37 protein-coding genes and 3 pseudogenes (1 of these 40 cut by a window edge) are annotated in these 42,931 nt (G+C 54.4%); 23 read left to right on the plus strand and 17 right to left on the minus strand.

The genetic code is table 11. The annotated features are described in order from the left end of the window. The 4 genes in view from entA to entC are tightly spaced (at most 13 nt apart) and all read right to left on the minus strand, a layout consistent with a single transcriptional unit that may run on beyond the window. Positions 1-643, minus strand: partial view of a 2,3-dihydro-2,3-dihydroxybenzoate dehydrogenase EntA gene (entA, locus tag HV477_RS05895; protein ID WP_000752163.1) — the 5' portion only. The gene continues 113 nt to the left of window position 1, outside the view; the window shows 643 of its 756 coding nt (coding positions 1-643); it begins with the start codon at positions 641-643; the stop codon falls past the left edge of the window. After that, positions 643-1,500: an isochorismatase gene (locus HV477_RS05900; RefSeq protein ID WP_001577997.1), complete on the minus strand. Its 858-nt coding sequence runs from the start codon at positions 1,498-1,500 to the stop codon at positions 643-645. Before HV477_RS05900 ends, entA begins: the two co-directional genes overlap by 1 nt. Before the next feature lie 13 nt (positions 1,501-1,513). After that, positions 1,514-3,124: a (2,3-dihydroxybenzoyl)adenylate synthase EntE gene (entE, locus tag HV477_RS05905; RefSeq protein WP_079899196.1), complete on the minus strand. Its 1,611-nt coding sequence runs from the start codon at positions 3,122-3,124 to the stop codon at positions 1,514-1,516. Between the two features lie 9 nt (positions 3,125-3,133). Continuing rightward, positions 3,134-4,309 carry an isochorismate synthase EntC gene (entC, locus tag HV477_RS05910; protein ID WP_000367596.1) on the minus strand — a complete coding sequence of 392 codons (1,176 nt, stop codon included), beginning with the start codon at positions 4,307-4,309 and terminating at the stop codon, positions 3,134-3,136. Between the two features lie 308 nt (positions 4,310-4,617). Between entC and fepB the strand changes: the two genes are divergently transcribed. After that, positions 4,618-5,574 (plus strand): Fe2+-enterobactin ABC transporter substrate-binding protein, encoded by a 957-nt coding sequence (fepB, locus tag HV477_RS05915; RefSeq protein WP_001238992.1) that lies wholly within the window; start codon positions 4,618-4,620, stop codon positions 5,572-5,574. A gap of 62 nt (positions 5,575-5,636) precedes the next feature. Here fepB and entS read toward each other — a convergent pair whose 3' ends face one another. Next, positions 5,637-6,881 carry an enterobactin transporter EntS gene (entS, locus tag HV477_RS05920; RefSeq protein WP_001081661.1) on the minus strand — a complete coding sequence of 415 codons (1,245 nt, stop codon included), beginning with the start codon at positions 6,879-6,881 and terminating at the stop codon, positions 5,637-5,639. Between the two features lie 110 nt (positions 6,882-6,991). Here entS and fepD point away from each other — a divergent pair, with 110 nt between their 5' ends. The 3 genes from fepD to fepC are packed head-to-tail and all read left to right on the plus strand — an operon-like array spanning position 6,992 to position 9,779. Continuing rightward, on the plus strand, positions 6,992-7,999 hold the full coding sequence (gene fepD / locus HV477_RS05925; RefSeq protein WP_079899197.1) for a Fe(3+)-siderophore ABC transporter permease: 1,008 nt from the start codon (positions 6,992-6,994) through the stop codon (positions 7,997-7,999). After that, the gene (gene fepG, locus HV477_RS05930) at positions 7,999-8,988 is read left to right on the plus strand and encodes an iron-enterobactin ABC transporter permease (RefSeq protein ID WP_000480064.1); all 990 of its coding nucleotides are present in this window, start codon (positions 7,999-8,001) and stop codon (positions 8,986-8,988) included. Before fepD ends, fepG begins: the two co-directional genes overlap by 1 nt. Beyond that, a complete protein-coding gene (gene fepC / locus HV477_RS05935; protein ID WP_000140620.1) occupies positions 8,985-9,779 on the plus strand; it encodes an iron-enterobactin ABC transporter ATP-binding protein in 795 nt (264 codons plus the stop codon). Before fepG ends, fepC begins: the two co-directional genes overlap by 4 nt. A gap of 52 nt (positions 9,780-9,831) precedes the next feature. Here fepC and wzz(fepE) read toward each other — a convergent pair whose 3' ends face one another. The 4 genes from wzz(fepE) to fes form a co-directional block, all read right to left on the minus strand. Further along, entirely contained in the window at positions 9,832-10,968 is a 1,137-nt protein-coding gene (gene wzz(fepE), locus HV477_RS05940; RefSeq protein ID WP_001139584.1) for an LPS O-antigen length regulator Wzz(fepE), read from the minus strand. Positions 10,969-11,217: 249 nt separating this feature from the next. Continuing rightward, on the minus strand, positions 11,218-15,102 hold the full coding sequence (entF, locus tag HV477_RS05945; RefSeq protein WP_079899198.1) for an enterobactin non-ribosomal peptide synthetase EntF: 3,885 nt from the start codon (positions 15,100-15,102) through the stop codon (positions 11,218-11,220). Then, entirely contained in the window at positions 15,099-15,317 is a 219-nt protein-coding gene (locus HV477_RS05950; protein ID WP_000396005.1) for an MbtH family protein, read from the minus strand. The genes entF and HV477_RS05950 overlap by 4 nt, the downstream gene beginning before the upstream one ends. A 30-nt stretch (positions 15,318-15,347) precedes the next feature. Continuing rightward, a complete protein-coding gene (gene fes, locus HV477_RS05955; protein ID WP_079899199.1) occupies positions 15,348-16,562 on the minus strand; it encodes an enterochelin esterase in 1,215 nt (404 codons plus the stop codon). A gap of 188 nt (positions 16,563-16,750) precedes the next feature. Here fes and HV477_RS05960 point away from each other — a divergent pair, with 188 nt between their 5' ends. The 4 genes from HV477_RS05960 to HV477_RS05975 all read left to right on the plus strand — a co-directional run bounded on the left by HV477_RS05960 (position 16,751) and on the right by HV477_RS05975 (position 21,202). Then, positions 16,751-19,006, plus strand: a complete 2,256-nt coding sequence (locus HV477_RS05960; protein WP_079899200.1) for a TonB-dependent siderophore receptor — start codon at positions 16,751-16,753, stop codon at positions 19,004-19,006. Between the two features lie 46 nt (positions 19,007-19,052). Beyond that, positions 19,053-19,757 carry an enterobactin synthase subunit EntD gene (gene entD, locus HV477_RS05965; protein WP_079899201.1) on the plus strand — a complete coding sequence of 235 codons (705 nt, stop codon included), beginning with the start codon at positions 19,053-19,055 and terminating at the stop codon, positions 19,755-19,757. An 11-nt stretch (positions 19,758-19,768) separates the two neighbouring features. Then, positions 19,769-20,887, plus strand: coding sequence for a YbdK family carboxylate-amine ligase (locus HV477_RS05970; RefSeq protein WP_079899202.1), 1,119 nt, complete (start codon positions 19,769-19,771; stop codon positions 20,885-20,887). A 66-nt stretch (positions 20,888-20,953) separates the two neighbouring features. Then, a complete protein-coding gene (locus HV477_RS05975; RefSeq protein WP_000682497.1) occupies positions 20,954-21,202 on the plus strand; it encodes a DUF1158 family protein in 249 nt (82 codons plus the stop codon). A gap of 5 nt (positions 21,203-21,207) precedes the next feature. Here HV477_RS05975 and HV477_RS05980 read toward each other — a convergent pair whose 3' ends face one another. Beyond that, positions 21,208-21,549: a RamA family antibiotic efflux transcriptional regulator gene (locus HV477_RS05980; protein WP_000155631.1), complete on the minus strand. Its 342-nt coding sequence runs from the start codon at positions 21,547-21,549 to the stop codon at positions 21,208-21,210. Between the two features lie 288 nt (positions 21,550-21,837). Between HV477_RS05980 and HV477_RS05985 the strand changes: the two genes are divergently transcribed. From HV477_RS05985 to HV477_RS06025, 9 genes are all read left to right on the plus strand, one after another. Continuing rightward, a complete protein-coding gene (locus tag HV477_RS05985) occupies positions 21,838-22,419 on the plus strand; it encodes a TetR/AcrR family transcriptional regulator (protein ID WP_000113609.1) in 582 nt (193 codons plus the stop codon). Next, positions 22,419-22,787, plus strand: a complete 369-nt coding sequence (locus HV477_RS05990) for an MmcQ/YjbR family DNA-binding protein (RefSeq protein WP_000348999.1) — start codon at positions 22,419-22,421, stop codon at positions 22,785-22,787. Before HV477_RS05985 ends, HV477_RS05990 begins: the two co-directional genes overlap by 1 nt. A 96-nt stretch (positions 22,788-22,883) precedes the next feature. Continuing rightward, positions 22,884-23,537: an oxygen-insensitive NAD(P)H nitroreductase gene (gene nfsB, locus HV477_RS05995; RefSeq protein ID WP_000355879.1), complete on the plus strand. Its 654-nt coding sequence runs from the start codon at positions 22,884-22,886 to the stop codon at positions 23,535-23,537. Positions 23,538-23,736: 199 nt separating this feature from the next. Beyond that, positions 23,737-24,186, plus strand: coding sequence for a PTS sugar transporter subunit IIA (locus HV477_RS06000; protein WP_001216659.1), 450 nt, complete (start codon positions 23,737-23,739; stop codon positions 24,184-24,186). Beyond that, positions 24,164-24,634 (plus strand): PTS system mannose/fructose/N-acetylgalactosamine-transporter subunit IIB, encoded by a 471-nt coding sequence (locus HV477_RS06005; protein WP_000594177.1) that lies wholly within the window; start codon positions 24,164-24,166, stop codon positions 24,632-24,634. Before HV477_RS06000 ends, HV477_RS06005 begins: the two co-directional genes overlap by 23 nt. A 14-nt stretch (positions 24,635-24,648) precedes the next feature. Then, positions 24,649-25,392 (plus strand): PTS mannose/fructose/sorbose/N-acetylgalactosamine transporter subunit IIC, encoded by a 744-nt coding sequence (locus HV477_RS06010; RefSeq protein WP_000927523.1) that lies wholly within the window; start codon positions 24,649-24,651, stop codon positions 25,390-25,392. Positions 25,393-25,394: 2 nt separating this feature from the next. Beyond that, positions 25,395-26,249 (plus strand): PTS system mannose/fructose/sorbose family transporter subunit IID, encoded by an 855-nt coding sequence (locus HV477_RS06015; protein ID WP_000005802.1) that lies wholly within the window; start codon positions 25,395-25,397, stop codon positions 26,247-26,249. 32 nt (positions 26,250-26,281) lie between these two features. Continuing rightward, a complete protein-coding gene (locus tag HV477_RS06020) occupies positions 26,282-27,325 on the plus strand; it encodes an SIS domain-containing protein (protein ID WP_077248445.1) in 1,044 nt (347 codons plus the stop codon). A 66-nt stretch (positions 27,326-27,391) separates the two neighbouring features. Then, positions 27,392-28,378: an SIS domain-containing protein gene (locus HV477_RS06025; RefSeq protein ID WP_079899203.1), complete on the plus strand. Its 987-nt coding sequence runs from the start codon at positions 27,392-27,394 to the stop codon at positions 28,376-28,378. Between the two features lie 127 nt (positions 28,379-28,505). Here the strand turns inward: HV477_RS06025 and HV477_RS06030 are convergent, their stop codons facing one another. Next, positions 28,506-31,235 carry a sigma 54-interacting transcriptional regulator gene (locus HV477_RS06030; protein WP_001031465.1) on the minus strand — a complete coding sequence of 910 codons (2,730 nt, stop codon included), beginning with the start codon at positions 31,233-31,235 and terminating at the stop codon, positions 28,506-28,508. Positions 31,236-31,401: 166 nt separating this feature from the next. After that, on the minus strand, positions 31,402-33,372 hold the full coding sequence (locus HV477_RS06035) for an autotransporter outer membrane beta-barrel domain-containing protein (protein WP_079899204.1): 1,971 nt from the start codon (positions 33,370-33,372) through the stop codon (positions 31,402-31,404). A gap of 310 nt (positions 33,373-33,682) precedes the next feature. Between HV477_RS06035 and HV477_RS06040 the strand changes: the two genes are divergently transcribed. Then, positions 33,683-34,930, plus strand: coding sequence for a mechanosensitive ion channel family protein (locus HV477_RS06040; protein WP_001156964.1), 1,248 nt, complete (start codon positions 33,683-33,685; stop codon positions 34,928-34,930). 41 nt (positions 34,931-34,971) lie between these two features. On the opposite strand, the gene pheP is transcribed toward HV477_RS06040, so the two are convergent. Beyond that, positions 34,972-36,366 carry a phenylalanine transporter gene (gene pheP, locus HV477_RS06045; protein ID WP_079899205.1) on the minus strand — a complete coding sequence of 465 codons (1,395 nt, stop codon included), beginning with the start codon at positions 36,364-36,366 and terminating at the stop codon, positions 34,972-34,974. A 325-nt stretch (positions 36,367-36,691) separates the two neighbouring features. On the opposite strand from pheP, the gene HV477_RS06050 reads away from it, so the two are divergent. Beyond that, positions 36,692-37,867: a DnaJ family molecular chaperone gene (locus HV477_RS06050; protein ID WP_001033456.1), complete on the plus strand. Its 1,176-nt coding sequence runs from the start codon at positions 36,692-36,694 to the stop codon at positions 37,865-37,867. A gap of 78 nt (positions 37,868-37,945) precedes the next feature. On the opposite strand, the gene rclC is transcribed toward HV477_RS06050, so the two are convergent. From rclC to rclA, 3 genes are all read right to left on the minus strand, one after another. Beyond that, positions 37,946-38,506 carry a reactive chlorine resistance membrane protein RclC gene (rclC, locus tag HV477_RS06055; protein WP_000362177.1) on the minus strand — a complete coding sequence of 187 codons (561 nt, stop codon included), beginning with the start codon at positions 38,504-38,506 and terminating at the stop codon, positions 37,946-37,948. A 12-nt stretch (positions 38,507-38,518) separates the two neighbouring features. After that, positions 38,519-38,755 carry a reactive chlorine resistance periplasmic protein RclB gene (rclB, locus tag HV477_RS06060; RefSeq protein ID WP_000922168.1) on the minus strand — a complete coding sequence of 79 codons (237 nt, stop codon included), beginning with the start codon at positions 38,753-38,755 and terminating at the stop codon, positions 38,519-38,521. A 156-nt stretch (positions 38,756-38,911) separates the two neighbouring features. Beyond that, positions 38,912-40,237 carry a reactive chlorine resistance oxidoreductase RclA gene (gene rclA / locus HV477_RS06065; RefSeq protein WP_023206881.1) on the minus strand — a complete coding sequence of 442 codons (1,326 nt, stop codon included), beginning with the start codon at positions 40,235-40,237 and terminating at the stop codon, positions 38,912-38,914. Between the two features lie 215 nt (positions 40,238-40,452). Here rclA and rclR point away from each other — a divergent pair, with 215 nt between their 5' ends. Then, on the plus strand, positions 40,453-41,307 hold the full coding sequence (rclR, locus tag HV477_RS06070; protein WP_079899206.1) for a reactive chlorine-specific transcriptional regulator RclR: 855 nt from the start codon (positions 40,453-40,455) through the stop codon (positions 41,305-41,307). Positions 41,308-41,358: 51 nt separating this feature from the next. On the opposite strand, the pseudogene HV477_RS06075 reads toward rclR, so the two are convergent. Next, positions 41,359-41,625 (minus strand): annotated as a pseudogene (locus tag HV477_RS06075) (efflux RND transporter permease subunit); the annotation flags it as partial. Positions 41,626-41,628: 3 nt separating this feature from the next. Between HV477_RS06075 and HV477_RS06080 the strand changes: the two are divergent. From HV477_RS06080 to HV477_RS06090, 3 genes and pseudogenes are all read left to right on the plus strand, one after another. Further along, positions 41,629-42,002: pseudogene (locus HV477_RS06080) on the plus strand (ATP-binding protein); the annotation flags it as partial. A gap of 234 nt (positions 42,003-42,236) precedes the next feature. Beyond that, positions 42,237-42,446, plus strand: coding sequence for a copper-binding protein (locus tag HV477_RS06085; RefSeq protein WP_114063938.1), 210 nt, complete (start codon positions 42,237-42,239; stop codon positions 42,444-42,446). A 424-nt stretch (positions 42,447-42,870) separates the two neighbouring features. Continuing rightward, positions 42,871-42,931: pseudogene (locus HV477_RS06090) on the plus strand (GtrA family protein); the annotation flags it as partial.

A 42,931-nucleotide genomic window follows, 5' to 3' on the forward strand; every position in this document is an offset into this window, starting at 1 on the left:
TTTTACCGAGCGGTATGCCGAGCTTAAACTGTTCGCCGAAACCGCGAATACGCTGCTGTTCGGCATCTTCACTCACCCATAACGTGCGCTGCATATCGGTGTCAGTCGAACCAGGCGACACCACATTACAGCGCACCCCGCAGCCCGCCAGCTCCAGCCCTACGGTTAGCGCCAGGCTTTTCAGCGCCGCTTTAGAGGCGCCGTAGGCGCTCATACCGATGCGCGGCGTATGCGCCGCATCTGAGGCTACGGTGACAATCGCCCCTCCCTGCTGACGGCGAAACTGCGCCATCGTCTGCGAAAACAGGTTAAATGCCCCGCCCACATTGACCGCAAATGTCTGCTGCCAGTCGTCGACGCTAAGCGCATCGGTCGCTCCCATACGTAAAATACCGGCGGCGTTGACCAGCACATCCAGCCGCGGCGTTTTTTGCAACACACGCTGGCACACCTGCGCAACCTGTGCGGCATCCGCCACATCCATGACTTCGGTAGCAAAGGGATAATTCTCTTGCGTAAATTCGCGATCGAAGCCGATCACCCGCGCCCCGGCGTCAACAAACGCCAGCGCCGTCGCGTAACCGATCCCTTTCCCCGCCCCGGTCACCCATACCGTTTTGTCTGAAAAATCAATACAGGCCATTACCCTACCTCGCGAGAAAGCAGCGCCCACCAGGCGTCAATGGTCGGATTTTTCGCCAGCATCACGAAGTCGATATCGCCGTGTACTTTACGCCAGCGCGCCGCCAGCCCCATCATGCGTACTGAATCCAGGCCATAATCAATCAGGTTTTCATCATCCAGCGGCTCGTCAGTCTCATCCAGCAACGGCAGAATCAACGCCCGCAGCGCCGCTTTACTGGCAGGAACCGGCGTCGGCAGCAGCGACTCGGTCATGACGACGCGACCGGAACGCCCCGCCACATAGTTCAGCGCCATCAGATGCTCTTCCCGGCTGAAATCCGCCAGCGCATCCGCCACCATAAACGGCTTAATGTCGCGCATAAACGCATCGGTAGCGGTGGTCATACAGCCAATATGCGCATACACGCCGGTAATGATGAGCTGATTGCGTCCGGTATCTTTTAACATCTGTTCCAGCGGCGAGCGGTGAAACGCGCTATAGCGCCACTTCACCAGCACCGTATCCGCCTCATCCGGCGTTAAGGCTTCTACCACCTTCTGCTGTTCCGGAGAGCGCGTCAGTCCCGGCCCCCACATATCATTGAGTAACGCGCGATCTTCATCGCTTTGCTCTTTCGGCTGAGCGGTGTAATAAACCGGGATATGATGTTCCTTACAGTACTGGCGCAGGGCGGCGATATTGGCAATCACCTGGTCCATCATTGGGCAGTTGCGGCCCCAAAAGCTGACAAAGTAATCCTGCATATCGTGGATGAGCAGCGCAGCGCGCTCCGGCTCAAATGCCCAGTTCACTTTGTTGGTCGGGATATCCAGTGCGGTGGGCAGCGCGTAAGACTGTAGTTTCGGGATTGCCATCTCTCTTTCTCCTTCAGAGCGGTGAACGTGACGCCAACCGCTGGCGTAATTGTTTTTTATCGACTTTACCAACCGGCGTCAGCGGCAGTGACGCAACGCACTCCACGCGATCCGGTAATTTAAATTCCGCCACGCCCTGCTCTCGCAGGAAACGGCGTACCTGTACCGCTCGCAGCGGCTCTTTTACCACCAGATATGCGCAACTTTTTTCTCCCAGCAGTTCATCTTCCATGCTGACCAACGCCGCATGGATCACCGCCGGGTGGCGCAGTAACAGGTTTTCTATCTCTTCGGCGGCTATCTTCTCGCCGCCCCGATTGATCTGATCTTTTTCACGCCCGTGAACGGTGATGTAACCGTCTTGATCAATGGAGATCAGATCGCCGGAGCAGTAAAAACCGTTGGCGTCAAAGGCGCTGGCATTGTGTAGCGGACTGTTGAAATAGCCGCGAAAAGTATAGGGGCCGCGCGTCATCAGACGACCAATCTCGCCCGGCGGCAGTGGATTCCCGTCAGCATCCGCCACCCACACTTCGTCGTCCGGACACATGGGTCTTCCCTGGGTATTGATAATCCGTTCCGGACTATCGTCCAGCCGGGTATAGTTCACTAACCCTTCCGCCATGCCGAAGACCTGCTGCAACTGACAGCCAATTTCAGCCGGAATACGGGCGGCCAGCGTCGCAGAAAGCCGCGCGCCGCCAACCTGCAATAACCTTAATGACGCCAGCGGCGCATTACCGCCCCACTCCTGGATAGCCTGTAGCCATAGACTGACCGCGGGAGGCACCAGCGCCGTGGCATTAATCTGGTGTTTTTCGATCAGCGGGAAACAGAGCGTGGCGCTGGGATCGGTCGCCAGCACTACCGTTCCTTTGGCAAGAAAGACGCCCAGCGCGCCCGGCGAACTCATGGCGTAGTTATGCGCGGCGGGAATCGCGCACAGAAAACGCGTCTCCTCGTTGAAACCGCAAATCTCATTGCTGCGGCGCACGCTGTAGTAATAGTCGTTATGGGTACGGGGAATAAGCTTTGGCGTGCCGGTAGTACCGCCGGAAAGCTGAAAGTAGGCCACTTCGTCAGCAGGTGATGGCGTAGCGGTGAAATCTTCCGCCGCCTGCCGCATCGCCGCGTCCAGGCTGTGATCGCCGTCGTCGTTGCGCAATAACACCACCCGCACAGAGCGGTGTTCAGCCACAAACGTGTTGAGAAAGTCCTCCCCGGCGAACAGCGTATGTTGGCGATCGGCAATCACCAGCGTCGGCGCGATCTGCATCGCATAGGCGTTAAGTTCGGTACGTTGATGGCTAAACAGCGCCAGAACGGGCGCTACGCCAAGCTTCAACAGGGCGAAAAAGGTGATATACAGTTCCGGTACATTCCCCAGTTGTACCAGAGCGGTTTCGCCAGGTTTGATGCCCTGACGGCGTAAACTGCAGGCCAGATTATCCGCGGCCTGGTTGAGCTGGCGATAGCTGAATGCGCGCTCGCCTTCAATGACCGCCGTCTTGTCGCTGCCAGCGTGGCGGGTCAGAATATCGGTCAACGGCACGTCTTGCCAGTAGCCTTTTTCACGATAACGGCGGGCAAATTCATCCGGCCAACGGGTGAAAGGTATACGCATCATCGTTCCTTAATGCAGTCCAAAAACGTTCAACATCGTAGAGAGCTTGACGCCGGTTTCCCGCCACTCGCCGACTGGCGAAGAGGCAGGGACAATCCCGGCGCCAGCGAACAGGCGCACCTGATTACCGTGCAATTTCGCACAACGAATCGTCACTACCCACTCGCCGTTTCCTTCGGCATCGCACCAGCCGACAATGCCGCCAAACAGTTCACGATCGAACGGCTCCAGTTCAGCAATCAGCTTTTTCGCGACCTGATGGGGGAAACCGCTTAACGCAGGGGTCGGATGCAGCAGACAGGCCAGCGTCAGCGCGTTTTCTCCGGCGTTGGCCTTGCCCTCAAACGGCGTACCGAGATGCCATAGCGTCGGCGTGGTGATCAACTGCGGAGAGGAAGGTAATTGCAGTTCCGTGCTGCGATCGCGCAGGATCTGCTTCATCGCCTGCGTCACCAGCTCATGTTCATGGCGATCTTTTTGTGAAGCCAGCAGTCGGTTTCCCGCCTCGCGATCCAGAACATCATCGGGCTGTCGGCGTGCCGAGCCTGCTAACGGCAGCGAACTAAACCGCTCGCCCTCTTTGCGTAGCAGCAATTCGGGGCTGGCGCCCAGCAGAACGCCGCCATCCGCCAGTGGCACATGGAAGTTGTAACTAACTGGATTCTGCGCAACCAGCCGCTCCAGCAATGCTCCGCTATCCACCGCCACATCAGTGGTGATATCTATTAGCCGGGAAAGCACCACTTTATCGACGTCTGGCGTGGCGGTCAGCATAGCCGCGCGTGCGACCATCGCTTCAAAAGCATCCTGCTCCGGAATCGCCTTTCGCGCCGTCACCGTCAGCGGCTGATGGTCAGTAAAATAACGCGCCGTGCGCTGCTTTTGCTGGCGGGAAAAGGACTGCCACGCCATCGGGATAAATAGCGACGACGGCTGGCGGGTATCAAAGGGAATCGCCCCCACCAGGATAGGGTTGGCGATGCCCTGCGATTTGGCCTCGGCAAACTGCTGGCGCAATTTCTGCTGGAAAGGGCTATCCGGCGAATCTCCGGCAACCGCAGGCTCGGTATAACGGGCGAAGCACCCGGAAGTGGTAAAACTGCGATACGGCGACATGAAGAAAAAGCGATCGGGAGCAAGCGTTGCCATTGTCTCCTGAGCGTCCTCGGCCAGTGACATATCCATATCATCCTCCAATGATAAAGGCTTATATACACTTCATCTTTCAAGCTGCCTCTTTGTTGGCTGCGCTCAGAAACCCCGGTCACACAGTTATCTATGTTCGCGGGGATTTCTTCCCTTGCCGTTGCGATGCTTCTTGAATGATTTTGTGTATAATAATGATTATTATTTCTATTTTTAGTGCGCTAACCTAAGAGTAAAACGTCGCTCTGTCAACTCTGGTCATGAGTTAAATGGCACTAAGGCTTGCATCTCGCTGCTGCTGACATGAAAATGAGAAGCATTAACTTTATTAATAACAGGACGCTATTGTGAGACTCCCCGCCTTTTATCGTTGGCTGCTTTTAGTGGTTGGTTTATCAATTTCAGGAATATCCTTAGCCCAGGACGCCGGTTGGCCCCGGCAAATTCAGGACAGCCGCGGCGTTCATACTCTGGACCACAAACCCGCGCGTATCGTCTCTACCAGCGTGACGTTGACAGGCTCGCTGCTGGCGATTGATGCGCCCGTCGTCGCCAGCGGAGCCACTACGCCGAATAACCGCTTTGCCGACGATCAAGGGTTTATGCGCCAGTGGAGCGACGTAGCAAAGGCTCGCCATGTCGCCCGGCTGTACATCGGCGAACCGAATGCCGAAACGGTCGCCGCGCAAATGCCGGATCTCATTTTGATTAGCGCCACCGGCGGCGACTCCGCGCTGGCGCTTTACGATCAGCTCTCCGCTATCGCGCCGACGCTCGTCATCAATTATGACGATAAAAGCTGGCAGAGTTTGCTCACGCAGCTTGGCGAGATCACCGGTCAGGAGAAACAGGCCGCCGCGCGAATAGCGGAATTTGAGGCGCAACTGACGACGGTTAAACAGCGAATCGCCCTGCCGCCGCAGCCGGTTAGCGCGCTGGTGTATACCCCTGCCGCGCATAGCGCCAATCTGTGGACGCCAGAATCAGCACAAGGCAAGCTATTGACGCAGTTAGGCTTTACGCTGGCGACATTGCCCCGAGGGCTGCAAACCAGCAAAAGCCAGGGTAAGCGCCACGATATCATTCAGCTTGGCGGTGAAAATCTGGCCGCCGGGTTAAACGGCGAATCTCTTTTCCTGTTTGCCGGCGACAACAAAGATGTCGCGGCCCTTTACGCCAATCCGCTGCTGGCGCACCTGCCAGCGGTGCAAAATAAGCGCGTCTATGCCCTGGGTACGGAGACGTTCCGTCTGGATTATTACAGCGCAACATTGTTGCTTAACCGGCTTGCCGCTCTGTTTTAGCCTTATCGGAGTCTTATCCGACTGACCAGACCGATTTGGTCAGTCGGATAAACGCCCCTTCATCAGCCAGCATCGCTAACCGGCGGCGTCTGGCGAAAACGACGTAGCTCGCCCAGCACTAACAGCAGCAACAAACCGATAATCACCAGCCCGAATCCACTCACGCTCGCGGAAGCGACCGGCGTCATCATTGCGCCAAGACCGCCTAACAGCGCCGCGCCGATAGCGTCTCCCGTGACGTTTTGCGCGGTCCACAGGCCGTTCATTCGCCCCAGCATATTTTCCGGCGTCTGGGTTTGCAGCAGAGTGTATTGTAATAACGAACTGATGGCGCTAAGCCAGCCAAATAGCGCCAGACAGATAACACCAGCGATCCAGACCGGCATGATGGCGAACAGCCCCACCGCCAGAAAAGAACCGACTGTCGAAACCAGCATAATGAGCCCCGGACGAACGCTATGCGCCAGTTGTCCGCTGGTCAGCGCGCCAATGGCCGCCCCCAGCGGAATTGCCGCATACAGCAAACCAATTTGCGCCGCCGACATTTGCCAGCTCATCGCCAGCGCCGGATAGAGGACGCGTACCGCGCTTGCCATCGTCACCAGGCCGCCAAGCAGCGCAATACCGCCGATAAGCGGACTGGCGAGCAAAAAACGAAATGCCGCCAGTAACGCGATAAATGGATTTTCCCGCGGCTGCGGAGGAACAGGCAGTCGCGGCAGCGTCAGTAACGGCAATAGCGTAATAAACGTCCCGGCGGCCGCCAGCCCATAGTTCCAGGCTACGCCGCCGCTGGCAAGCAATATGCCCCCCAACATCGGGGAAATAACCGATCCCAGACGTACCGTCAGCATGGTAATCGCGCCGGCCTGCATCAGATTTTCTCTTCCGACCAGCGCTGGCGTCGCCGCCAGTAACGCGGTCACGCCCAGAGACGCGAAAAAGCCGTCCCACAGGCCAAGGAGATATATCGCCAGCAATGACGGTTCCGGCAGCAGCGCGTTCACGCACAGGCCAATAAAGCCAATACCGCAAGTACCGCGCGCCAGCAGAATCACCTTTTTGCGTTCGTAGCGATCGGCCAGTACGCCACCCACCATTAAGCCAATAAACATGGCGCCGCCGGTTAACGTTACCGACAGCCCTACCTGCCAGGTGGAGTGCGTCATCATTTGGATCTGTACCGGAACCGCCACGCCAAGCAGCCCCAGCGAGACAATAGAGATAAAACGGGCCAGAAATACTGCGCGAAATGCAGGGTGCGTCTTCAACAGGCTGAGATTGAGCAGCCAGGATTGTCGATTCATTACAACGCCTTAATGCGAGTTTTTTTAAATATCCATTCAATGGCTGCACATGCTAACATAACCAAACAAGATAGATAACGATAATTACTATCATTATCAGGGAAGTTACTATGTCATGCTCGTTTTCCGTGACGCGCGCGTTTGCCGTGCCCGGATTGTTGTTATTACTGAGTCTCGCCGCGGTTTTAAGCCTGGTCATTGGCGCGAAACCGCTGCCCGCCGCCGTCGTGCTGGAGGCGTTCACCGGCGTGTGCCAAAGCGCCGATTGCACCATCGTCCTGGATGCGCGTTTGCCGCGTACGCTGGCCGGATTACTGGCAGGCGGCGCGTTGGGTCTCGCCGGGGCGCTCATGCAAACACTCACTCGCAACCCGCTCGCCGACCCGGGGATTCTGGGCGTTAACAACGGCGCCAGCTTCGCCATTGTACTGGGCGCGGCGCTGTTTGGTTTCTCCACGCCGCTGGAACAGCTTTTCATGGCATTTAGCGGCGCGCTTATCTCATCGCTGATTGTCGCCTTCACCGGTAGTCAGGGCGGCGGCCAGTTAAGCCCGGTCCGCCTGACACTGGCGGGCGTGGCGCTTGGCGCGGTACTGGAAGGATTGACCAGCGGCATCGCGCTGTTAAATCCAGAGGTCTATGACCAGCTTCGCTTCTGGCAGGCGGGATCGCTGGACATTCGCAGCCTGCAAACGTTGAAAGTCGCGCTTGCGCCCGTGGTTATCGCTGGGATCGTGGCGCTATTTCTGAGCCGTGCGCTGAACAGCCTGAGCCTCGGCAGCGATACCGCGACGGCGCTGGGGAGTAAAGTGGCGCGCACCCAACTTATCGGTTTACTGGCGATTACCGTCTTGTGCGGCAGCGCAACGGCGCTGGTCGGCCCTATCGCCTTTATTGGTCTGATGATGCCGCATATGGCGCGTTGGCTGGTGGGCGCAGACCACCGCTGGTCGCTGCCAGTGACGCTACTGGCAACCCCTACTCTGCTGCTTTTTGCCGATATTATTGGTCGTCTGTTGGTGCCGGGCGAACTCCGCGTATCGGTCGTCAGTGCGTTTATCGGCGCGCCGGTACTTATTTTTCTGGTACGCCGTAAATCAAGCGGAGGCGGCCTGTGATGTTTCTTTCTCGTCGGCTTATCGTAAGCTGCCTGCTTCTGGCGGCTGGCTGCTTCGCCATTGGCTTATGGAGTCTGCAAAGCGGCGCCGTGCCTCTTGAGACCGGGCAGATTATTGCCGCGCTGCTGGGCGACGCGCCGCGTAACATCACCCTTGTCGTAACCGAATGGCGACTACCGCGCGTATTAATGGCGCTGCTGATTGGCGCTGCGCTTGGCGTCAGTGGCGCGATTTTTCAGTCGTTGATGCGTAACCCGCTAGGCAGCCCTGATGTGATGGGCTTTAATACCGGCGCCTGGAGCGGCGTACTGGTCGCAATGGTCCTGTTTGGCCAGCATCTTACCGCGATCGCGCTGGCGGCAATGGCGGGTGGTATCGTCACGTCATTGATTGTCTGGCTGCTCGCCTGGCGTAACGGGATTGAAACTTTCCGGCTGATTATCATCGGTATCGGCATCCGCGCGATGTTAGTCGCCTTTAATACCTGGCTTCTGTTGCAGGCGTCGCTGGAAACGGCGCTCACCGCCGGCTTATGGAACGCCGGGTCGCTCAACGGTCTGACATGGGCAAAAACCTGGCCTTCAGCGCCGCTGATTATTGTAATGCTGACAGGCGCCGCGCTACTGGTGCGTCGTATGCGGCTGCTGGAGATGGGCGATGACAGCGCCTGCGCGCTGGGTGTTAGCGTGGAGCGGTCACGCCTGATGCTGATGCTGGTGGCGGTGTCGCTCACCGCTGCGGCTACGGCACTGGCTGGCCCCATCTCGTTTATTGCCCTTGTCGCGCCGCACATCGCCCGCCGTCTTAGCGGCACAGCGCGCTGGGGATTAACCCAGTCGGCGCTGTGCGGCGCATTATTACTACTGGCCGCCGATGCGTGCGCGCAGCAACTGTTTATGCCTTATCAGCTTCCAGTGGGCGTGGTCACCGTCAGCCTCGGCGGTATTTACCTTATCGTCTTGTTAATTCAGGAGTCCCGCAAAAAATGACCGAATCCGTAGCCCGTTTGCGCGGCGACCAGTTAACGCTGGGTTATGGCAGCTATACCGTCGCAAAAAACCTTAATGTTTCGATTCCGGACGGCCATTTTACCGCCATCATCGGCCCTAACGGCTGCGGCAAGTCAACGTTGCTACGCACGCTAAGCCGTCTGATGACGCCTGTTGACGGCCATGTCTGGCTGGATGGCGAACAAATACAGCGTTACGCCAGTAAAGAGGTGGCGCGGCGCATCGGATTGTTGGCGCAAAACGCTACCACGCCGGGCGATATCACCGTACAAGAGCTGGTCGCCAGAGGGCGGTATCCGCATCAGCCGTTATTTACCCGCTGGCGTAAGGAAGATGCCGATGCCGTCGCCAGTGCCATGCGTGCAACAGGTATCACCTCACTAGCGGCGCAAAGCGTAGATACTCTGTCCGGCGGCCAACGTCAGCGGGCGTGGATAGCCATGGTGCTGGCGCAGGAAACGTCCATCATGCTGCTGGATGAGCCGACAACGTGGCTGGATATTAGCCATCAAATTGATTTGCTGGAGTTGTTAAGCGATCTCAACCGCGAAAAAGGCTATACGCTCGCCGCCGTCCTGCACGACCTGAATCAGGCCTGCCGATACGCCACGCATTTGATTGCATTACGCGAAGGTAACATTGTTGCACAGGGCGCGCCGAAAGAGATTGTTACCGCTGAGCTTATCGAAAAAATCTATGGGCTGCGCTGTATGATTATCGACGATCCGGTTGCCGGGACGCCGCTGGTGGTACCGCTGGGGCGGCGATAGTCGCCCACACAGATGACAAAGCCGGATATCGCTATCCGGCTTTTCGGGTAAATCAGACTAACCGTTCATCTATCGCCAGCGCGTTTTCCATTTTACGCGAGACCATCGCGTGACGCAGTAATACGCCGCCGCAGGCCATCATACCGCCAATCAACGCCGCCAGGATAATAATGATGGCTTTACCCGGGCCATCTTTTTTCACTGGCAGAGACGGCGACAGTTGATATTTAAACGGGGTAAACTTCACGTCACTCACATTCATTGCCGCCAGTTGTTCAACATGGTATTGACGGTTACGCAAATCACCGTCGATCTCGGCCACGTCCGTTACCCCTTTTTCAATTTCCAGTTTGCGGGAAATACCATCCGCGCCGAGAGAAATAGAAAAATCCGGATCATCTTTTACCGCCTGACCATTGCTGTAAACCGGTCTCTTAATACCGGCGGCGTTGGCGATTTCCAGCGAATAATGAAGACGTTGAATATTGGCATCAAGCTGATTTTTGAGACGCACCCGATCCATCGCCAGCTTTTCCTGCTCATAGCGGGTTTTGATTTCCAGCTGGTTACGAATATTTTCCAGCGTCTCTTTCACGACGATATCGGAGATGTACTGAATATAGCCAGCCAGCACTTTTTGCGCTTCTTCCCGCGTCGGCGCGGTAAAACTCAATGTCCACGACGTGAATAACGACGTTTCATTTTTCTTGCCGACATTACTGTCCACCGCTTTCATTTTTTCGCTCAGCAGGACAATCGCCCGGTGAAGATCCTGCTCGTCTATTTGCGCGCCTTTTAATTGATCCATGACATACGGAGAAGAACGAAGATATTCTTCCAGCAGCGAGGGCGAGCTAAACTTTTTAATAAACAGATTAAATACGCTGCCCCGATCAACGCTTACCTCCATATCCAACACGCGCAGCGCGGTCAACGTTCTCTCCAGCCCCTGCCACTGTACCGACTCCGCCGGTGTGACAATCGCCTGGCTGGTCCATTTTTGCGGCAGCAGAAAGGACAGAAGCAACCCCACGCACGCAAAGGCGAAAACGGTAGCAAGAATACGACGTTTCGCCTGCCATAACACCTCTATAAGGCTAAACAAATCGATTTCATGACTGTTGGCGGGCGGCAGTGAGTAACCTGCAAATGACTGATTTTTTTCTTGTTTTACATTAAGAGATGGCATGCCGTATGACCTGAAAACTTTATCCAATGAAAGAACACATTCCTGTCAGAGATTCTAACAGCAAGTCAGAATTATCCGAAACAATCTTTACGCGCCAGTGCCCGAAAAGCTAAATATTCGGAATTAAACTTGCCTGTAGCATGTATCACTTATGTTAAAAGAATTAATAGTTGCAATAAAAAACCCATAATAATTAGTCATTATTATGGGTTTCAGGATTTAATTTGTTAAAGGCAGAAACAACGCCCGTTATTTATTAATAAGTTCGCTGATGATGGGCCCGATAGTTTCAAAAGCGGAGGGAGAAATAATATCTACATGCGCGCACGGCTGGCGATAAATAGCCAAAGACGCTATCCACGGCGACCAGCTCTGTTCAGGCGATACGCCTTCCGGCACCGTTTTATCCGCCACAAAGAGCGTAGCATGTCCATCAAACGGTACGCTATGCGCCGTCGTCAGCAAACGGACAGCATCCGCATAATTGCCTTCAATGGCGGTAAATAAGGCGTCGGAGGCATTTCCCTGCTGCGCGGCGACAAACGCAGCGCGTTCACGTTCAATTTCCGCCAATACGTCCGGATTGAGGCCATTCGCCTCTTTTTCCCGCCAGTTTTGCGTTTCCGGCGGCCAGGTGTCCAGTAACCCCAAAAACGCCACCGTTTCGCCGCGTGCGCGCAACCGGGCGGCGATCCCTTGCGCCAGCGTCCCGCCCAGCGAATAGCCTAATAAATAATAAGGGCCATGCGGCTGCCGGGCGAGCAATGTCGCCAGATGATGTTCACATACCTCATCAAGAGTGGTTGAGGTTTGCATAGGGCCAGCGGGGCGCGGCGACTGAATCCCCATAATCGACCACGACGGGCTGAGATAGCGTGATAATACGCTAAATTGCCAGGCGAACCCCGACGCCGGATGGAAACAAAATAACGTTGGACCATCGCTTTCACGCAGCGGCAACAGCGGCCCGAACCCCAGATTGCGCGAGCGTTCGTCATCGTCAGTATCGAGCAGCTTACTCAACTGCGCCACGTCAGACGCCACCATCACCTGCCCCGGCGTCACCTGGCGGTTAAACGTCTGGCTTAGCTGCGCGGCCAGTTTCATCGCCAGCAGCGAGTGTCCGCCCAGCGCAAAGAAATCACTTTCAACGTCGTTAATCTCACAGCCCAGCAGGCGGGAAAACGCCGCGGCGACAGCAATCTCCGTGGCGGACTGCGGCGCGCGCCCTTTCACGCGCGGCGTCAGGTCCGGCAGCGGCAGGGCTTTGCGATCCAGCTTGCCATTAGCGCTAAGCGGCAAACCGGCAAGTTGCAACAACACAACCGGCACCATATGCGCGGGAAGTTTTTGGCGTAATTTTTCCTGCAGCGCCGGTAAATCCAGCGGCAAACCGGAGTGCGACACCAGATAGCCGACCAGTTGCCGGGCATCCCCGCCCGTCGCCGCCGCCTGATTAAAGACGCAGGCATGTGCTACCGCCTGTTCAACATCCGGCAGCGTTTGCATGACGCGGTCAATCTCACCCAGTTCAATACGTTGACCCCGAATTTTGAGCTGATCGTCGCTGCGCCCCAGGTACTCCACCGCGCCGGAATCCAGCCAGCGCGCCACATCTCCGGTACGGTACATCCGTTCGCCTGGCGCAAAAGGATCGGCGATAAAACGGCTGGCGGTAAGATCCGGACGCCCCAGATAGCCCTGCGCCAGTTGGATACCGGTAAGATAGAGATCGCCAGCCACGCCCGGCGGCACCGGCTGCATATGCGCATCGAGAATACGTAAACCGGTATTCCAGACGGGATAACCAATCGGGATACTGTTGCCGTCAACAGCCGCCAGCTCATCGCCACAGGCCGGATACCAGCTCACATCCACCGCGGCCTCCGTTGGCCCGTACAGATTGTGTAGCGGCGCGTTGGTTAACGTCTCCCATTCGCGGCACAGCGCCGTCGGCAGGGCCTCGCCGCTACAGAAAACGCGCTTTAAGGAAGCGCAGCTTTTCCCAGCCGACGCTGGCGTGAGCGAGGCAATAAAGGCCGCCAGCATCGACGGCACAAAATGGGTGGTCGTGACGCCGTATTGCGCAAAGAACCGTTGCATCGCGAGCGGGTCGCGGTGCGCTTCCGGTTCAGCCATCACCAGTTTCGCCCCGGCGATAAACGGCCAGAAAAACTCCCATACTGAGACGTCAAAACTGCACGGCGTTTTTTGCGCTACTACATCATCCGCCGTCAACGGATAGTGATCCTGCATCCACAGCAACCGGTTGACTATCGCCGTTTGTCCCACCATCACTCCTTTCGGCCTGCCCGTCGAGCCAGAGGTGAAAATGATGTAAGCGGTATGATGCGGTAACGACAGCCCCAGCGGAGTGGCGTCACTGACCGGTAGCGGTTGGCTATAACACAAATATTCCATCCCCGGAATATCGTGAAAGCGCGCCAGCTGCGCCTGAGTCGTAATTAACAGTTTCGGCTGCGCATCTTCCAGCATCATTCGCAGCCGATCGTCAGGATAACCGGTATCCAGCGGCAGCCAGGCGGCGCCCGCCTCGACAATGCCATGCAGCGCTAAAGTCAGAAAAACCGACCGCGGCAACGCCACCGCCACGCTATCGCCAGGCTGAACGCCGCGTTCCCGCAGCGCGTATGCCAGAGCCACAACCTGTTCGCGCATTTCACGGTAGGTAAAATGATAGTGCGCATCTGCCAACGCGGAAGCCTCTGGCGTTTTTTGCGCCTGCTGCGCCACCAAATCGCTAAGCGTGGCGGCGGGAATCGTTACCGCCGTATTATTAAGGTGTGTTAATTGCGTTTGTTCTTCCGCCAGCAGCATTTGCGCATCGCCGCAGCGCAGCGCCGGGTTATCCGCAAACTGCGTGATAAGCGCCATCAACCGTAAGGCATGGCGGGAGAGCGTGGCGCCATCGTAACGCTGTGCATTCGCCAGCAATTCAATATCCAGACCGCCGTTTTCATCCGGAAAAAGCGCCAGTTCAAGATCGTTAACCGGCCCCGTCGCCAGGGTATGGGTTTGCGCCTGTATGCCAGGAAGATCCAGATGATAATCAAACACTTTTATATTGAGCACAGGGCCAAATAGCGGCGTCTCCCCTGCGGCTCGCCCGCTATCGCGTACAATCTGTTCGGCGTCGTAACGCTGGTGGCGGCGCATCTTCTTTAACTGCGCCGCCAGACGCTTCGCCAGCGTTGGCAGATCTTCCGTCGCATAAAGGTTAACCGCCAGCGGCAACACGTTAAGGACAGGCCCGGTCGCCGTTAACGCCGCCGAGCCCATCCGCCGCATAAAGATAAATCCGGCGGCATAATCCATTCGCCCGCATAATCGTCCCAGCCACAACGTCACCAGCGCCAGGGCAAGATCCGCTCGCGGTATCTCAGGCATGTGCGCCGCCAGTTGGCGAAACGCCCCCGCCGGCGCGCTCAATTTCATACGCAGAATACCCGCGCTCGCCGACCGCCCCGGCAGCGGCGCGGCAGAAATTGACGCCGGCGGCGGCAGCTCGCGGCGCTGCTGCGCCCAGAAGGCGCCGTCACGCTGCCAGGCCTCGCTCTGGCGATAGCGCTGATATTCCTCGACCACATCCGCAAAGGGGGTAAAAGGCGACTCCGGCGTAGGGGCGTCGCTCTGCCAGGCGCGATAAATCGCCGCAATCTGGCGAGTTATCGCCGGGAAGCTAAAGCCATCCACCAGCAAATGGTGATAGCGCTGATACCAATACCAGCGGGTATCATCAATGCGGATTAACTGGTGAAACGCCAGCGGCTTACCGCTATCTGCGCGCAGGTTTTGCCGTAAATCCGCCTGCATTAACGCCAGCGCCGCGAGATGCGGATCGGGCTGGTCGCGTAAATCGGCAATCGGGGGCTCGCCGAAGGTGTGTTCAGGATCTATCCATTGCCAGACCTCGCCGTTCTCTTCGGTAAAACGCATCCGTAGCGTATCCGCCTGTTGCATCCCTACCGCTACCGCTTTTGCCAGCAAGGGGGCATCCAGCTCGCCATTCAGTTCCACGTAGTGCGCCACGCTCCAGGCGGAGGGTAAATCAGAGAGTTTTTCCGCCATCCAGATCCCCGGCTGGGCGGCGACTAACGGTAAACGCTGCGTCATTTCGCCTCCTGCTTATCGGCATAATGCGCCGGATTCAGGGTTGTCCAGCGCATATTAAGCCACTGCTGGCACGCGTCCTGCGATTGCGGTTCGCATACCACGTCCCAGCCTGCGGGAAGCGCGCACGCCGCTGGCCAAAGGCTGAATTGACGCTGCGCATTTTGCAGGATGTAAAACTGTCCCTGCGGATTATCGAAGGGATTACTGAACTCCATACTCAACTCCTGTCATGGACATGTGCCCGGTTAAAGCGTGTCGATAAGCGGCTGCCAAAGCAGCATCAGCCCTTGCGTTAGCCCGCCGCGCCAGCAAAGCGCATCGTGTCCGCCGTCAACCTGACGCCAGAAAATGGACTGCTGCGAGGTATTCAGTTGGGCATAAAGCGCCTGATTTGCCTGAAACACGATCGGCTCACGCACGCCGGCTTCCAGTACGATACGCAGTCCGCGCGCGCACAATGCGCCGGTTTTCAGCCGGGTAATGACTTCCCCCTCCGGCGGGGTGATGCGATGGGGCCACCAGAACGATCCTGACTGGCTCAGTACACAGCCAAAACGCGTCGGCCAGTTCAGGCCGGCATACAGCGCCGACAGGCCGCCAAAGCTCTGTCCGGCGACCACCGTTCGTCCGGCATCATCGCTAAAAGGCGTCACGGCTCTGACTTGCGGCAACAGTTCCTGCTGCACCGCCAGCCAGAAGTCGGCATTGCAGGGCAACTCCTGGCTGCGGTGTTGAGTATCAATCGCGTCAATCAGCAGATAGACGGCACCGGGAAGCAGGCGTTGATGAGTCAGCGAGGCGAGCGCGGGCCAGACGGGCATATTTTCCGCCCAGAATTGACCGTCCAGCAGAATAGCCAACGGTCTTTCCTCCGGCGCCTCGTCTCCGGTCGTCAATATCCATACGCGGCGGGAGTTACCCAGACGTTCGCTATGCCACTGCATCATCAAAGGCGGCGAGTACGGCGTTTCAGGACGATCCCATCCCGGCTGACGGGGCGCATCCGGCATTTCCAGCGCTGAAACCGCATGACCACGTCCTCCCCGCCAGCTTTGCGAATTAAGCGGGTCGGCAATCGCCTGCGGTAATAGCTGTCGCCAGCCTTCACGCAGTGCGTTCCGATCGGGCGCTTCGCCCGGCGCAAAATCGGCAAAAACGTCATCGCGTTCGGTAGGAATAAAACAGTAGCTGCCGCGCCAGTTAGCGCTAAGCGCCGTACTCCAGCGCCAGACATCCGTTCCGGCAATACGCGCCATCGTCTGAGGCTGCGCGTTTTGATGATGATCGGTTACGCCAGTGATGTAGACCCAGACACGCCGTATCGGGGAGTGTGTTTCGTTTCCCTGCGGGTCGCGCCACCAAAAAGTGACCCGATAATTTCCGTCTTTTTCCCGTATCCATTCCGGCCCGGTTTTCGTCCTCCACCAGGCCTCACTTCCCGTTGCCAGCGCCTCTTTCATTATAACCCTGTGTTTATTATGAATTTTGTATATAAAAGGTGAAATATATTGATAATATTATTGATAACTATTTGCATTTGCAATAGCGTATTGTCGCGCTATGGGACGCGCGAACACAATTTCACCACCCGGCCAATGCCTTTGACGGGCGCTTTGGCTTATGTGGCTAAAGAAAAGCAGGATATACAATGAACAAGAAGATTCATTCCCTGACCTTACTGGTCAATTTAGGGATTTACGGGGCCGCTCTGCCCGTGATGGCGGAAGAAAAAACCGATAGCGCTGTGCTCACCAATGAAGACACCATCGTGGTGACCGCTGCCCAGCAAAACCTACAGGCGCCTGGCGTATCCACTATCACCGCCGATGAGATCCGCAAAAATCCGCCCGCGCGCGACGTGTCAGAAATCATCCGCACCATGCCGGGCGTGAACCTGACCGGCAACTCCACCAGCGGTCAGCGCGGGAATAACCGCCAAATCGATATTCGCGGCATGGGGCCGGAAAACACCCTTATCCTGATAGACGGTAAACCCGTCACCAGCCGTAACTCGGTGCGCCTGGGCTGGCGCGGCGAACGCGATACCCGCGGCGATACCGCGTGGGTGCCGCCGGAGATGATCGAACGCATTGAAGTGCTGCGTGGCCCTGCCGCTGCACGCTACGGTAACGGCGCGGCGGGTGGCGTGGTCAATATCATTACCAAAAAAGGCGGTAGCGAGTGGCACGGCTCCTGGAATACCTATTTCAACGCGCCGGAACATAAAGACGAAGGCGCGACCAAACGCACTAACTTTAGCCTGAACGGCCCGCTGGGCGGGGATTTCAGCTTCCGTCTGTATGGCAACCTCGACAAAACGCAGGCGGATGCGCGTAATATTAACCAGGGGCATCAGTCTGAACGTACCGGGAGTTACGCCGACACGTTACCAGCCGGACGCGAGGGGGTCATTAACAAAGATATCAACGGCGTGGTTCGTTGGGATTTTGCTCCGCTTCAGTCTCTGGAGCTGGAGGCCGGTTACAGTCGCCAGGGCAACCTCTATGCCGGTGATACTCAGAACACCAATACGAACCAACTAGTGAAAGATAATTACGGAAAAGAGACGAACCGCCTCTATCGGCAGAACTACTCTCTGACCTGGAACGGCGGCTGGAATAATGGCGTAACCACCAGTAACTGGGTGCAATACGAACATACCCGTAACTCCCGGATGCCGGAAGGCCTGGCAGGCGGCACCGAAGGAATTTTCGATCCCAAAGCATCGCAAAAATATGCCGATGCCGATTTGAATGACGTCACCCTACACAGCGAAGTGAGCCTTCCTTTCGATCTGCTGGTCAATCAAAACCTGACGCTGGGTACCGAATGGGCCCAACAGCGTATGAAAGACGAGCTCTCCAACTCGCAAACCTTTATGGGGGGAAATATCCCGGGTTACAGCAGTACCAATCGTAGCCCCTATTCAAAAGCGGAAATTTTCTCTCTGTTTGCTGAAAACAACATGGAACTGACCGACAGCACCATGCTGACGCCGGGGCTACGTTTCGATCATCACAGTATTGTGGGGGATAACTGGAGCCCGTCCCTCAACCTGTCGCAAGGTCTGGGGGATGACTTTACCCTGAAAATGGGAATCGCCCGCGCTTATAAAGCCCCGAGTCTGTACCAGACTAATCCAAACTATATTTTGTACAGTAAAGGTCAGGGTTGCTACGCGACTGGCGCGGGTACCGGCATCGGCTGCTATATGATGGGTAACGATGATCTGAAAGCCGAAACCAGCATCAATAAAGAGATCGGTCTGGAATTTAAACGCGATGGCTGGCTGGCCGGCATCACCTGGTTCCGCAATGACTACCGCAATAAGATCGAAGCGGGTACGGTGCCGATGCAGCGTATCAACAACGGCAAAACGGATGTCTATCAGTGGGAGAACGTGCCGAAAGCGGTCGTTGAAGGTCTGGAAGGCACGTTAAACGTACCGGTTAGCGACACCGTCAAATGGACGAATAACGTTACGTATATGCTGCAGAGTAAAAACAAAGAGACCGGCGAACGCCTGTCGATTATTCCACAGTACACGCTTAACTCAACCCTGAGCTGGCAGGTACGTCAGGACGTTTCTCTGCAATCGACCTTCACCTGGTACGGCAAACAAGAGCCGAAGAAATATGATTATCAGGGTAACCCCGTTACCGGAACAGATAAGCAAGCGGTCAGCCCATACAGTATTGTTGGCCTGAGCGCGACCTGGGACGTGACCAAAAATGTCAGCCTGACCGGTGGCGTGGATAACCTCTTTGACAAACGTCTGTGGCGTGAAGGTAACGCGCAAACCGTCAGGGATACGCAAACTGGCGCTTATATGGCGGGCGCTGGCGCGTACACCTATAACGAACCGGGGCGTACGTGGTATATGAGCATTAATACCCATTTCTGATGGCAACCTTCCCTCCCTCATTCGGGGAGGGAATTAGCAAAAAACGATGCGGACATCTCATTTTCCCCTTCCCTTTGCCGGACACAGGCTGCATATCGTCGACTTTGATGCGAGCAGCTTTCACGAACACGACCTGTTATGGCTGCCTCATCACGATCGGCTCCGGTCTGCCGGACACAAGCGTAAAGCTGAACATCTGGCAGGCCGCATCACCGCCGTTCATGCGCTACGCGAGGTGGGCGTCAGGGCGGTGCCCGGTATTGGCGACAAGCGACAGCCGCTATGGCCGGACGGCCTATTTGGCAGCATCAGCCACTGTACGACAACGGCGCTGGCCGTCATATCCCGACAGCGTATCGGCATTGATATAGAAAAAATCATGAGTCAGCACACGGCGACAGAGCTGGCGCCGTCCATTATTGATAGCGATGAGCGCCAAATTCTCCAGGCGAGCTCGCTCCCTTTTCCGCTTGCCCTGACGCTGGCTTTCTCCGCCAAAGAGAGCGTTTATAAAGCCTTTTCAGACCGCGTCACGCTCCCGGGATTCAATAGCGCAAAAGTTACCTCGCTTACCGCCACGCACGTCTCGTTACATCTGCTGCCAGCCTTTGCCGCCACGATGGCTGAACGTACCGTCCGTACAGAATGGTTTCAACGTGGCAATAGCGTTATTACTCTTGTTTCTGCAATAACGCGCGTTCCCCACGACAGGAGCGCTCCCGCTTCTATACTTAGCGCAATACCCCGATAAATGAGATCCCTATGTCGCTGAATGATTTTCACGTTTCTGAACCTTATACGCTTGGTATTGAGCTGGAGATGCAGGTGATCAATCCACCTGGCTACGATTTAAGTCAGGACTCTTCTACGCTGATCGACGCCGTTAAGCCCCAACTTACTGCGGGAGAAATTAAGCATGATATCACCGAAAGTATGCTGGAGATGGCCACGGGCGTCTGCCGCGATATTGACCAGGCGGCGGCCCAACTTTCTGCTATGCAGCACGTTATTTTACAGGCGGCGTCGGAACACCATCTCGGCATTTGCGGCGGCGGTACGCACCCTTTTCAAAAATGGCAGCGTCAGGAGGTCTGTGATAATGAGCGCTATCAACGCACGCTGGAAAATTTCGGCTACTTAATTCAACAGGCGACGGTTTTCGGTCAGCATGTCCACGTCGGCTGCGCGAACGGCGACGATGCGATTTATCTTTTACACGGGCTGTCGCATTTTGTGCCGCACTTTATTGCGCTCTCCGCCGCGTCTCCCTATATGCAAGGATCTGACACCCGTTTTGCCTGCGCGCGCCTGAATATTTTTTCCGCTTTTCCCGATAACGGTCCCATGCCGTGGGTCAGTAACTGGCAAGAGTTTGCCGGACTATTTCGCCGTCTGTCTTACACCACGATGATCGACAGCATCAAAGATTTGCACTGGGATATCCGCCCCAGCCCGGCCTTTGGCACGGTAGAAGTTCGGGTGATGGATACGCCGCTCACCCTTGATCATGCCATCAATATGGCAGGATTGATTCAGGCGACCGCGCACTGGCTGCTGACCGAGCGTCCCTTTAAACCGCAGGAACAAGACTATCTGTTATATAAATTCAACCGTTTTCAGGCTTGCCGCTATGGTCTGGAGGGCGTGCTAACCGATGTCTATACCGGCGACCGCCGTCGCCTGGCAGATGATACGCTGCGTCTGCTGGACAACGTTACCCCCTCTGCGCGCAAGCTGGGCGCCGACAGCGCCATTGACGCGCTACGTCTGCAGGTGAAAAAAGGTGGTAACGAAGCGCAATATATGCGGGAGTTTATTGCCGACGGCGGATCGCTGATAGGTCTGGTACAAAAACATTGTGAAATCTGGGCGGGACAATAGACAGCATATTTGCCTTACCAGGCGATATCCCGGACAATGGCGTTTTAACTTACGTTTAACAAAGCCATGAAACACCCGCTTGAATCATTGATGACCGCTGCCGGTATTTTGCTGATGGCGTTGCTCTCCAGCCTGCTGCTGCCCGCCCCTTCGCTCGGCCTTGCGCTGGCGCAAAAACTGGTCGGGATCTTTCATCTTATGGATCTCAACCAGCTTTATACTTTGTTGTTTTGTTTATGGTTTCTGTTGCTCGGCGCGCTGGAATATTATGTTATTCGCTTTATCTGGCGGCGCTGGTTTTCGCTGGCCGATTAAACATTTCAATGCGTACGGCCATGCTTTTCTTTACGATAAGCGCCTGGCGGCAGGTTGAACGTGCGGGTAAAAATGCGCGTAAAGGTTTGCTGCGAATCAAAACCATACTTGAGACAAATATCATACACCTTCTGGTCGGTGTCGAGCAGGTCGCGCGCCGCCAGTTTTAGCTTCCGTTCACGCACGTAGCGTCCCAGACTCTCCCCTTTGTACTGCATAAAAAGGCGCTGCAGGTGCCACTTGGAATACCCCGCATGACGGGCAATATCATCAATACGTAACGGCTGATTCAAATTATCATCAATCCACTCGACAATCGTGTCGATAACCTGAGCGGAAATGGTCATCGTGCTCTCCCCTCTATCAAACTCGTCAGCGGCTCCCGCACCGCACATTTACGGCAACAGCAATAAGCATAGTAATAACCACACAAATTGTGAGACAGCTTATCGCATGGCCTGCAATATGCTTTTCTACCACTTCATGCGGCAGCCCTTGATTATAAGTGAGTAAGCACTCATTATAGAAAGCAAAGATACGCCGTCAAGGTACTTTTCAAAGGTTGACATTCACCGTTGCGACGCGACAACGGGCATGATTCAATCATGTTTTTCCAGACATAAGGGTAACGTGTAGTGGCTCGTCCGAAGAGTGAAGACAAAAAACAAGCATTACTGGAAGCGGCAACCCAGGCGATAGCGCAATCCGGTATCGCCGCCTCAACGGCGGTGATTGCGCGTAACGCAGGTGTTGCAGAAGGAACATTGTTTCGCTATTTCGCGACCAAAGATGAGCTGATTAACACGTTGTATTTGCATTTAAAGCAGGATCTCTGCCAGTCAATGATAATGGAGCTGGATCGATCCATTACCGATGCCAAAATGATGACTCGTTTTATCTGGAACAGTTACATCAGTTGGGGTCTGAACCATCCCGCGCGCCATCGGGCGATCCGTCAACTGGCCGTCAGCGAAAAGCTCACCAAAGAGACGGAACAACGGGCCGACGATATGTTCCCCGAATTGCGCGATTTATGTCATCGTTCCGTTTTGATGGTGTTTATGTCGGATGAATACCGCGCCTTCGGCGACGGCCTTTTTCTGGCGCTGGCTGAAACAACAATGGATTTCGCCGCGCGCGATCCCGCTCGCGCTGGCGAATATATTGCGCTGGGATTCGAAGCGATGTGGCGCGCGCTGACTCGCGAGGAGCAATAATGGACGGTCAAACACTGCACGCCTGGGCAAAACGCTTTGCGCTGGAACTGCCTTTTACCGAACACTGCTGGCCTTTCGGCCCACAGTACGATGTGTTTAAAGTCGGCGGCAAAATATTCATGCTTTTCACTGAACATCACTGTCGCCCAGTGGTGAACCTGAAGTCTGATCCCCAAAAATCCCTGGTAAATCAACAAATTTACCCCAGCATTGCGCCTGGCTATCACATGAATAAGAAACACTGGATTTCAGTCTATGCGGGCGAGGATATCACCGTCTCGCTACTCAACGATTTGATAAATGACTCATGGAATCTGGTTGTAGACGGGCTGCCTAAAAGAGAGCAACTGCGCCTGCGACCGCGCTGATGCAATAACCGTTTCCGCATTTTCCTCCCTTATCTTTTTACCGATAACCCGGTACCCTGCTGATACAAAAGGGTACTAAACCAACCAGGAGCATTTATGGATATCGTTTCTGTCGCCTTACAGCGCTACTCCACTAAGGCGTTCGATCCCAGCAAAAAACTGACCGCCGAAGAAGCGGATAAAATAAAAACACTACTACAGTACAGCCCCTCCAGCACCAATTCCCAGCCGTGGCACTTTATTGTCGCCAGTACGGAAGAAGGCAAAGCGCGCGTAGCAAAATCCGCTGCCGGAAACTACACGTTCAACGAACGCAAAATGCTGGACGCCTCCCATGTGGTGGTCTTCTGCGCCAAAACCGCAATGGATGACGCATGGCTTGAGCGCGTCGTCGATCAGGAAGATGCTGATGGCCGTTTCGCTACGCCGGAAGCTAAAGCGGCAAATGATAAAGGTCGCCGCTTTTTCGCCGATATGCACCGCGTCTCGCTGAAAGATGACCACCAGTGGATGGCGAAGCAGGTTTATCTGAACGTCGGCAACTTTCTGCTGGGCGTCGCCGCGATGGGTCTCGACGCCGTCCCCATTGAAGGTTTCGACGCCGAGGTGCTCGACGCTGAATTTGGTCTGAAAGAAAAAGGCTATACCAGTCTGGTCGTGGTGCCGGTCGGCCATCATAGCGTCGAGGATTTCAACGCCGGGCTGCCGAAATCACGTCTGCCGCTTGAAACCACACTGACGGAAGTTTAATCCCCTGCCTAAGCCGGACGCCCGTCCGGCTTTTTTCACCTTTCTGCCAGGTTCCTCAATGATCAATGGCGCGAAGTGCCAGGTTTTACATCGCTAGTGTTAACTTCCTCTTTCAATTTATTGAAAATAAATAACATTTAAAACTGGCACGCCGTTTGCCATATCTGGATACCCCCTATCTGGATGAAGGAGAAAACGGGTGAGACATGTTTATGTAGCCAGCCATGGCCCTTTTGCCCGCGGACTTATTAACAGTCTATCGCTGCTGATTGGCGACGAACACGGCGTGACACCGGTTTGCGCCTACGATGGCGATATTGTCACCACGGAGCAGCTTGAACAAACCCTCGAAAATCTGATCGCGCAAGCCAACGGCGAAGAAGTGGTGGTGTTTACCGATCTGCTCGGCGGCAGCATCAACAATAGCGCCGCGAAAGTGCTGATGCGTCACCGTCACGTTTTTGTGGTGGCTGGCGTCAACATGACCCTGTTGCTGGAGTTTTTACTCTGTGAAGAAGAAAGCACAGACGCGGCCATTACCTACGCCACCAATGCGGCGCGTGAATCCATTGTCTTTATCAACACGCTAATAACACAACCATCCGCTGACCTACAGGGAGAATCCCATGATCAAATTAGTGCGCATTGATTACCGCCTGCTGCACGGCCAGGTGGTCTTCGCCTGGACCCGGGCGCTGGATATCGACCATATCATCGTCGCTAACGCCAACGCCGCCGGCGACGCGTTTGTCTCTATGTCATTAAGTCTGGCAAAACCCGCTGGCGTGTCGCTGGACATTATCACGGTGGAACAGGCGGCGGAAAAACTCGCCAGCGGCAAGCTGGATCACAAAAAAGTGATGGTGGTGCTGGGAAATACCGCCGAAACCCTCGCCTTCGTCGAGAAAGTGCCAGGGATTAGCGTTATCAACTACGGCGGTATCGCGCAAAAAGAGGGCGCGCAGCAGTTCGGCAAAGCCATATACCTGACCGAGCAGGAGATTGCCGATAGCCAGGCGCTAAAAGCCAAAGGCATCCGTCTGGAAATGCGCCAGGTTCCGGCTCATTCCGCCGAATTGCTTAACGATAAACTCTGAACCCGGAGGTCACTATGTTGCTCACCGCAACGCTGCTCGGCCTGATTGCCGCACTGGGCATTCTTGACGGGCGTTTACTCGGCGTGTCGATGATTGACCGTCCGCTGGTGATGTGCGCCCTCACCGGTCTGGTCTGCGGCAATTTACACGAAGGCATTCTGATCGGCGCGACGCTGGAACTGATCTTTTTAGGTAATGTCGCTATCGGCGCCGCGGTACCGCCTGATGTCGTCACCGGTTCGGTGCTGGCGACCGCGTTTTCTATTATGTCCGGGCGCGGGCCCGAAGCGGCGCTGACCATCGCGATTCCTATCTCTATGCTGGCGCAGACCCTCGGCGTCCTGGTGCGCGTGGTTAACGCCCGCTTTGGCCACATGGCCGATCGTTATGCGGCGCAGGGTAATACCCGGATGGTTGCCGTTATGCACCTGGGAGGCCCAACGCTGCTCTATTTTCTAAGCGGTTTTCTGCCGGTCTTTTTCGCCATTTTGCTCGGTTCTGCCGCCGTCACCTGGTTCCTCGACGCCATTCCCGCCTTTATTACCAATGGCCTGGTTGTCGCCAGTAAGATTTTGCCGGCGCTGGGTTTCGCGTTGCTGATCAGCATGATGCTTAGCAGCAAATTAATGCCTTACCTTGGGCTGGGCTTTCTGATCGCCGCATATACCAAACTGGACATCATCGCCATCGCGCTGTTTGCCGTGGTGCTGGCTTTCATTATCAGCCAGTTTCTTAACACATCCCAACAGGAGGGCTAATCATGAGTGAAGTGACGCAGACCCTGATCGACGACGCACAGGCTCACTCGCAAAGCGAAAGCCGCATCACCGCCCGCGATTTACGCAGCGTTTTCTGGCGCTCCTTTACGTTGCAAGGATCGTGGAACTATGAACGCCAGCAGCATATGGGCTATGCCTTCGCTATGTCGCCAGCGCTAAAGCGTATCTACCAGGACCCCGCCGAACTGGGGCGCGCCTTACAGCGCCATCTGGTGCTGTTTAATACCACGCCGCATCTGTCAACGTTTGTCTTTGGCCTGTCGATTGCGATGGAGGAGGAAAATCAACGCAACCCGGACTTTAACGAAGAGTCGATCAATGCCGTTAAAACCAGCCTGATGGGGCCACTGGCCGGGATCGGCGATTCCATCTTTTGGGGATCGCTGAAAGTTATCGCCGCCGGGATGGGGATCTACTTTGCCCAGCAGGGCAGCATTCTGGGGCCGATTCTCGCCCTACTGGTCTATAACATTCCGCACATCCTCTGCCGCTGGTACGCCCTCAAGCTGGGCTACCGGGCGGGGACCACCTGGCTGATGCGCCTCTGGCAAAGCGGGCTGATGGACAGGGTGACTTATATCGCGTCAATCGTCGGGTTGATGGTCGTCGGCGCCATGACCGCCAGCATGATCGACATTACAACCCCGCTGAGCTTTACCGCCGGGCAGACTACCATGAAAGTGCAGGATTTTATTGACAAAATCCTCCCTTCCCTGCTGCCGCTGCTCTTCACGCTTGGCATGTACAAACTTATCCGTAAGGGCGTGAACATTAACTGGATCCTGTTAGGCACCGTCGCGTTTGGGCTTCTTGCCAGCGCGCTGGGCCTGCTTTGACGAGAGGTAACACTATGCAAGTAGAAGACTATATGAACGAGACGCCCCTTCGCCTGCTGGAGATGCTGACGCAGACGCGGGAAGATCTCTGGCGCGCGGCGCAGGCGCTAACGGAACGCGGCGTCACCCGCATTATTCTGACAGGCTCCGGCACGTCATACCACGGCGCGCTGACCGCTCGCGCGTTTATGCAGCGCTGGTGCGCATTGCCGGTGGATGTCTGCTGGCCGTTTATGCTTGACGACGAGACGCTTGCCCGCAGCGGCAAGGCGCTGGTTGTCGGCATCTCCCAGGGCGGCGGCAGCCTCTCAACGCTGGCGGCGATGGAGCGCGCCCGCAATGTTGGTCATATCACCGCCTCAATGGCTGGCGTGGCGCCTGCGACTATCGACCGGGCGGCGGATTATATCCTTACCGTTCCCTGCGGCGAAGAAACCGCTGGCGCGAAAACAAAAGGCTATCACTGCACGGTTCTCAATTTGATGCTGCTGGCGCTCGCCGTCGCCGGGCAGCAACAGCGGCTGGACGGCGAACAGCGCCGGTCACTGCTGCTACGGATGGAAAAGACCTTTAACCACCTGCCCGCGCTGATTACCGCCTCGCAGGCGTGGGCGCAAACCAATGCGCTGGCGCTGCGCGATAGCGCAGATATTCGTCTGACCGGCCCGGCAACGCTGTTCGGTACGGTGCAGGAGGGTGCGCTCAAGATGCTGGAGACGTTGCGCTGCCCGGTGTCGGGCTACGAATTCGAGGAGTTTATTCACGGTATTTACAATGCCTTTAATGCGCAATCCGCACTCATTATGCTCGACCCGCAGCCTGACGCGCGTCAGGATCGGCTGGCGCAAATACTCAGTGAGTGGACGCCGTCTATTTACCGCATCGGCCCGCAGGTAGAAAATAATGGTCTGAATCTGAATTTCCCGTTTGTCAATGATGAGGACTTTGCCGTCTTTGAATATATCATTCCGCTGCAAATGCTATGCGCGATATTACCCCCGCAAAAAGGCATTAATCCGGCGATACCCAAAGATCCGCAATTCCATCAAAAAATGAAAAGTAAGCAAGAAATTTAATTTTTATTAATGCTCGTTATTATCCGCGCTGTTGCGGAGGACGCGCTACACGCTAAGGAGATAAATATGTCTGTTGCTCATGAAAATGCCCACCGTATTATTAGCGATATTTTAGGTAAACAAAACATTGAACGCGTCTGGTTTGTCGGCTGCGGCGGTTCATTAACCGGCTTCTGGCCAGGGAAATACTTTCTGGACTGTGAAGCGTCAAAACTGGCTGTCGGTTATATCACCAGTAATGAATTTGTCCACGCCACACCAAAAGCATTAGGAAAAAATAGCGTCGTTATTCTCGCCTCGCAGCAGGGCAATACGGCGGAAACCGTCGCAGCCGCCCGCGTGGCGCGTGAAAAAGGGGCGGCGACCATCGGTCTGGTTTACCAACCTGACACGCCACTGTGCGAATACAGCGACTACATCATTGAATATCAGTGGGCGCGTTATCCGGAAACGGTCGACCCTGCACAACAAAAAGCCGCATACAGCCTGTGGCTGGCGCTGGAAATTCTCGCCCAAACAGAGGGCTATGCGCAATACGATGAGTTAGTCAGCGCGTTTGGGCGCTTTAGCGACGTTATTCACGGCGCCCAACGGCAGGTACAAGAAGATGCTCAGCGTTTCGCCGCCGAATGGAAGGATGAGAAGGTGGTCTATATGATGGGCAGCGGCCCCTCTTTCGGCGCCGCGCATCAAGAGTCTATCTGTATTCTGCTGGAAATGCAGTGGATCAACTCCGCCAGCATACATAGCGGAGAGTATTTCCACGGACCGTTCGAAATCACCGAGCCGGGCACGCCGTTTATATTGCTGCAAAGCAGTGGTCGCACTCGCCCGCTGGACGATCGTGCGATTCGCTTTATTGAACGCTATCAGGGAAAACTGCAGTTGATCGATGCGGATAAACTCGGCATTCAGGATCTGTCCACCGACGTTGGCGAATACTTCTGCGGTCTGTTGCACAACTGTGTGCTGGACGTTTATAACCTCGCTCTGGCGACAGCCCGTAATCACCCACTGACCACCCGCCGGTATATGTGGAAAGTTGAATATTAATAGTTATGCCGGATGGCGGCTTCGCTTTATCCAGCCTACAAAGCGATCTGTAGGCCTGATAAGCGTAGCGCCATCAGGCCTTTCTTCTGCGGGGCGCTAGCGCCCCTTTTTTCCTGAACTACCGCGGCTACCAGCGAAAATCCTCTATCCGTAATTCGAAAATATCGTGAATATAGCCAATTTCCGCTACCGGCAGCGCCACGTTATAAAGAATTTTCAACCGCTGAAACGAATGATTTACCATCGCGATAAATTCACCATGCCGCTCGTTAAATTCCGTCATGTTTTTATAGTGGGTAATTTCATTGCGCATGACCAGCCGCTCAATCATACAGCTCAAATGAACATATAAACTAATAATCAAATTATTATTAAAGCTGAAGCCCAGCGTATTTTGCCATTCGGCAATAATCGTTTCGATATGCCCTATCGTCTTATTGGCATTGAGAATGGTCAACGAATTAACCACATTATGCAACGAAAATTCGCGAACCATATTTTTATTAATTAACGCAATTTGTTTATCGTTAAGATAACCGCTTAATAACTGACTTAAATGCGCATACCCCTGCTCGCCAAGCAGCTCTTCAATCCCCACCCAGGGAACACCCGCCAGCTGCGGGTCAATGGTGCCGACAACCGCAATCACTTCATACTGATTCAGCAACGAGGCCGCCATCCGGCTGTTTTTCAGACGGGTATATTCACAGGCGATAATATTAATATCAAAGTCGGTCAACTGACTTTTTTCCATCAAATTTTTAAATTTAAACGCCGTCCCGATGCCGGTAATACAGGTCACCAGCAGCGCGCGCGCTTTTTTCTGCGCGGGCCAGAAGACATCCCAGCGCGACTGATTTAACGGGACGATCTCTTCGGCGATCTGTTCGATGTTTTTTTGCAGCGCGATCTCGCTGGCCACGTTCAGCGCCAGACGCGTCGTAACGTTATCGACCACCACCAGCGGGCCATGAATTACGCTCAAAAGCGCATCGGCGATCTCTTTGGTGTATCCCATATCGATTAGCACCATGACGCCTGCGCGGGTATCCGTATGCTGGAGATAATCGACAATGGCCCGGCTGACATCGCTAAACGCGACCTCCATCGGCATATCCATCGCATGATAAATCTTTTCGCCAATCAGACGGTTCGCCACGCCTGCAATGCTGCTGGCGGTCGAATAACCATGCGCGATGATCAGCGCTTTTACCTTACCGCCGCTGGTGGCGTCAATGGCATTACTGACGATGGCCGCCACGACCAGTCTGTCGAGCGTGTCGATCAACAAATCATATTTATTATTTACCACGTCCAGCAGTTTTTGCGCCACACGCTGCGCCAGCCCCGGCGCCTCCTCCAGCCAGCGCAGCATCACATGGCGAACCGATGGCGACGCCTCCACCGGCGTTAACGGCAGGCTGGTAAGGTAACGTCCAGTGAGATAAGCGAATTCCGCATTCAGTTCGAGATCGTAATGTGCAGCGATCGCTTTCCCGACATCTTCGATAAAACGCAGCCGCTTGTCCTGACGAGCGCGAGGGCTCTCTTTATTCATTAAGGCATCGAGATATAACGTGAGGTTTTGATAGACCAGCTTGTCAAACGTCCGTGCGGAAATATTCTCCTGCGCCAGCTCTTCGCACAGGCCGCAAATGTTTTCCGTCAACCGTAAATATTCCTGATGCTGACCGGAAACTCGCGGAAAAACGCCACCTTCGCGATAAATCATGACGCGTTCCGCCGTCTGCGGAACGGTAAAGGGCACCTCCACCAGCAGACGATCCGGCAGTTGCCCGGCTTTTACTTCCAGTACCCCATCGTCACGCTGGCCGAAAGTCCAGGCGCTGGCGCAAATATTACGAATGAGATTTTCCAGGCCGCCGACATTCCCTTCCAGGGTCTCCTGCATCAGTTGGCTGATAATTTCACTATCCAGCGACAAATCGTGATGAAGACGCTGCGCCTCGCGACGAAAAAAATGGTGAATAAACGCCAGCCGCTCATACTGTCCGCGTTCGGCGATAGGCAGAATTTTGACAATGACCGGTATCCGGCGAATAAATGTCGCCAGAAAGTGCTTTTCCAGATCTTCGGTAGAGGCGAATATCAGGCGTACCGTGGCGCTGCGTTCATCGCTGCTTTCGCCTAAGCGACGCCAGGTGCCGTTATCCATAAAATGGAACAGTTTTTCCTGCCCTTCCGGCGGTAAACGGTGCACTTCATCGATAAACAATACGCCGCCATTACTGGTCTCAATTAACCCGGATACCGCTCTGTCTGCGCCGGTAAAAGCACCTTTGGCATGACCAAATAATTTTGACGTCAGCAATTCCGGGTTATTAGCATATTCGGCGCAGTTAAACACGGTAAAGGGCGCCTCCGGGGGCAAAATGCCCTGCTCGATGGCGTACTGCCAAAGCTGACGCGCCAAAAAACTTTTTCCTGTCCCCGTCGGGCCGCGCAGCAGCAAAGGCAAGCCCGCGCCGGGATAACTGATCGCCGCCTTACACTGACGCAGGGACTCCTGCAAGCTGCCCTGCGCGCCAATGAGCAGCTCCAGACTGTCCTGCCGCTCCGCGCACAGCGCCTGAATGGACGCGTAATCCCCCTGTCGAACCACCAGCCGGTGGTGACGACGTAGCGCCTCGACGGGCAGGAACAGCACCGGGCGGCTATTCACTTTGACCACCCGCTGCTCACGATGCAAGTTATTAAGATGGTGACTAATAATGCTGCGTTTTTGCCTGAGACTGTCGGCAATCGCCATTGCGCTAAACGCGCTTAACGCGTCAGCTGTTAGTGAACATCCGGCTAGCCGTAGCTCCAACTGACGAAATATGGACTCTTTATTCATACCTGCGCCCCGCCAAAAACGTAAACTCCGCTTATACGATAATTTACAAACGACGTCACAGGCTTCACCCACATTTTTGAAAATACTTACTTTTTATAAAACTTACCGTTGCGCTTTCGGCTCATCGTGTCACGAACGAACGGGGTTGGCCCTCCCTGGCGTGTCATCAAAATCGGGCGCTAAACCCAACGTTATAACGGGTTTGATTGCCATCGCTTAACCCTGCCGTTTGCGCCAGCCCGGCGAAAGCGGACACCGTTGCCGACAGCGGAAAATCTGCGCCAATCGCGATATCAACCCAGTTTTTATCCTGCGCTTTTCCGTCGCGGCTAAACGTCAGCGCGGTCGATTTAAGGCCGCCGTTCGCCACATACGTATCATCGCCAAACTGACGGCGATAATTAATCTGCGCCCAGGAGTGAATGATGCTGTGGCGAAGATCCAGACGCCAGCCAGCGCTACCCACCTGCGAATGGGCGTTTTGGTCACCAAAACGCATTGATGTACTGGTATTGAGCTTCTCGCTATAACCATTAACGTGGCTGTAATCCCATGCATATTGCAGCATCGGTCCGGTCGTTAACCACGGCACCATGACAAAATCATAACCGCTGGTTAACCTCGCGCCCCACAGCCGACCGTTGGTTTCGCCCTCTTCCACCCGTCTTAGCGCACCGAGCGTTATACTGCGCTGAATGTTACTGAATTTAGCGGACAGAAAGTGTAAATCGCTATCCAGCCACGCCTGACCGGCGCGTAAATGGCTGAATACGGCGGCCTGAAAACCGCGGGCATCATAACGATAATTATCGTCAGGATGTTGCTTATCCAGAGAACCGGCTATCAGCCCTCCCAGCAGAACCTGCTCGTTAAGCTGATAATCGACGCCAACCGTCAGATTATTATGATTACCGTTCCCGTCGGCCTCATTATTATCATAACGTTGATATCCCCCGCTGTATCCGCCGAACATGCCCAGCGAACCGACAGGGTTTTCCCCCTGGCGAAGCTGCTGATAACGGCTGTCAAGCGTGGTACGACTGCCTTGCGCCATCGACTGAATGCTTTGGTTCAGGTATGTCGCCTGTACCGGCGCGGCAATGATCGACTGAATATATTGCGCAATAATGGTATGGACCTGCGGACCGGGATGTAAATGATCGGCAAACAGATAGTCCTGCGACGCATTAAATCCTGGCATTGCCGAGGAGCACGCCGAAGCGGATACGCCCGGCGGGCAGGCCATACCTACGGTATTTGTCAGACCAAACGCCTGCGGGTTGGCAAGAATTTCCTTAAAGAGGCCGTTGATATCGGCACGGGCTATATTGCCGCCGTGTTGCTCCAGCCCCTTCTCTTCCATCTGATTATAATAATCGGTCAGAGCTGACGCCTGCTCTGCCGCCTTTTCATAGCCCGCCAGCAGTTGTTCAACGAGCAGTTGCTGAATAAACGGATTGCTGCTTACCGTTGCAGCCGCCGCCAGCAACGCCTTGCGGATCGCCTGTTGCCGACTGGCGAAATCGGGCGTAGCGCCCTCCGCCAGCGCCTCTAACGCCGCTTTTAGCGCCGGGGGCGCCGCTGCGCCCAGCCCGGCGGTGATTACCGCCTCCAGAAGCATTGGCGTCGCACTAATATCCGGTACGTTTGGCACCACGACCAGCCCGGCGCCGGCATCCAGTAACAGCCCTACCTGCGCCGCCGCGCTAGTGGCGCTATTACCGGCTATTTGCTGTGCCATGGTTGGTTGCGCGATGGCCGCCGCCAGATCGTTTCCGCCGACCCAGTGAATATACAAACCGTTGTGGTCGGCTTTTCCCCCCGTTTTGGCAAGCCACTGCCGTACCTGATCGGCGGTATTATCCTGCGGGTTTAATTCCGGGGTCGCCGTCGCGCCGCCGGCGGCATAATTAGAGCCGCCATTGCTGGAAGGGCTTAATGCCAGCCCATATAGTTCGGCCAACTGTTCGTCGTAGAGCTTATTTTGACCACTATCCCAGGTCCAGCGACCGTTATTTCCGGTATCGCTAAGGCTATCGCCGATCACCGTAAGAGAGTCAAACGCACAGGCAGATAATGGCGCGGCCAGCGCCAGCGAGAGTATGCCGTATTTTAGCAGGGTACGCTTTTGGGTCATCCGATGTTCCTTAATGTTATTGTTGATAGGTACGACGGTGCTAATCATTATCCGACAGAGATATTGCAATCGTTTTAAACATTCTGGTTAAAAAGTTTTCATTCATTGTTGACGGACTGGCGCCTGTTCAAAAAGAGGGAACCGCGTAAAATAACAACGTTTATAGGGCGCTGGATAAAATATAGCGTATGGATAAACCCAGAGGCGCTTTTACCCGTCTGTTGCTGATTATGCCTGAAGCGCAGGCGTCCTGATTTGCATAAATGCCATTCAGCAGTCATCATAGGCTGCTGTTTATAAAGGAGAGATTATGCAGGAATTGATATCCCAGGTAGAAGATTTAGCGGGAATTGAAATGAATCACACCACATCGCTGGTGGTGATATTTGGTATTATTTTTCTGACAGCAGTTGTCGTGCATATTATTTTGCACTGGATAGTACTGCGCGCTTTCGAAAAACGCGCCATCGCCAGTTCCCGCCTGTGGCTGCAAATTATTACCCAGAATAAATTATTCCATCGTCTGGCTTTTACGCTGCAAGGCATCATTGTCAATATTCAGGCCGCGCTCTGGCTACAAAAAGGCAGTGAGGCAGCGGATATCCTGACGACCTGCGCGCAGTTATGGATTATGACCTACGCCCTGCTGTCGTTATTTTCCTTGCTGGACGTGATTTTCAATCTATCGCAAAAATGGCCCGCCGCCTCTCAGTTACCGCTAAAAGGAATATTTCAGGGTATTAAGCTCATCGGCGCAATTATCGTCGGCATTCTGATGATCTCACTGCTGATTGGCCAGTCACCAGCAATTTTAATCAGCGGGCTTGGCGCGATGGCCGCGGTATTAATGCTGGTCTTTAAAGACCCGATTCTTGGCCTGGTTGCCGGTATACAGCTTTCCGCCAACGATATGCTCAAACTGGGCGACTGGCTGGAAATGCCGAAATATGGCGCAGATGGCGCGGTCATTGATATTGGCTTAACCACGGTAAAAGTACGAAACTGGGATAATACCATCACCACCATACCCACCTGGTCGCTGGTTTCCGACTCGTTCAAAAACTGGAGCGGCATGTCTGCGTCCGGCGGACGCCGGATTAAACGCAGCATTAATATTGACGCGACCAGTATCCATTTTCTGGATGATGATGAAAAACAGCGGCTATTAACCGCGCAACTGTTAAAGCCGTATCTTACCAGCCGTCATCAGGAAATCGATGAATGGAATAAACAACTGGATGCGCCGGAATCAGCCTTAAATCACCGCCGAATGACCAATATCGGAACATTTCGCGCCTATCTGAACGAATATTTACGCCACCATCCGCGCATCCGTAAAGATATGACGCTGATGGTACGCCAACTGGCGCCTGACGATCATGGTTTGCCGATAGAGATCTACGCCTTTACCAATACCGTCGTGTGGCTGGAATATGAGAGCATTCAGGCCGATATTTTCGACCATATTTTTGCCGTGGTGGAAGAGTTTGGCTTGCGTATTCATCAGACGCCGACCGGCAGCGATATTCGCGCGCTGTCAGGGACATTGCGGCATTAATGGATTGCCCGATCGCATGAGCATGGGATCGGGCAAAAAAGTTAATGAGCCTTACGGCGCAAAACGGTAAACGCGATAAACAGGAATACAATCCATACCGGCAGCAAAATCGCCGACAATCGCATATCGTCCATCGTACACATTAACACCAGAATCAGCGCCAGAAACGCAATGCACAAATAGTTTCCGGCGGGATAGAACAGCGCCTTAAATTGCGTCTCGCGCCCTTTACGACGCATCGCCGCGCGAAAACGTAAATGCGCGAGACAGATCATTATCCAGTTTAGCAATAGCGTCGCGACAACCAGCGCCATCAACAGGCTAAACGCTTTTTGCGGCAACAGATAGTTGATCAGCACCACCAGCGAGGTAATCGCTCCGGAAAGTATCAGCGAGTTCACCGGTACGCCGCGATGGCTGACGCGGGTTAAAAATTTCGGCGCGTTGCCTTGTACGGACAGGCCGAACAGCATTCGGCTATTCGAATAAACGCCGCTGTTATATACCGAAAGCGACGCGACCAGAATAACGAAATTCAGCGCCGAAGCCACCACATTACTGTCCAGGTTATGGAAGATCATCACAAAAGGGCTGCTATTGGATTTCACCTCTACCCACGGATAGAGCGCCAGCAACACCACCAGCGAACCGATGTAGAACAGCAAAATACGGTATACCACCTGATTCACCGCTTTCGGGATGCTTTTTTGCGGATCGCGCGCTTCCGCCGCAGTAATGCCGATCAGCTCCAGTCCGCCAAAAGAAAACATAATCACCGCCAGCGACAGAAGCAAACCATGCCAACCGGTAGCGAAGAAACCGTTATAACGCCAGAGGTTATCAATGCTGGCATGTTCGCCGCCGTGGCCGGAGAACAGCAGCCACAGACCAAAACCTATCATGCCGATAATCGCCAGCACTTTAATCAGCGCGAACCAGAATTCCGTTTCGCCATACAGACGAACGTTCACCAGATTCACGGCATTAATGATAATAAAAAACGCCGCCGCCCATACCCATGTTGGTACGTCAGGCAGCCAGTACTGCATATAGATGCCCGCCGCGGTCAGCTCCGCCATCCCGACCAGCACAAACATGACCCAATAGTTCCAACCCGACAAAAAGCCCGCAAACGGCCCCCAATATTTCCAGGCGAAGTGGGCAAACGATCCGGAAACCGGCTCTTCCACGACCATTTCACCCAACTGGCGCATAATGAGAAAAGCGATAATCCCGGCAACGCCATAGCCCAACAAAACAGCCGGCCCCGCCATTTGAATCGCCGGGCCGATGCCCAGAAACAGTCCGGTGCCAATGGCGCCGCCCAGCGCAATTAGCTGAATATGGCGGTTTTTCAACCCCCGCTGAAGCGTCGGTTCATTCTTCGACGCGGCATCCGACACGCTGGCGCCGGATGCAGTTGACGCGTTTTTCACGTCCTACCCCTGTATCGTTTTTATTGAGGGGCACCTTTTAACATTTCGCTCTCGCTGCCGCAAGGCGCAATCGTTTGTCAAGGCTCAACTCCGGACGTTAACGTTATCGTGTAAAAAAAGATGTCGCGGGGAGTAAAAAGAAAAGAGTGCGCGCCGATATAGAACGTTACGGGTGACAGACGCCGAGTATAAAATATGTGAATAACTCTGGACGAAAAGTACGACACCCTACAGAATACATTTAGTATTTTTTCAGTATTTTCAAAAAGGTGAATCAGACCTGGTATCTGTTATCCGTTTTTGAGCCACGCCAGGCATCAACGTCATGAATAAGATCATCAAACGTTTAGAGATCATCAAAAGCGCCATCGAACTTGAGGACGAAGAGATTATCCGTCAGCAGCTCATCTACCTGAAAAATGAGCCGCAGGATGCCGTAATCAGCGCGATTGCCCAGGCGATTGAAGCTCGTCGATTCAGTGACGCCATGCAAGAGATCGCCGCCTGGCTACAGGCTCAACGGGCGCTCTCGACGTGGCAAGATCCCTCTATTGCCGCCAGTAAGCTGGAGCTGAAAGCGCTTGAAGCCCAACTTCGCGATCTGATTGACAAACGAAATGCGCGGGTACAAATCCTCGACGATTTCAACGACCTCTATCATCTGCGTCTCGGGCCGTTGATGAGCCGTATTCTGGAGTTGCGTAAACAGCTCGCGGTGAGTATGCAGCGTAAGCAAGAAGCCGAAATAAAACGCCGGGAAAAGGATTATCAATCCTGCCTGCAATTTATTTCCCAGGCCGTGGATCAACTGGCAACGCTAAAACAGCAGTGGACAGGATTGAATGCCGCCTCGCGCGAAGCGGTGGGCATCCGTCAGCGAATCCAGCAGCAGACGGAGTTAATCACCGCGTTGCTGGCGGAAATTCGCGAGCTGGAAGCAGATTTTTCCCATCAGGACGACAGCGCATTCCGCCAGGCGCAGGAAAATGCGGAACAGGACTATCACCAGTACCGGGAGCAGCAGCAGGAAGCGCAATTCCGCTACGCCCGCGATCAACGTTTGTCGGCAGACGAACGCAGTGAATTAAAACGTTTGTGGCGTCAGGCCAGCCGCCTGTGTCACCCGGATGTGGTCGCCGATGAATTAAAAGAAAAAGCGCACCAGATGATGGTACAACTTAATCAGGCGCGGCAGAATGCCGATCTGGCGGCAATTCGCGCGTTATTGACGCAGCTGCAAAGCGGTCTGGAACCGATGATGGCAAGCGACAGGCTCAATAACCTGGAACATCTGCGCCATAAAATACGCCAGCTCCGCACGCAAATCGACGCGCTGTTGAAAGAGATAACGCAGCTGGAAACAGAAAACGCCTGGCGGCTCGCCTCTTCCGTTGCGGATAAGGAAGCCTATTTCTCCGAGCAGGAACGGGCGCTAACCGAAATTCGCAATACGCTGGAGGCGCAGGTTCAACAGGTGGAACAGGAACTTCTGGCAGGGTAGTCCATCATTCATCAACACATTGTCGGATGGCGCAAGCGCCACCCGACGAATCGCGGCATAAAGAGGGTAAGAGGGTCGCTACTGGCGCTGTAAAAGTAACGAACGGGCGGAGTCCGCCATGATCATCACCGCACCTGCCAGCATTAACGTATCTTTTAATACCAGCCGCCCGGCGCCCGATAAATACGGAAAACCATAATGCGCATCGCCCAGCGGCATAACCCAGGCCTCCGGCGTGGTGATCAAAAACGACAGCGTGACAAATGGCGTCAGGAATGCCAGCACGCCGCCCGCCAGCCCTAACCAGCGGCTGACAGGGTTAGCCAGTACCAGCGCCGCGATAATCAATTCCACCACGCCCAGACCATCCGAAAACGCATACGTATTATTGGCCGTTTGCCAGGCGCGTTCCTCCGGTTTTAGTTCGCCCTCATGAGTCAGATGCTGACGATATTCTTCCGGATGTTCATAGAAAAAAGACATAAACGGGCTGTTCGCCACAAACGGGGTAATACTGTCTGCCTCATAGGGCACAAATTTTAGTAGTCCAATCCAGATAAAAACGATGGCGATACTCAGGCGAATTAATGTTAATCCCAGCCGATCCCCCTGACTTAACAGACGAAGATATTTATCCATCTCAGGCTCTCCTTATTTATATAATATCGCAGTGGCGTAACCCGTATTATCAATACGCATGGACGTTATTTTCCATGACGACGCCTGTTTACTTTGCGCCAGTCTGGCAATAGCGTCTTCAAGCATTGACGGCGTTGCTGCCACCGCAGAAACGCTGATATATTCAACGTCAGTTAGCGGCTGGGCGGAGGCGGAAAATGCCAGCGGCGCAGCCAATAATGAAGCAATAAGCGTGGTAACTTTTAACATCGAGATTTCCAGTCGTGGGTTATTTCAATGGTGTTATAATACGTTACGCCTGACTAAAGCCTTTTCTTTCAGACGCCAGCATATTTGTCCTGGCGTATTTTTATGGTCTGACAGGCAAAAAAAAGCCCTGATTAACAGGGCTACATTATTTATGTTTTACTTAATGAGAGAGAAGAGATCGTTTAAAGACTCACTCATTGTAGGATGGGTAAATATCTGGTCGCGTAACACCGTATAAGGTAAATCTGCATCCATAACGGTTTTAACGATATTAATCATTTCATGAGAATCGACGCATAACAATGACACCCCTACAATACGCTGCGTATTCACGTCCACTACCGCTTTTAGTACGCCACGGGTATCGTTCATAACACGGGCGCGAGGGATCGCCGCCACCGGTAATGTCACCACCTGCACCGTTGCGCCGCTTGCCCGCGCTTGTTCTTCCGTCAGCCCGACACGAGAGAGCGGCGGCGTCATAAAGACGGAATACGGAACATTCTGGCGATCGCGGGTACTGCGTTTGCCATCTCCCAATAACCCGTCGCGTACAATACGAAAATCATCCAGTGAAATATAGGTAAACTGCAACCCACCGGTAACGTCGCCCATCGCCCAGATATTGTCCGCCGTGGTACGCAGGTAATCATCCACGATGATCCCGCCGCGTTCGTTCACCGCCACGCCGGCGTTCTGCAACTGTAAGCCAGCCGTCGCCGGTTTTCGCCCCGACGCCACCAGCAGGGCATCCATAAGATGCGCGCCTTCCGGCGTTTCTACTTGTACCGCGCCCTCCTTTGAGGATACGGCCTGTACGTTGGCGTTTAAAATCAGCTCGACGCCCTTTTCCTGTAAAATACGGGTAATTGCCTGCGCGATATCCCGATCTTCACGAGGCAGGAATTGCGGCGCTGCTTCAAAGATAGTGACCTTCGTACCGAAGTTGGCGAACATTGAGGCAAATTCAAGGCCAATATAACCACCGCCTAAAATCCCCAGGCGCGCCGGACGCTGGCTCAGGCTGAGTAGTCCGGTGCTATCGAACACCCCTGCCGTCGTTGTTAAGCCCGTAATAGCCGGGATCACCGACTCTGCGCCAGTATTAATGAAGATCTTTTCTCCCCGTAACACCCGCTCGCCGTCCGCCTGAAATACCCGTAAGGTATGGTTATCAATAAACTCCGCCCTTCCCTCAATCACATCGACATTGTCCAGGTCGGCAAGATTATGAAAATTTTTGTCGCGTAAAAAATTTACGACCGCCGCTTTGCGTTGCATGGCGACAGAAAAATCGCCCTCACGTTCCGCATCATGCACCAACGTTTTCGTTGGAATACAGCCAATGTTGATGCAGGTTCCGCCAAACATACTGGCGGACTGTTCGATAATCGCCACGCGCCATCCCGTCTTCGCCAGAGTTGCCGCCAACGTTTTTCCTGCCTTGCCAAAACCAATAATGAGCGCCTGATACTGTGTCATCTTCTTTCTCCGCCAAATCACCATCTGTTTGTCAGGACAAGTATAAATAACGTCAAAAAAGACAGGGTTATCCGTAACGCGCCAATTTTTGTCTTATCGTCTAAATTAGCGGTTAGCAAAAACAAGAGTAGAAATGACATTGAGTCCGAAATATAGTGATCAGAGACAGAAATGGTTATCCCTATTTTTGAAAAAGAATCTGTTCTGGAGTCTATATGGATGCGCTTAGTCGGCTATTGACGCTTAACGCCCCTCAGGGCTCAATCGACAAGAATTGCCCGTTAGGCGGCGACTGGCAGTTGCCGCACGCCGCTGGCGAACTATCGGTGATTCGCTGGCATACCGTTACGCAGGGCGAAGCGCAACTGGAAATGCCTACCGGCGACGCCATGACGCTTACGCCGGGAAAGGTGGTGATTCTGCCGCAAAACTCCGCCCACCGTTTGCGCCAGTCTGGCGAATCACCGACACATATCGTGTGCGGTAGTCTACGTCTGCACACGACGTCACGTTATTTCCTTACCGCGTTGCCGGAAGTGTTATGTCTTGCCCCGCCGCCGCATAGCCCCGCCAGTATCTGGCTTAACGCCGCCATTTTCCTGTTACAGCAGGAGTCAGAACGCCATTTACCCGGCGCTGAGGTCTTATACAGTCAGCAGTGCGCCACGCTGTTTACCCTCGCCGTTCGCGACTGGCTATCGCAGGCTGGCACGGCGAAAAGCGTGCTCAATTTATTGCTGCATCCCCGGCTGGGCCGCGTGATCCTTCACATGCTGGAAACACCGGCGCATCCCTGGACGGTCGAAACGCTGGCGCAACGGGTACACATGTCGCGGGCGAGCTTCGCCCAGCTATTTCGCGACGTGTCCGCGACGACGCCCTTAGCCGTGTTAACAACGCTGCGCCTGCAAATCGCCGCCCAGACCCTGTCGCGTGAAGCGCTGCCGGTGATGGTGATTGCCGAGTCGGTAGGTTATGCGAGCGAATCTTCTTTTCACAAAGCTTTTGTCCGTGAATTCGGTTGTACACCAGGCGAGTACCGCAAACGGGTCAGCGCGCTCGGACGATAAACGTATACTGAACCCGCCTACAGTTTGACTGCCGCAGGCGGGCGACACACGTTATGCCGCAAGGCGACGATGCCTGCGCAGCCACATCAGCTTGTAGGCTGCCGGAATGATGAACAGCGACAGCAACGGCGCGGTAATCATGCCGCCGATCATCGGCGCGGCAATACGGCTCATCACCTCAGAACCCGCGCCGGTCCTCCATAAAACAGGCAGCAGACCGGCGATAATCACCGCTACCGTCATGGCTTTTGACCGCCCCCGGCGCACCGCCCCGTGGTAAAGCGCCTCATCGAGTTTTTCTGCCGAAAAGGTGTTGGGAGCTTGCGCTTTGAAGGCCGCGCCTGCTGAATCACCGGCGATCCCATCATGCTGCGCAGAGCGATCAGTAATTTACTCTCTAATACGATGCGCTATACGCCGCTGGGTAAAACCATTACTCTTCGGATAAAAGAAGCGGACGACCAGATACATATTATTGTTGAAAACCCCGGTACGCCAATCGCGCCGGAACATTGCCGCGCCTTTTCGATCGTTTTTATCGCGTTGATCCCTCCCGCCAGCGTAAAGGGGAAGACCGCGGTATAGGCCTGGCAATTGTAAAATCCATCGTCATTGCGCATCAGGAAAAAGTTTCTGTCACCTCCGATACGCGCGCTACCCGTTTTATTTTGACATTACCCAAACACCTCCGTTGAACTGTAGCGATAGTGAAAGGCGCTATCACTAGCCAGCAAAATAATCTGATATAATCGTCATTATCCCGTCAAGCGCCAGACCCAACGACTGTTTTATTATTTCTCTTATTAACCCACACCGGAGAAATAAGATGAATAAGTTTGCATCCCTTTTAGCTGTCGTTTTTTATTTCAGCTGGCGTAAACACCGCAGAGAAAATGGAATCCCGCCAATTATCCGCCACGGCGCATGAGATGATGAATAACGGTGACGCCTTCGCGCATCAGCAAATGGCTCAGACACAGAAACTCAGCGCCCCGACCGCTGTGGAAAATGCGACACCCTTTTCTGAAATGGACGACTATGAAAAAGCAATGGTCATCCATCAATCGATGAATAATGCCCATTCTTTCGCCCACGAGATCCAGGCTGAGGAGCACCATAAACAGATTAAACGCAATTAGTTATTTGCATATTAGCGTCACGTACTGCGGATGGCGCAACGTCGCCGCCGCAGAAGCTTACGGATTAACGTAATTTTGAGAGGTTAAATGGCGCGCCCTGCAGGATTCGAACCTGCGACCCACGGCTTAGATGTTTCTGGAACTACTTGAGCTAACAACAAGTTATCCCATTACTACGGCACTCACACTCGCCCCATCTTCGAAAAACATGCAAAGCCTTGCAAGCCGATGCAAAGCTTTGTGTGTACCGTTTTTGTCCCAAACCACTTAGCAATCAGTAGCTCCAATTGATCGGTAACAACGATCAATTAATAAGATAACAATAAGTTTAAACTATCAAATATCACATTATTGATCGTTTATATCGATCAAAACAATTTGTAGTGCTACACTCCAGACCTTTCCGAATCCGCTGATTTTCATAATGTTGAAGTTATTCGCTAAGTACACATCGATCGGTGTTCTTAACACGCTTATTCATTGGG

It is taken from the genome of Salmonella sp. SG203 (genome assembly GCF_013350575.1).
Lineage (GTDB): Bacteria > Pseudomonadota > Gammaproteobacteria > Enterobacterales > Enterobacteriaceae > Salmonella > Salmonella enterica.

Bases quoted from the DNA above. Each gene is read 5' to 3' on its own strand.
- HV477_RS05900 (WP_001577997.1), bottom strand. From the start codon at position 1,500: ATGGCAATCCCGAAACTACAGTCTTACGCGCTGCCCACCGCACTGGAT.
- entE (WP_079899196.1), bottom strand. From the start codon at position 3,124: ATGCGTATACCTTTCACCCGTTGGCCGGATGAATTTGCCCGCCGTTAT.
- entC (WP_000367596.1), bottom strand. From the start codon at position 4,309: ATGGATATGTCACTGGCCGAGGACGCTCAGGAGACAATGGCAACGCTT.
- entS (WP_001081661.1), bottom strand. From the start codon at position 6,881: ATGAATCGACAATCCTGGCTGCTCAATCTCAGCCTGTTGAAGACGCAC.
- fepD (WP_079899197.1), top strand. From the start codon at position 6,992: ATGTCATGCTCGTTTTCCGTGACGCGCGCGTTTGCCGTGCCCGGATTG.
- fepG (WP_000480064.1), top strand. From the start codon at position 7,999: ATGTTTCTTTCTCGTCGGCTTATCGTAAGCTGCCTGCTTCTGGCGGCT.
- fepC (WP_000140620.1), top strand. From the start codon at position 8,985: ATGACCGAATCCGTAGCCCGTTTGCGCGGCGACCAGTTAACGCTGGGT.
- entF (WP_079899198.1), bottom strand. From the start codon at position 15,102: ATGACGCAGCGTTTACCGTTAGTCGCCGCCCAGCCGGGGATCTGGATG.
- HV477_RS05950 (WP_000396005.1), bottom strand. From the start codon at position 15,317: ATGGAGTTCAGTAATCCCTTCGATAATCCGCAGGGACAGTTTTACATC.
- fes (WP_079899199.1), bottom strand. From the start codon at position 16,562: ATGAAAGAGGCGCTGGCAACGGGAAGTGAGGCCTGGTGGAGGACGAAA.
- HV477_RS05960 (WP_079899200.1), top strand. From the start codon at position 16,751: ATGAACAAGAAGATTCATTCCCTGACCTTACTGGTCAATTTAGGGATT.
- entD (WP_079899201.1), top strand. From the start codon at position 19,053: ATGCGGACATCTCATTTTCCCCTTCCCTTTGCCGGACACAGGCTGCAT.
- HV477_RS05970 (WP_079899202.1), top strand. From the start codon at position 19,769: ATGTCGCTGAATGATTTTCACGTTTCTGAACCTTATACGCTTGGTATT.
- HV477_RS05975 (WP_000682497.1), top strand. From the start codon at position 20,954: ATGAAACACCCGCTTGAATCATTGATGACCGCTGCCGGTATTTTGCTG.
- HV477_RS05980 (WP_000155631.1), bottom strand. From the start codon at position 21,549: ATGACCATTTCCGCTCAGGTTATCGACACGATTGTCGAGTGGATTGAT.
- HV477_RS05990 (WP_000348999.1), top strand. From the start codon at position 22,419: ATGGACGGTCAAACACTGCACGCCTGGGCAAAACGCTTTGCGCTGGAA.
- nfsB (WP_000355879.1), top strand. From the start codon at position 22,884: ATGGATATCGTTTCTGTCGCCTTACAGCGCTACTCCACTAAGGCGTTC.
- HV477_RS06005 (WP_000594177.1), top strand. From the start codon at position 24,164: ATGATCAAATTAGTGCGCATTGATTACCGCCTGCTGCACGGCCAGGTG.
- HV477_RS06010 (WP_000927523.1), top strand. From the start codon at position 24,649: ATGTTGCTCACCGCAACGCTGCTCGGCCTGATTGCCGCACTGGGCATT.
- HV477_RS06015 (WP_000005802.1), top strand. From the start codon at position 25,395: ATGAGTGAAGTGACGCAGACCCTGATCGACGACGCACAGGCTCACTCG.
- HV477_RS06020 (WP_077248445.1), top strand. From the start codon at position 26,282: ATGAACGAGACGCCCCTTCGCCTGCTGGAGATGCTGACGCAGACGCGG.
- HV477_RS06025 (WP_079899203.1), top strand. From the start codon at position 27,392: ATGTCTGTTGCTCATGAAAATGCCCACCGTATTATTAGCGATATTTTA.
- HV477_RS06030 (WP_001031465.1), bottom strand. From the start codon at position 31,235: ATGAATAAAGAGTCCATATTTCGTCAGTTGGAGCTACGGCTAGCCGGA.
- HV477_RS06035 (WP_079899204.1), bottom strand. From the start codon at position 33,372: ATGACCCAAAAGCGTACCCTGCTAAAATACGGCATACTCTCGCTGGCG.
- HV477_RS06040 (WP_001156964.1), top strand. From the start codon at position 33,683: ATGCAGGAATTGATATCCCAGGTAGAAGATTTAGCGGGAATTGAAATG.
- HV477_RS06050 (WP_001033456.1), top strand. From the start codon at position 36,692: ATGAATAAGATCATCAAACGTTTAGAGATCATCAAAAGCGCCATCGAA.
- rclC (WP_000362177.1), bottom strand. From the start codon at position 38,506: ATGGATAAATATCTTCGTCTGTTAAGTCAGGGGGATCGGCTGGGATTA.
- rclB (WP_000922168.1), bottom strand. From the start codon at position 38,755: ATGTTAAAAGTTACCACGCTTATTGCTTCATTATTGGCTGCGCCGCTG.
- rclA (WP_023206881.1), bottom strand. From the start codon at position 40,237: ATGACACAGTATCAGGCGCTCATTATTGGTTTTGGCAAGGCAGGAAAA.
- rclR (WP_079899206.1), top strand. From the start codon at position 40,453: ATGGATGCGCTTAGTCGGCTATTGACGCTTAACGCCCCTCAGGGCTCA.
- HV477_RS06085 (WP_114063938.1), top strand. From the start codon at position 42,237: ATGATGAATAACGGTGACGCCTTCGCGCATCAGCAAATGGCTCAGACA.